General features: G+C 38.8%; 41 protein-coding genes and 1 riboswitch (1 of these 42 running past the window's edge). Of the genes, 15 read left to right on the top strand and 26 right to left on the bottom strand.

Annotation, left to right across the window (positions count from 1 at the left end; genetic code table 11):
• Positions 1-510 carry the 5' end (the start) of a formimidoylglutamase gene (locus tag EV200_RS20345; protein ID WP_132536057.1) on the bottom strand. It extends 672 nt beyond the left edge of the window, so 510 of the gene's 1,182 nt are visible here — the first part of the coding sequence; its start codon is at positions 508-510; its stop codon lies off the left edge, out of view.
• Positions 511-581: 71 nt separating this feature from the next.
• On the opposite strand from EV200_RS20345, the gene EV200_RS20340 reads away from it, so the two are divergent.
• Both EV200_RS20340 and EV200_RS20335 read left to right on the top strand, forming a co-directional pair.
• Positions 582-1,544, top strand: coding sequence for an NAD-dependent epimerase/dehydratase family protein (locus EV200_RS20340; protein ID WP_132536055.1), 963 nt, complete (start codon positions 582-584; stop codon positions 1,542-1,544).
• On the top strand, positions 1,544-2,845 hold the full coding sequence (locus EV200_RS20335; RefSeq protein ID WP_132536053.1) for an HAD-IB family phosphatase: 1,302 nt from the start codon (positions 1,544-1,546) through the stop codon (positions 2,843-2,845). The genes EV200_RS20340 and EV200_RS20335 overlap by 1 nt, the downstream gene beginning before the upstream one ends.
• Positions 2,846-3,319: 474 nt before the next feature.
• Here the strand turns inward: EV200_RS20335 and EV200_RS20330 are convergent, their stop codons facing one another.
• Complete coding sequence (locus EV200_RS20330; RefSeq protein WP_132536051.1) at positions 3,320-4,609, bottom strand: voltage-gated chloride channel family protein; 1,290 nt, start codon at positions 4,607-4,609, stop codon at positions 3,320-3,322.
• Between the two features lie 16 nt (positions 4,610-4,625).
• Positions 4,626-4,688, bottom strand: a riboswitch (Fluoride riboswitch).
• Positions 4,689-4,752: 64 nt separating this feature from the next.
• Here EV200_RS20330 and EV200_RS20325 point away from each other — a divergent pair.
• Together EV200_RS20325 and EV200_RS20320 are read left to right on the top strand one after the other, a co-directional pair.
• The gene (locus tag EV200_RS20325) at positions 4,753-5,718 is read left to right on the top strand and encodes a tryptophan 2,3-dioxygenase family protein (protein ID WP_132536049.1); all 966 of its coding nucleotides are present in this window, start codon (positions 4,753-4,755) and stop codon (positions 5,716-5,718) included.
• Positions 5,719-5,863: 145 nt separating this feature from the next.
• Positions 5,864-6,928 carry a branched-chain amino acid aminotransferase gene (locus tag EV200_RS20320; RefSeq protein ID WP_132536047.1) on the top strand — a complete coding sequence of 355 codons (1,065 nt, stop codon included), beginning with the start codon at positions 5,864-5,866 and terminating at the stop codon, positions 6,926-6,928.
• 96 nt (positions 6,929-7,024) lie between these two features.
• On the opposite strand, the gene EV200_RS20315 is transcribed toward EV200_RS20320, so the two are convergent.
• A complete protein-coding gene (locus tag EV200_RS20315) occupies positions 7,025-7,489 on the bottom strand; it encodes a DUF4920 domain-containing protein (protein ID WP_132536045.1) in 465 nt (154 codons plus the stop codon).
• A gap of 340 nt (positions 7,490-7,829) precedes the next feature.
• On the bottom strand, positions 7,830-9,206 hold the full coding sequence (radA, locus tag EV200_RS20310; protein ID WP_132536043.1) for a DNA repair protein RadA: 1,377 nt from the start codon (positions 9,204-9,206) through the stop codon (positions 7,830-7,832).
• Between the two features lie 273 nt (positions 9,207-9,479).
• On the opposite strand from radA, the gene hflX reads away from it, so the two are divergent.
• From hflX to EV200_RS20285, 5 genes are all read left to right on the top strand, one after another.
• The gene (hflX, locus tag EV200_RS20305) at positions 9,480-10,667 is read left to right on the top strand and encodes a GTPase HflX (RefSeq protein WP_029282410.1); all 1,188 of its coding nucleotides are present in this window, start codon (positions 9,480-9,482) and stop codon (positions 10,665-10,667) included.
• A gap of 11 nt (positions 10,668-10,678) precedes the next feature.
• Positions 10,679-11,056: a 30S ribosome-binding factor RbfA gene (gene rbfA / locus EV200_RS20300; protein ID WP_132536041.1), complete on the top strand. Its 378-nt coding sequence runs from the start codon at positions 10,679-10,681 to the stop codon at positions 11,054-11,056.
• A gap of 175 nt (positions 11,057-11,231) precedes the next feature.
• Complete coding sequence (locus EV200_RS20295; protein ID WP_132536039.1) at positions 11,232-11,927, top strand: peptidoglycan DD-metalloendopeptidase family protein; 696 nt, start codon at positions 11,232-11,234, stop codon at positions 11,925-11,927.
• Between the two features lie 43 nt (positions 11,928-11,970).
• Positions 11,971-12,624 (top strand): TonB family protein, encoded by a 654-nt coding sequence (locus tag EV200_RS20290; RefSeq protein ID WP_132536037.1) that lies wholly within the window; start codon positions 11,971-11,973, stop codon positions 12,622-12,624.
• Positions 12,625-13,014 carry a hypothetical protein gene (locus EV200_RS20285; RefSeq protein WP_132536035.1) on the top strand — a complete coding sequence of 130 codons (390 nt, stop codon included), beginning with the start codon at positions 12,625-12,627 and terminating at the stop codon, positions 13,012-13,014.
• A 345-nt stretch (positions 13,015-13,359) separates the two neighbouring features.
• Here EV200_RS20285 and EV200_RS20280 read toward each other — a convergent pair whose 3' ends face one another.
• Entirely contained in the window at positions 13,360-14,214 is an 855-nt protein-coding gene (locus tag EV200_RS20280; RefSeq protein WP_132536033.1) for a diacylglycerol/lipid kinase family protein, read from the bottom strand.
• Positions 14,215-14,273: 59 nt separating this feature from the next.
• Here EV200_RS20280 and EV200_RS20275 point away from each other — a divergent pair, with 59 nt between their 5' ends.
• Positions 14,274-15,248, top strand: a complete 975-nt coding sequence (locus EV200_RS20275) for an App1 family protein (RefSeq protein ID WP_132536031.1) — start codon at positions 14,274-14,276, stop codon at positions 15,246-15,248.
• Positions 15,249-15,299: 51 nt separating this feature from the next.
• On the opposite strand, the gene EV200_RS20270 is transcribed toward EV200_RS20275, so the two are convergent.
• A complete protein-coding gene (locus EV200_RS20270) occupies positions 15,300-15,668 on the bottom strand; it encodes a YccF domain-containing protein (RefSeq protein WP_132536029.1) in 369 nt (122 codons plus the stop codon).
• Between the two features lie 121 nt (positions 15,669-15,789).
• Between EV200_RS20270 and EV200_RS20265 the strand changes: the two genes are divergently transcribed.
• Entirely contained in the window at positions 15,790-16,134 is a 345-nt protein-coding gene (locus EV200_RS20265) for a hypothetical protein (RefSeq protein ID WP_132536027.1), read from the top strand.
• 284 nt (positions 16,135-16,418) lie between these two features.
• Here EV200_RS20265 and EV200_RS20260 read toward each other — a convergent pair whose 3' ends face one another.
• Both EV200_RS20260 and EV200_RS20255 read right to left on the bottom strand, forming a co-directional pair.
• Entirely contained in the window at positions 16,419-17,618 is a 1,200-nt protein-coding gene (locus EV200_RS20260; protein WP_132536025.1) for a DUF1501 domain-containing protein, read from the bottom strand.
• A gap of 16 nt (positions 17,619-17,634) precedes the next feature.
• On the bottom strand, positions 17,635-19,074 hold the full coding sequence (locus tag EV200_RS20255; protein WP_132536023.1) for a DUF1800 domain-containing protein: 1,440 nt from the start codon (positions 19,072-19,074) through the stop codon (positions 17,635-17,637).
• Between the two features lie 73 nt (positions 19,075-19,147).
• Between EV200_RS20255 and aat the strand changes: the two genes are divergently transcribed.
• Complete coding sequence (aat, locus tag EV200_RS20250) at positions 19,148-19,777, top strand: leucyl/phenylalanyl-tRNA--protein transferase (protein ID WP_132536021.1); 630 nt, start codon at positions 19,148-19,150, stop codon at positions 19,775-19,777.
• A 74-nt stretch (positions 19,778-19,851) separates the two neighbouring features.
• Here the strand turns inward: aat and EV200_RS20245 are convergent, their stop codons facing one another.
• The 12 genes from EV200_RS20245 to EV200_RS20190 form a co-directional block, all read right to left on the bottom strand.
• Positions 19,852-20,634 carry a 3-keto-disaccharide hydrolase gene (locus EV200_RS20245; RefSeq protein ID WP_132536019.1) on the bottom strand — a complete coding sequence of 261 codons (783 nt, stop codon included), beginning with the start codon at positions 20,632-20,634 and terminating at the stop codon, positions 19,852-19,854.
• 66 nt (positions 20,635-20,700) lie between these two features.
• Positions 20,701-21,015: a YgaP family membrane protein gene (locus EV200_RS20240; RefSeq protein ID WP_132536017.1), complete on the bottom strand. Its 315-nt coding sequence runs from the start codon at positions 21,013-21,015 to the stop codon at positions 20,701-20,703.
• Positions 21,016-21,092: 77 nt separating this feature from the next.
• Positions 21,093-23,984 carry a DEAD/DEAH box helicase gene (locus EV200_RS20235; protein ID WP_132536015.1) on the bottom strand — a complete coding sequence of 964 codons (2,892 nt, stop codon included), beginning with the start codon at positions 23,982-23,984 and terminating at the stop codon, positions 21,093-21,095.
• Positions 23,985-24,134: 150 nt separating this feature from the next.
• Positions 24,135-24,506 carry an iron chaperone gene (locus tag EV200_RS20230; protein ID WP_132536013.1) on the bottom strand — a complete coding sequence of 124 codons (372 nt, stop codon included), beginning with the start codon at positions 24,504-24,506 and terminating at the stop codon, positions 24,135-24,137.
• Between the two features lie 36 nt (positions 24,507-24,542).
• Positions 24,543-25,115, bottom strand: a complete 573-nt coding sequence (locus tag EV200_RS20225; RefSeq protein WP_132536011.1) for a pentapeptide repeat-containing protein — start codon at positions 25,113-25,115, stop codon at positions 24,543-24,545.
• A gap of 544 nt (positions 25,116-25,659) precedes the next feature.
• Positions 25,660-26,646, bottom strand: coding sequence for a pyruvate dehydrogenase complex E1 component subunit beta (locus EV200_RS20220; protein WP_132536009.1), 987 nt, complete (start codon positions 26,644-26,646; stop codon positions 25,660-25,662).
• A 271-nt stretch (positions 26,647-26,917) separates the two neighbouring features.
• Positions 26,918-27,475 (bottom strand): GNAT family N-acetyltransferase, encoded by a 558-nt coding sequence (locus EV200_RS20215; RefSeq protein WP_132536007.1) that lies wholly within the window; start codon positions 27,473-27,475, stop codon positions 26,918-26,920.
• A 212-nt stretch (positions 27,476-27,687) separates the two neighbouring features.
• Entirely contained in the window at positions 27,688-30,543 is a 2,856-nt protein-coding gene (locus EV200_RS20210; RefSeq protein ID WP_132536005.1) for a PD-(D/E)XK nuclease family protein, read from the bottom strand.
• Between the two features lie 15 nt (positions 30,544-30,558).
• Positions 30,559-31,629: a PDDEXK nuclease domain-containing protein gene (locus EV200_RS20205; protein WP_132536003.1), complete on the bottom strand. Its 1,071-nt coding sequence runs from the start codon at positions 31,627-31,629 to the stop codon at positions 30,559-30,561.
• A gap of 1 nt (position 31,630) precedes the next feature.
• Positions 31,631-34,849 carry a UvrD-helicase domain-containing protein gene (locus tag EV200_RS20200; protein ID WP_132536001.1) on the bottom strand — a complete coding sequence of 1,073 codons (3,219 nt, stop codon included), beginning with the start codon at positions 34,847-34,849 and terminating at the stop codon, positions 31,631-31,633.
• Positions 34,850-34,857: 8 nt separating this feature from the next.
• Complete coding sequence (locus tag EV200_RS20195) at positions 34,858-35,652, bottom strand: tRNA threonylcarbamoyladenosine dehydratase (RefSeq protein WP_132535999.1); 795 nt, start codon at positions 35,650-35,652, stop codon at positions 34,858-34,860.
• A gap of 16 nt (positions 35,653-35,668) precedes the next feature.
• Positions 35,669-36,325 carry a TatD family hydrolase gene (locus EV200_RS20190; RefSeq protein WP_132535997.1) on the bottom strand — a complete coding sequence of 219 codons (657 nt, stop codon included), beginning with the start codon at positions 36,323-36,325 and terminating at the stop codon, positions 35,669-35,671.
• 109 nt (positions 36,326-36,434) lie between these two features.
• Here EV200_RS20190 and EV200_RS20185 point away from each other — a divergent pair, with 109 nt between their 5' ends.
• Positions 36,435-36,968, top strand: coding sequence for a thioredoxin family protein (locus EV200_RS20185; protein WP_132535995.1), 534 nt, complete (start codon positions 36,435-36,437; stop codon positions 36,966-36,968).
• Between the two features lie 75 nt (positions 36,969-37,043).
• Here EV200_RS20185 and EV200_RS20180 read toward each other — a convergent pair whose 3' ends face one another.
• Both EV200_RS20180 and EV200_RS20175 read right to left on the bottom strand, forming a co-directional pair.
• Positions 37,044-37,244, bottom strand: coding sequence for a hypothetical protein (locus EV200_RS20180; RefSeq protein WP_132535993.1), 201 nt, complete (start codon positions 37,242-37,244; stop codon positions 37,044-37,046).
• Positions 37,245-38,098: 854 nt separating this feature from the next.
• A complete protein-coding gene (locus EV200_RS20175) occupies positions 38,099-39,799 on the bottom strand; it encodes a glycoside hydrolase family 3 protein (RefSeq protein WP_132535991.1) in 1,701 nt (566 codons plus the stop codon).
• Between the two features lie 287 nt (positions 39,800-40,086).
• Here EV200_RS20175 and EV200_RS20170 point away from each other — a divergent pair, with 287 nt between their 5' ends.
• Complete coding sequence (locus EV200_RS20170) at positions 40,087-40,266, top strand: hypothetical protein (protein WP_088299587.1); 180 nt, start codon at positions 40,087-40,089, stop codon at positions 40,264-40,266.
• A gap of 59 nt (positions 40,267-40,325) precedes the next feature.
• Here the strand turns inward: EV200_RS20170 and EV200_RS20165 are convergent, their stop codons facing one another.
• From EV200_RS20165 to EV200_RS20150, 4 genes are all read right to left on the bottom strand, one after another.
• The gene (locus EV200_RS20165) at positions 40,326-41,003 is read right to left on the bottom strand and encodes a Rossmann-fold NAD(P)-binding domain-containing protein (protein ID WP_132535989.1); all 678 of its coding nucleotides are present in this window, start codon (positions 41,001-41,003) and stop codon (positions 40,326-40,328) included.
• Positions 41,004-41,103: 100 nt separating this feature from the next.
• Positions 41,104-43,239 carry a S9 family peptidase gene (locus tag EV200_RS20160; RefSeq protein ID WP_229676884.1) on the bottom strand — a complete coding sequence of 712 codons (2,136 nt, stop codon included), beginning with the start codon at positions 43,237-43,239 and terminating at the stop codon, positions 41,104-41,106.
• Positions 43,240-44,073: 834 nt separating this feature from the next.
• Positions 44,074-45,522 (bottom strand): WG repeat-containing protein, encoded by a 1,449-nt coding sequence (locus tag EV200_RS20155; RefSeq protein ID WP_165877991.1) that lies wholly within the window; start codon positions 45,520-45,522, stop codon positions 44,074-44,076.
• Between the two features lie 296 nt (positions 45,523-45,818).
• A complete protein-coding gene (locus EV200_RS20150; RefSeq protein ID WP_132535985.1) occupies positions 45,819-47,867 on the bottom strand; it encodes a tetratricopeptide repeat-containing sensor histidine kinase in 2,049 nt (682 codons plus the stop codon).
• A gap of 643 nt (positions 47,868-48,510) precedes the next feature.
• On the opposite strand from EV200_RS20150, the gene EV200_RS20145 reads away from it, so the two are divergent.
• Positions 48,511-57,671: Ig-like domain-containing protein (locus EV200_RS20145; RefSeq protein WP_132535983.1), on the top strand; the 9,161-nt coding region annotated here is incomplete at its 3' end.

Genomic DNA, 57,671 nt, shown 5'->3' with positions numbered 1-57,671 from the left:
ATAACAATCAGAACGGGTTTCCAGTCCATCACTTTCATCATCACCAATATCAAATTGATTATCAATCACCACCAGGTCAACCTTTTGCTCCAGGTCTTCATAACCTAAATATTGTGCATACGTTAAATCTTGTCCGCCGCCGATAATAATTGGGATAATGTCCTTTTTAATAAGATCGGAAACCACCATTTTAATGGCAATATAAGTATCAGCAATGGTTGCACCATGTTTGATGTTACCCAAATCTACAATCTTGCTGGTAAAGGCACCCTCATTTAATTTGTAGAACTTCTCTCTAAAATAATCAGGCGCCAGTGCGCAACCCTCATTATTTACAGCTCCTCTTCCATCAAGCACCCCAATGATGGCTAAATCATAGGTATGTTCATCAAAATCAGGAAAGGTAGAGGTGTAAATGTGTGCTTTTAATCCCAGCTGACTGGTAAAAAAACCTTGTTTGGGGGTGAAACTATCAGGGTTTACCGGGGAAAAGAAATCCGTTAACGACATATATTTAAAACTCTCGCCTCAAATATCTATTTTTGAATGCGTATTTCCACACATAGCTCGAAAAAAATAAAATGATACTGGTAACCGGAGGAACAGGATTTTTAGGCGCTGAATTAATTAAGCAGTTAACTGATCAAGGTTTAACTGTTCGTGCTTTGAGAAGAGAAAAATCTAAAATACCAGATTTGATTAAAGATAATGCGCTGATTGAATGGTTTATGGCTGATATTAATGAGCCATCTACGTTAGAAGAAGCCTTCTCTGGTGTTACCCAGGTTTACCACTGTGCTGCATTTGTGTCCCTTAACTCTAAACATAAAAAGCAACTCTTTCATGTGAATATTGATGGTACTTCGAATATTGTAAACCTTTGTATCGAAAATAATTGCCGGCTGTTACACGTAAGTTCTATTGCTGCATTAGGGATTGCAAAAAAAGGGAAGCAGATTTCTGAAAGAGATTTTTGGGAGTATGATTCAAAAGCTCATGCTTATGGCCTTTCTAAATATGAAGGTGAAATGGAAGTTTGGAGAGGCATTAACGAGGGTCTTAATGGCGTAATCGTGAATCCATCAATAATTATGGGTAAGAGTGCGGGTTTCGAAGGGAGTGGCGCTATTTTTAAATTGGTGAAGGAAGGCTTACCTTTTTATACCAATGGGGCATCGGGTTTTGTTGATGTAGAAGATGTTGCACAATCCATGATCTTATTAATGGCAGCTGAAGTAACTGGCGAAAGGTTTATTATCTCTTCAGGCAATATGCATTATCAAGATTTATTTACACAAATAGCACAAGGTTTTGCAGTAAATGCGCCTACCAGAGAAGCCAAGCCCTGGATGCTCGGTCTGGCCTGGCGAGCACTCAAACTGGTGTCAGTATTTACCAGGAAAGAACCATCCATAACAAAAGATACCGCAACAAGCAGCGTAACATTAAGTTACTATGATAATACTAAAGTGATTGAGCAAACGGGAATACATTTTAAACCTGTTAACCAAATCATCACAGAAATTACTCAATATTTAAAATAATGCCTAAACAAAAAGCGTATTACATTATCGATTTTGACAGCACTTTTACTCAGGTAGAAGCTTTAGATGAACTTGCCAGAATCTCTCTAAAAAACCACCCTGATAAAGAGATCATTTTTCAAAAAATAGAGGATTACACTAATTTTGCCATGGAAGGCAAATTATCATTTTCTGAAAGTCTGGCGCAAAGGGTGAAACTTTTGGAAGCCAATGAAGAGCATCTCAAATTATTGATTAAGCACCTTAAGAAAAAGGTGTCTACTTCTTTTTCTCGTAATGCTGAGTTTTTTAAAAAGCATGCTGATGATGTGCTGATTGTTTCAGGTGGTTTTAAAGAATTTATTACGCCGGTTGTAAGTCAGTACCATATTAAAAAGGAAAATATCTACGCCAATACCTTTGTAACTACAGGTGATGGAAAAATTATTGATTACGATCATGCCAATCCGTTAAGTGAAGAAGGTGGTAAAGTGAAGCTGCTTCAGCATTTAAAGCTGGAAGGGATGTTATTCGGAATTGGTGATGGCTATTCAGATTTTCAGTTGCGTGAAAGTGGATTGATTAATAAGTTTTTTGCTTTCACTGAAAATATTGCCCGTGAAAGTATTGTTGCCAAGGCTGATCATGTAACACCAAGTTTTGATGAGTTTTTATATGTTAACGATTTACCCCGGGCAATTTCATATCCTAAAAACAGGATTCTTTGTCTGGTTATTGGTGATGTTGACCCGGCAACAATAGCCATTCTCAAAAACGATGGACTTTCTATTCGGCAGAAAACATCTTTCGAAGAAAAGTATGTAAAAGATGTGGGGATTGTTATACTCGCTAATGGCGAGAAATTAACAAAAGAGCAACTGAAAGATGCCGTTAAACTTAAAACCATTGGTTATTTAGGTAATGCGAAGAACAAGTTAGATTTTGATGTTTGTACCAGACAAGGTATTGTAGTATTTGACGATCCTAAAAATAATCCACGAAATATAGATTTTATCCCTAAGCGTGTAGCTGATTTTATGAATACCGGGGCAACTTATTTAAGTAGCAATTTCCCGAATTTGCAGTTACCAAAAATTGATAAATCTCATCGTTTAATCCACATTCATAAAAATGTGCCAGGCATTATGGCTCAGATTAATACCGTTTTTGCTAAACATGATATTAATATTGTAGGGCAGTTTTTAATGACAAACCCGGAAATCGGTTATGCCATTACAGATATCAATGCACAATATGATAAGCAACTGTTTAAATCTTTGAAAAAGATTGAACATACTATCAAGTTTAGGGTGTTGTATTAGGTTCTGTTATCGCCTGTTAACTTTTTTTACAACTAAAATCCTTAATAAGTGGTTACTGCGATCGCTACTCCCCTCCTTTTTTTAAGGAGGGGTGCCCAAAGGGCGGGGTGGTTGAATTAGCTTAATCTATTTAACAAGAGAGATTGCTTCACTCCATCACTAAGCCCTACCTTTCAGTTCGCAATGACGATACACTTGTCGTCCTTTTCAAAGACTCGTCCTCCTGAACTTGTTTCAGGATCTTATTTAGATAAGGTGCTGAACTGAATTTACTGCGTAGCTTTCCGCTGCGCTACAGGTCAGCAAGACGATTCAGCGATAGGGAATCTATTCAAAAAATCGTCCTTTGGAAGGAGGAACGACAGCCTGCCCGACCTTTCGCGGAAGCATTCTATTTAGAAGGAAAGATTGCTTAACTCTATCACTAAACCCCGCCCTTCAGTTCGCAATGACGATAAGACATACGAGTGTTATTTACCCTAAAAACTGATGTTTTTTAATACCCCAAAGTTTAGTGCTGCCAATGGCTTGTGATTTGTAAATTCCGGCATGACCAGAAAAGAAGTATGCTGCGATGCAGGCTAAAGCAATGTAAATCGCTGATTCCATTCCAAACAATTCTATCCCCATAAAAATACAAGCCAGCGGTGTATTTGCAGCGCCAGAAAAGACAGCAACGAACCCCATTCCGGCTAGCAATCCAACAGGTAATGGCATTAAAAGACTTAAGAAACTTCCTAAGGTTGCTCCGATAAAAAACAACGGTGTTACTTCACCACCTTTAAAACCACAACCTAATGTAAGTGCTGTTAAAAAGAGCTTAATGGCGAAGGTATAATAAGGTTCTTGTTGTGTGAACGATTCAACAATAACGGGAATGCCAAGTCCTATATATCTGGTATTCCCGATCAAAAAAATAATGATTACCAGCATAGCGCCTCCAATGAATGGTCTGATGGGCGGATATTTTATCTTGCTAAATAATCCGGATATCGCGTGGTTAAGCATCGAAAAGCTTCGTGCGGCTAATCCGAAAATTATTCCTGATCCAAGCGATAACATTAGGTTGGTAAAGTTCATTCCTGGTACTGAAACGATTGAATAGTGGGTATGGTCTACACCCCATGCTTTGCAGGCATAGTCCGCAATAATTGCTGTAATAAAAGACGGTAAAATGGCGCTATACATTACACTCCCCAATACAAATACTTCCAATCCGAAAATTGCTCCGGCCATCGGCGTTCCAAAAACAGAAGCAAAACCAGCACTTATTCCGCAAATTAGAATGATTTTTCGTTCGCTAGGTTTCAGCTTAAATAAATGAGTCAGCTGATCTGCAAATGCACCTCCAATTTGCACCGCCGTTCCCTCCCGACCCGCGGAGCCACCAAATAAATGGGTAAGAATCGTTCCGGCAAAAATTAATGGCGCCATAATTAAAGGAATCACCTGCTTTGGGCTTTGTAATTCCTCAATTAAAAGGTTATTCCCTTTAACCACTGCCTTCCCCCAGTAATGATAACTTAAGCCAATAGCTAAGCCAGCTAAAGGCAAAAAGGCAATCATCCACAAATGATGCTCACGCAAATTGGTCGCCCAATTTAATGTGACTAAAAATAAAGCCGATGCTGATCCAACTATTCCACCAATAAGTATGGAATAAAATATCCACCTAATGGCATTAGCGCATATTAAACTAAAATCTTGTTTTACAAAACGATTGATAGATAGCAGAAATCTTGCTATTAAATTTTTAACAGGCATTTGAATTCAATTTAGTAAAATTGTAGGAGTCATCAGCCTGTTTTGGCGGTTTTGGCGGTACCCCATCGCCTTCAGTCCAAATGTAGAAAATTTAGCTATTTCTACAAAAATCTTTATCACCTTTGTTTGGATAAACCAAAACAATGGACTTTACACCTGAGATTAAAGATAAATTAAATCAACTTCAGCAAAAATATACAGCCATGGGTCAGGATATGGCTTCCTATTTGGATGGATTGCTATATGCTGATTTCCTCACCTACTGGGATTATATCCATCTGGATACTTTATTGAGTTTACAAAGCCCGAAAACACCGATTCCTGATGAAGAAATTTTTATCATGTATCATCAAATCACAGAGCTTTATTTTAAACTCTGCTTGCACGAATGCAGGCAAATTGCAGAGCATGAAAATTTAACTGTAGCATTTTTTACAGCACGTGTAAAAAGAATAAATGCCTATTTTAATGCGCTAACCACTTCTTTTGAAGTTATGGTGGATGGCATGGAGAAGGAACAGTTCTTAAAATTCCGAATGTCGCTTTTACCCGCAAGTGGTTTCCAATCAGGGCAATATAGAATGATAGAGATTTGTGCTACAGATTTTATTCGTTTAGTAGATAAAAGTAAAAGAGAAGAATTAAAAACAGCAACTATCGAGGAGCAGTTTGAATATATTTATTGGAAATTTGGGGCAACTGAGCTGGCATCCGGAAAACAAACATTAACACTAAAGCAGTTTATTAAAAAATATGCAGCTCAATTTTTGCAATTGGCTAAAGATCGCTCATTAACTAACTTTTCAGCCTTATTTCATCAATTACAAGCGAGTGGTGCTGATGTTTCTGCGCTTGCAGAAGAACTGCGTAAACTTGATTTGTATGTTAACGTAGAATGGCCGTTATCTCATTATAAATCTGCTGTTCGTTACCTGGAAAAAGACCCTGTTGATGTGGCTGCAACCGGAGGAACCAACTGGCAGAAATATTTGCCTCCACGTTTTCAGAAAAGGATTTTTTATCCCTTCCTATGGAATAATGATCAAATGGAAGAGTGGGGGAAAGGCTGGGTACTAAGTGTACTTAAAACACTCAAAAGCAAAGATTAATATCAAATAATGCTATTATAAAAGCGGTTTTTTTGCTATTTTGCAAAAATTAAATGACAGACTGAGTGAACGAAAAAAATGACTGAATTTTCAAATTGCAGAACTCTCAATCATTCAAAATTTGCTCATTCAAAAATAAAATACAATGACCGAGACATTAGATATAAGAATCACGAAAACAGATCAAACACGTTTGACTGTAACTGATTTTTCCCAATTACCATTCGGTAAGGTTTTTACCGATCACATGTTTACAGCCGATTACGAAGATGGCGAATGGAAAAACTTACAAATTCTTCCATATGGGCCAATTCCAATGAGTCCGGCAATTTCTGCGCTTCATTATGGACAGGCAATTTTTGAAGGTTTAAAGGCTTACAGACAACCTGATGGCAAAATCAGTGTGTTTCGTGCCAATAAAAACTTTGAGCGTTTTAATAAGTCGGCAGAGAGAATGTCTATGGCTACAATTCCTGAAGAAATATTTATGCAGGGCCTGGCGTCATTAATTTCGATCGATGAGAAATGGGTGCCAAATCAAGAAGATTATGCTTTATATATTCGTCCGGTAATGTTTGCTACTGACCCTTATTTAGGCGTTAGAGCTTCTGATACTTATAAATTTGCCTTATTAACTACGCCAACAGGGCCATATTACAGTTCGGCATTAAAGGTGAAAATTGAAACTGAATTTACACGTGCTGATGAGGGTGGCGTTGGTTTTGCAAAAACTGCAGGAAACTATGCCCGTTCATTATATCCTTTTGAGCAAGCTCGGAAAGAAGGCTTTGATCAGTTAATCTGGACCGATTCTATCGCTCATGAATATATTGAAGAAGCTGGAACTGCCAACTTAATTTTTGTAATTAATGGTAAATTGGTTACCCCATCTGTGCGCAGCACGGTTTTAGATGGTGTTACGCGTGATACGATTATCAAATTAGCCACAGCATCTGGTATTGAGGTAGAAGAACGCAGGGTTTCGGTTAAAGAAGTGATCGAAGGGATTCAAAATGGAAGTTTAACGGAAGCTTTTGCTGCAGGTACTGCAGCAACAGTTACGCATGTTGGGCAGATTGGTTATAAAGGTGAAGTTTATCAATTAACTGATCCATCAACCAGATCGATTTCAAATGGCATTGCTAAACAACTAAACGATATCCGTTATGGCTTAGCGCCAGATGAATTTGGCTGGAACTGGGTTTTATAAGGAAACATTTTTAAAAACAATACCCCTTGTACAATATGTATCAGGGGTATTTTGTTTTTAGGCTTTTTGCTTTTCGCTTTAGTCTTTCAGCTTTTATTATTTATCCAGAATGACCACGCCTTTAGCTTCGAAGGCCAGCTCTTTTTTAGGGTCGGTAATTTTAGCTACTTCTTCAGGTGATTTTTTAGCATCTTCTGCGTAGTGGCGTAAAGTTTCTACAGAGATGGTTTGTTTTTTTGCTAAACCATCCAGCACTACATTCTTACCTACAATATCCATTGGCATAAAAAAGGCGTAATCTTTAAAGGTTACCCGCATCGGATCACCATTCGGCATTTCCAAGGTCATCCAGCAACCCTTTTTCTTGCAAACATCTACCACCTTACCGGTAATTTTCATGTCAGCAGTAGTTTTACTACCCATTGCCGCTTCCATTTTAGCAGCAGTTTTAACATCTCCGGGTTTTACTTCTTCTCCAAATTTCTGACCTGTGTATGCCGTTTGTGAAAAACCAGCGATGGCTAACAGACAAAAAGATACACTTAAGATGATTTTTTTCATTGGTTATGATTTAAAGTTTTGATCCAGTTATTTATCTAATCTAAAGTTATCTAAAATTTAGGTAAATCATGCGAACAAAAAAAATCCTCGTTAGCTACCGCTAACGAGGAAAATCATCCCTATTGTTATAGATCACATCCCATGATGTACAACATATTACCTTAGGCAAACGTTAATCCAAAAATGGGAAAAGGCTAAGGTTGTGTTGTAATGATTTGATTTATAGCGTTTTGATTGATTTTATTGAGTGTGCCAAAAATGAGGGTATATGGATGGTGGGGAATTTTATAATCAAAATGGGGAAAATCTGTTGAACGAATTCCCCTATCATCTCATCCATTTACCCAAAGATCATTTCAAAAACCTCTTCAATTTTGCTTACTGCTTTAATTTCCAGATTATATTTAGCAATATCAATTCCTTTTAAGTTATACTTTGAGATGTAAATGGTTTCAAACCCCAGTTTATCTGCTTCAGCAATACGTTGTTCAATCCGGTTTACTGCTCTAATCTCTCCGGATAAGCCTACTTCTGCCGCAAAACAATTTTTGGATGAAATGGAAATATCCTGATGGGAAGAAATAATCGCAATTAACACTGCCAGATCAATCGCAGGATCTTCCACTCGAATGCCGCCAGCAATATTGAGGAATACATCCTGTGTGCTTAACCTGAAACCACAACGTTTTTCCAATACGGCCAAAAGCATATTCATTCGTTTGGTATCAAAACCAGTAGCCGATCGTTGCGGTGTGCCATAAGCGGCGGCGCTAACCAAGGCCTGTGTTTCAATTAACATGGGGCGTGCGCCCTCCAGCATAGCAGATATGGCTATACCACTTAATTCTTCATCGCGTTGAGATAGCAAAATTTCTGATGGATTGGAGACCTCCCTCAAGCCACTTCCCTGCATTTCATATATTCCAAGTTCAGCAGCTGCCCCGAAACGGTTTTTAATGGACCTCAAAATGCGATATACATGATGCCTGTCGCCTTCAAACTGTAATACCGTATCAACCATGTGTTCCAATATTTTTGGTCCGGCGATGGCACCATCTTTAGTAATATGGCCAATCAGGAAAACAGGAACTCCGGTTTCTTTTGCAAATCGAAGCAGTTCTGCCGTACATTCCCTTACCTGTGACACACTTCCCGGCGTAGAATCGATGTGAGAAGAATGTAAGGTTTGAATCGAATCTACTACCAATATTTCAGGTTCCAGTATTTCAATTTGTTTAAAGATATTCTGCGTGGATGTTTCAGTTAAGATGTAGCAATTTGCAGATGGACTTTCCTTGATCCTCTCAGCACGCATTTTTATTTGTTGCTCGCTTTCCTCACCAGAAATATACAAGAGTTTTTTCCCTTTTAAGTTTAATGCCAACTGTAGCATCAGCGTTGATTTACCAATACCAGGCTCTCCACCAATCAATACCAATGAGCCTTCTACCAGGCCACCTCCTAAAACACGGTCTAGCTCCTTATCCCCGGTTAAAATTCTTCTCTCAATAGATGACTGGATCTCATCAACCTTACTGGGCTTGCTTAATTTTCTTGAACTTGTTTCAGTTTTCCAGGTTGGTACAGCTGTGGCAGTCTTTTCTATAATTTCTTCCACAAATGTGTTCCATTGCCCACATGATGGACATTTCCCCAACCACTTTGCCGATTCGTAACCACAACTCTGACAGAAATATGCTGTTTTTGTTTTTGCCAATTGATTTCAGTTTTAGGATACGAATTTAACCTTTAGTGCTTGATTGTACTTTTATTTTTATAAACATTTAACAACTGTTGAGTTTGTCCAGAATATTCATACTTATTCGATTTCATATGTAAACCTTAAGTAATGATTTATTGCTTCATGTTGATTCTGTGCTCAATTTGGTACGACAAAAGGTAAATCATTTCAAAAGGAAACATTCCAGTCACCTAATAGGTTGTAAATGAAATTACAAGTTTGCAAAATTTGTATCTTTGCACATATTACATGGGAAAACAAAAATTTTATGATACTGCGATAAAGCAGGAACGGGCCATATTGGTTGGTGTAATTACGCCAGGCGAAAAAGAAGAACAAACGAGAGAATACCTGGATGAGTTGGCCTTTTTGGTTGAAACAGCGGGTGGCGTAGTGGAAAAGAATTTCACACAAAAGATGTTAAAGCCAGAGCGTGCTACTTTTGTAGGTACAGGTAAACTGGAAGAAATTAAAGCATATGTAAAATCGGAAGAGATTGATACCGTAGTATTTGATGATGAATTGTCTCCATCTCAATTGCGAAACATCGATCGCGAACTTGGCGTAAAAGTATTGGATCGGAGTAATCTGATTCTCGATATTTTTGCTGGCAGAGCCCAGACTGCCCAGGCTAAAACACAAGTAGAGTTGGCACAATTGCAATATGTTTTACCTCGGCTAACAGGTATGTGGACTCACCTTGAACGCCAAAAAGGTGGTATTGGGATGCGTGGACCAGGTGAAACACAGATAGAAAGTGATAGAAGGATTATTTTAAATAAAATCTCCTTACTTAAAGAACGTTTGCGGTTAATTGATAAACAGAATGAAACGCAGCGTAAAAACCGTGGGCAGCTCATTCGTGTAGCTTTGGTGGGTTATACCAACGTGGGTAAATCAACCATCATGAATATGCTGTCTAAATCTGAAGTGTTTGCAGAAAATAAACTTTTTGCAACACTGGATACTACAGTACGAAAAGTGGTGATCGAAAATCTGCCATTTCTTTTATCTGATACGGTTGGTTTCATCAGAAAACTGCCTCACCACCTGGTTGAGTGTTTCAAATCTACTCTGGATGAAGTTCGCGAAGCTGATATTTTAATTCATGTGGTGGATGTTTCGCATCCAAATTTTGAAGATCAGATTCATATCGTTAATGAAACTTTAAAAGATATTGGTGCAATTGACAAAGACATGATCCTGGTTTTTAATAAGATTGATGCTTATGTATCGCCAGAAACTGAGGGAGATGATGACGATGGGAAATTAAGTCTGGAAGATTTTAAGAAAAGTTGGATGAGTCACGGTAAAGCGCCAGTTTTATTTATTTCGGCGACCGAGAAAGAGAATATAGAAGAGTTTAAAACTTTATTGTACGACAAGGTTAAAGCTGCGCATACTGCAAGATACCCGTATGATAATTTACTTTATTAATTACAGAAGATATGGAAAGTAAACGTCAGCAAAAATTTGCAGGAGTACTACAGGAAGAATTGGCACAGGTTTTTCAACGTGAAGGCGGCTCATTTCTGCCCAATACATTGGTAACCATTACCCGTGTAAGGGTATCGCCAGATTTAGCCGTAGCTAAAGTATATCTGAGTTTTTTTAATACCAATAACACCACATTATCCATCAATACAGTTAATGCACATGCCGGTGAGATCCGGTATAAATTAGGTGCCAGAATCCGTCATCAGGTAAGGGTAGTTCCTGAACTTACTTTTTTTGTTGATGATACCAATGAATATGTTGAGCGCATGGATCATCTTTTTGAAAAAATTGCAAAGGAACCAAGGCAGCCTGATGAGGAAGCCGAATAATCTACGATGAAGCAATTGCTGATTGAATAGAGATTTTATACCCGCACGGATGACATACCTGCGGGTTCTTTTTTGTTTAATTTGTGCTTAAAAGCCGCTTGAATACCATTCGGTTTATCATTTTTATAAAGCTACTTACTAAGCTACGATCCATCATACATCTATTTTAAATACAATGAAAACTTTTGAACAAGTTATTAATGCGAATGCTTCACTGATAGAAAAGGTTGTTGATTTTAATGAAAATACAGATCAGCTTTTGCCCTTGGATTTTACAGCGGGGAATACTGAACTTACCACTGAAACTTTAGCAGATACTGATTTGTTCTCTAAATGGGTAGAACAGAAACTTTTAAAGCATAACGCACGATACGGAATTGGAGGTTATAATGAACACCGAACCATTTATACGCGAAGTGCTCATTTTGATACAGAAGAAGAGCCAAGAAGATTGCATTTAGGTGTGGACATTTGGGGTCCGGCAGGAACTGCTATTTATAATTTCTATGATGCAACTGTTCATAGCTTTGCCAATAACAATCATTTTGGAGATTATGGCGCAACCATTATTCTGAATTATGAAATAGAGGGTTTTACATTTCATGTGCTGTACGGGCATTTAAGTCTGGAGTCTTTAAACGGGTTAAAGGAAGGTGATTTTATTCCCGCCAAAGCAAAATTTGCTACATTGGGGACGAAGGAAGAGAATGGGAACTGGCCGCCACATTTACACTTTCAGGTTATTCTGAATATGGGTAATTTAAAGGGAGATTATGCGGGTGTATGTAAGTTTAGCCAACGAGATCAATACCTGGAAAACTGCCCTGATCCGAATATCATATTGTCACTTCATTTGAAAAATGCCCAATAATGTAAAGACTTAATCGCTGAAGTTATTTTTTACGTAAATTAATATGAAAGTGCTTATTACCATTTGCTTTATTTTTGTCAGTGCATGTGTATCTGCACAAGTTCAGTTCCAAGCTGGAAAGGGGAGCATTGCTGATTTTTTAAAACAGAATACCATCTATCCATCTTTTTCTAAAGCAAACTGTATTCAAGGAACGGTTAAGGTTAGCTTTAAATTAAATGAGCAGGGCAAAATTTACTTTTCCAAAATTACGAAAGGTATTTTGACAGATCTGGATGATGAAGCCCTTAGGCTAGTGCGGCTAAGCAGTGGCAAATGGCAGGTACCTTCCGGTTATGATACCACAACTGTGGTGGTTATTCCGGTAAATTTTAGGCTGGAAGGATATCAATGTGAAGGTAGATCCACATCGGCGATGGAAGCTGCCATTAGGGTTTACCAATCAGAAGAAGCATTAACCAATTCTGTGATCAATTTCTATAAAAATATAGATCAGGCAAAGCCCGGGCAGGAGGCTCAGTTTATAGCCATTAAAAAGCAATTGGGCATTGATGATGAGTACCTGAACTCAATGATAGAAACTGGTCTTAAAAAAATTAAGCAGGGCGATAATCAAGGTGCTTGTGAGGATTTTTCTTTTGTTAGAAATATGGGAAGCACTTTAGCAGATGCTTATCTTTCGAAATATTGTAAATAAATGAAAAATACAGTTCGATTTTTTGCCATTCTGGATATGATCAGCATCATTTTATTGACTAAACAGTTCTGGGGAATCATCACGCATTTAAATGAAATTCCAGATCAATTGGTTTCGCAGGTAAAAGTATGGCTAACGCTATTTTTGTTTGTGCTGCTTTTTGTTTCTACTATGGGTTTGCTTTTATTCCGAAAATTCGGATTTATCGCTTATTATGTGCAGTTCCCTTTTCGATTAATTATCTGGATTTTTTCTATTGGTTTCATTACTTATTTACCGGAATTAATGAATCTAAGTGAAGCCTGGTTTAACGTTCTTTTTCGGGTTTGTTTTATTGCAGAGTTCTTTAGACTGTATTTTACTATTCAGATCCATAGAAGGTATTTTTAAAGTGTAGTGCGTATAGCTTAAATTACTAAGAATTGTTTCCCGCAGATTACAGGGATTTCGCAGATCAACTGTTTATTTTAGTATAATGAATCCGCCTTTCGTTCACCCAACGTGATATGAACAGTCATCTTGCTAAACTTGACTTAGTACCATTATAATATACAGATCTCTATTTTTACACCTCATTGTCATTCAGAGCGTAGCGAAGAATCTCCACATTTTAACTACTACCTTCAATTCTAACACTGAACCTTTTTAGTTGCTAAAAATGTTTCTTTGTCCATAAAAAGAAATATGTAATTAGTGATTAACATGTCCATGATTCATTCTTCTCAATAGCTCCGGTTATATAATCACGGTTACCGAGGCAGGTAAAATTTTAGCACTGACTTCATTTACTTTACCAATATATTCTCCATCTACCTGGAAATGTGCTTTGTGCTTTGAAAATATTTTCACTTCTGAAGTTTGAAAAACCTCTATTTTTTTCGGATTAAATGGAAGTTTAGTCAGCCAGATTTTTAGAATTTCCAGATAGGAATAATCTTTAACCACAACAATCTCAAATAATTCGTCATTCAGTTTTCCGTCAGGATTTATTTTCAGCCCTGTACCATACATCGTTGCATTGGCAATCGCCACCATTGCTGCGGCAGATTTAATAGTTTCCCCCTTGATGTTCAATTCAATTTGCATGCGTTTATGGTTCCATAACGCATGCCAGGTAGCTTTAGCGTAACCCCACATACCACGTTCGGGCATTGCATCGAATTTCTTAACCAGATAAGCATTAAAACCTAAGTCTGACAGGTGGATACAAAGCTGATCGTTAATTTTAACCGCATGAATTTTATTAGGGTTTCCGCTTACAACTAAATCAAGTGCCAGTTCTATATCTGTTGGAATACCCAATTCTTTAGCCATTCCATTTGCAGATCCTGCAGGGATAATTCCTATTGGAATATCTGTATTTAGCAAGCATTCTGCCACCAGTTTTAAGGTTCCGTCTCCACCAACAGCCACCACCCGGTCTGCCTTCTCCTGATCAATTTTTTCTTTAATTTTTTCCAATGAGCAGTCTTTAGGGAGCTCAAATAATTCGATGATGACATCTTTTGAAGAAAAATGTGAAGAAATTACTTCCTTTAAATTGAGATCGTGGCTACCAGAACCTGGATTTATAATAAATAGTAATTTCATGTGCTTAACCTAGTGGCTTACAACACAAACAACTTTTGTTAAACTCTGTTTTAATATCAATGAATAAATCTGTAAGTGTAAAGGTATATCATGGTTATGGGCATAAGCATAACCTTGTTGTTTATGGCCATGTATTTAAGCGTAAAGCGAAAAGCAAACAGGTTTACAGCAATAATATTTTTGTAAACATCGTCCATCTTTTAAAGCTTTTTATATTAAAACCTTATCCATTGGTAAGAGTGAGATTGCAATTCTTTGGACAAACTGTTTATCAGAAAACTGAACAGGATGGCTTTTTTAAATTTGAATGGGAGGCTGTTGAAGATGTTAAAGCGGGCTGGCATACTGTTAATGTGGAGGCTGTTGATGAGCATGATAATGTTTTAAATGCTTGTGAGGGGAAGGTCTATGTGCCGCACATTACGCAGTATGCATTTATTTCTGATGTGGATGATACAGTAATGATCTCTCATTCTGCAACCATTGGCAGACGGCTTCGGGAACTTTTTATTAAAAATCCGCATACTAGGAAAACATTTCCTGATGCGGCAAGCCATTACCAACAACTGGCTTTATCGCATACAGACAAGAATCAGCCAAATCCTTTTTTTTATGTTAGCAGCAGTGAATGGAATCTGTACGATTACCTGGTAGAAACCTTTCGCTTTAATCAACTGCCTGATGGTGCTTTTTTACTCAATACCTTAAAGCGATGGCGCGATTTAATTAAAACCGGGAAAACAGGTCATGAAGGGAAACTGCTAAGGGTGATGCGGATTCTTAATGCATTTCCAAATCAGAAATTCATTTTCTTTGGCGACAACTCACAGCATGATCCTGAAATTTATACCCAAATTGTGGAAAGATATCCCAACAATATTGAGGCTGTTTATATCCGGAATATCAGGCCTGAACGAGCAATGGATACGGAAGTATTAATGCAAAGGATTCAGGCACAGGATGTACATACTTGTTTATTTAAAACCAGCGATGAGGCCATTGAGCATTCCAAATCAATTGGCCTTATTCAATAATTTCGAGTGATTTATCTTCCGATCAGTTTTTATTTTTCTATGAAAAGGCATTTAAGAAATTGATTTTCCAAATGGTGTAAAAGCCAGGTTCATTAGTTTGAAGTGTTGCCTACCAAAAGGAATGCCTACGATAGTAATACAGAATAAGATTCCGAAAAACAAATGGGTTAAGGCAATCCAAAATCCGCCACACACTAACCAGAGTATATTCATAATGGTTGATAAGCAGCCAGTATTGGAGGAAGTATCAGTGATTTTAACGCCAAAAGGAGCCAGGCCAACAATAGCAAATTTGAAGCATTGAATCCCAAATGGAATGCCAACTATGGTTAGGCAAAGGATTAACCCTCCGATAATATATTCGAAGAAGATAAAAAGCCCGCCAAAAACAACCCAGATGATATTGCCTAAAAAGTTCATTTTCTATTTTTTTTAGTTAAGATTATTTTGCGATATAAATGTTACATTTTGCCAGTTGATTCTGCTTTTTTTATTATTTGATTGTGTTTAATTTAAGGCCACACACAAAAGAAAAAAGGTTATGAAAAAAGTAATGATTTTAGCCACACTGATGGCTGGCTTTGCGCTATCCAATGTTAAAGCACAAACCGTAAATGGAGTTAAGTTAAGCGAAATTACTGCAACATATATTCAAGTCAGGCAGATTGAGAAAGTATTTTCTGAGAAGTTTTTTGTTTCTGTAGAATATGGGCAGCCTGCAGATGATTATAACAATACTTACATTAAAGATGATAATGGAAAGAAAATGGAATTTACTTCTGCATTAGATTTTGTGAATAAATCGAAATCTTATGGTTACGAACTTTTTCAGGTTTTCACAGAAGGTGAAAATAATAGTGCCGTATATTTATTGAAAAGGAAATAGTATTTCACTCTATAGGAAAAGATTATGTTATCGGTTGGTGCCTTCACCAACCGATAACATAATACTCAAACTTTATCCTGGTGAAAATCTAACTATCTTTATTTCGGTCGGTTTTATACCTCAATTGGAAGATTAATTGTAGTTTACATTATATAGCTATGAGGGGAACTCGCCTCTTAATTTAGGAGGGGCAGGGGGTGGTTAACCATTCAATAACAGTTTTCAATTGACAAATCATAATCTTCCGAACAGTTATGGTGTTATACCAACTGATAAGTGAAAAATTAAATAAAATCCAGCGTATTGAATTTTTTATTTAAAATATCTCCATTATTTACATCCAGCCACTTGTCTAAGATAGTACCATAAACCTGACGAAAGTCAAGTTGATATTTTAAATCGCCGCTATCTAAATCGCTTAAGTTAGGTGCAGCATTAAAAATACCTTGCTTTTTAAGGCGGCCACCAAATACAAACATATTGTTCGCCGTACCATGATCAGTACCACTGCTTGCATTCTGTTCCACACGCCGACCAAATTCTGAAAAAGTAACAACCAGCGTATCATCCAGTTTATTATTGCTTTTAAGATCTTTTATAAAAGCAGCCATCCCTTCGCTGTACTGCTTTAGTAAATTACCTTGCTGGCCAATTTGATTCACATGAGTGTCGAAACCGCTAAGCGAGACATAATAAACCCGGGTTTTTAAACCTGAAGAAATGAATTTAGAAACCGTTTTAAGCTGGTTGGCAAAGCCGCTTGATGGATAAGTAAATTTAGACTGATAGATTTTAGAAGTATTTTGAATGTAGCTGGCCGATGACTGCGTCTCTATCATGGTTTTATACAAATAGCCTAAATTATCTTCATCTAAATGTTCCTGGTCATTTTGCAGCACCGCTTTAAAAAAAGGGTTATTGGTGTTACGGAAAAGCGCTGCCGGATCTTTCAGTGCAATTCCTTTTTTTGTTTGACCTTTCATGGCCAGGGATAATGAATCATCAACTTCAATAGCTGTGTATGGAAATTTGCAAGTCTGGCAGTTGCTGTCCAGGTAACGACCAATCCATCCGGTTGACAAGAACTGATTGCTGTCGCTACCAGTTTGCCAGATATCCATAGAGCGGAAGTGTGAACGATCCGGATTTGGATAACCGACATCATTGATAATAGTCATCCAGCCTTGATCATAAATTTCTTGTAAGGCCGCCATGTTGGGGTTTAGCCCTTGCATATCGTTAAGTTTGATTACATCCTCTGGCTTAATAGCAATACTTTTTCTTTTCTGATAATAGAGGTCATTTCCAAAAGGGACTACGGTGTTCAAACCATCATTGCCACCAGAAAGTTGTACCACTACCAGGTTTTTATAAAGGCTCAGCTCATCAAGCGCCATAGCCTCGAAGGGTTTCATAAATGCTGGAACAAATAGGGAGCCTGCGGCAACAAAACCTGTATTTCTTAAAAAATTTCTTCTGTTCATTTCCTTGGGATTTAGGTTAAACGAGTTGATATTCTGGCATACTGGTGATTTCTACAGCAGTACTTCTAAGCCCTTTGTTATCGCTCACCATTTTAACAATTTTATCATTCAGTTTAGGTTGTAAAAGAAACTCAGTAAGCTCCAATGGCGATATTCCTTTAGGAAAAGTGCTCAAAAACTTTGACCAGTCGGCATTGGCATTTACATAGGATTTCGGCTTTGCGTTATTATTAGCATTGGCTGTTGCATTTTTATTCAAGGCAATAACAGCCTCATCTTCTGGATCAGCTTTGCCACTAAAATCGATTTCGCCATCATTTAAAACCAAAGAAGGAATGCGCATTCTCAGCATAAGTGATGAGCTGTCAATCCAGTTTTGCCCGCCAGGCCAACCGGCTACATTTGGTGGGTTGAACAGGTATTGGCCCAAACTACTTTGTAACTGTATTAATATTTGCGGTTTATTGTAAGTAACATAAAATTCACGGCTTAGGCCTACCAAAAATTCAATCGGAGATTTGATTTTGGTGCCTACATTTTCTGGACTATAAAACCAATCAGAAGTGAACATTTTTTTCATTAATGCTGAAATATCATAATTCGCAGCATAAAAATGATCACCCAATTCCTTTACATGTACTTCATTCGGTTGATCATTCACAAAGAACTTATAAACTTTTCGTGCAATAAATTCGGCAGTGTCTGGTTTGGCTAAAATCAAATCAATAATATTTTCACCGTCGAAATTGCCAGTTTTTCCGAAGAATGTTTTGGTGCCATCATCGTGAAGGTTTTGCCTGAAGATGAAAGTTCCGTCTTTATCGTACATCCATCCGGTAAACGATCTGGCAGATTCTTTAATGTCATTTTCAGTATATTTTCCTCTTCCCAATGTGAACAGTTCCATCAATTCGCGTGCAAAATTTTCATTGGGCTTGCCTTTCCTGTTTTGTTGATTGTTCAGGTATTGCAACATGGCTGGCGATTTTGAAACCTCCATTAAAAGTGTTTTAAAACTTCCTAATCCATGTGTTCTCTGAATGTTATTAAGCTGTTGCGCATACAAGGGCTCATTACTGCGACATGCGAAATGGCCATGCCAAAAAAGGGTCATCTTTTCTCGCAGTGGTGAAGTGGTGTTGATCATTTTATAGATCCAGGCAATGTTCAGGTCTTTGCTTACCTCGTTCTGCATTCGGGTAATTTCCTGCCTGATTTTCTTTTCTTCATCACTAAGATTTTTTTTGGCGTACAAACCAGCCTGAACTAACATTTGACGCTTGGATTCGCTACCATCAACCAGCGTGATTGAATCATCTTTAGATTCTTTTAATAATCCTGCAACAATTTTTTCTATATTTTTTCTGCTAATTTTATGCAGGTCAGCATAAGAAATACCAAATCCTGCTCTATTGTAAAGATGCTTTACTCGGAGGGAATTATCTTTCGCGTTCATAGTAAACAGTTTAGTGTAGGACACTATTTAAACGCAGGGGTTTAATCGTTATTTTTCTTTCTTATTTTTGCATATGTTTTTTCAATTGCCAGATCACGAAATGATTTTCCCTAATCCAGCCCTGGCTGAAGATGATGGTTTGCTTGCTGTTGGTGGCGATTTAAGTTTGGAAAGGCTGCTATTGGCTTATTCGAATGGAATTTTTCCCTGGTTCAGCGAAGGTGAGCCTATTTTATGGTATGCACCTCATGAACGTTGTGTAATTTATCCCAACCGTATTTTGGTAAGTAAAAGCATGAAGAAAATATTACGTGATGAGGTATTTAAAATTACGCTAAATACGGCATTTGAAGAAGTAATATTTAACTGTGCCAATACACCAAGAAAAGGGCAAGATGGAACGTGGATTACCAATGAAATGCAGGCTGCGTACATCAACCTTCATCAGCATGGCTATGCACACAGTGTGGAAGTATGGCATCATGAACAATTGGTTGGTGGTTTGTACGGAATAAAAATAAACCGTGTTTTTTGTGGTGAAAGTATGTTTAGTACCGTGAGTAATGCCTCAAAAGCGGCCTTAATATATTTAAGCAAGCTGGATCTCGATTTGATTGATTGTCAGTTGCCGAATGATCATTTGATGAGTTTGGGAGCTGAAATGATTGAGCGGGAAGTGTATATGAAGATGCTTGAAAAATAGCGTTGTCAACTTTAATAGCAAGCTGGATCCAAAGTTGACAACGCTTAGAAGTAGTAATTTTATTTTGAAATCAATTAAAGTTCTCTAATCCAGATGTTTCTGAAACTAATAGCTGGGCTAGGGTCGCCGTGATCTTGAAGTTTAATTGATGCGGCACCATGCTTTTTGTATTCAGGTGCGCCAATCCATCTGGTTTCTCCCTTTACAACAAAATTATTCTGTAATAATACGCCATTCAAAATAACGGTTACAGTTGCAGGTTTAAGCACTGTGCCATCCTCATTAAATCTCGGTGCGTTCCAGATGATATCATAATATTGCCATTCACCTGGTTTCTTATTGGCATTAGCTAACGGAATCCCTTGTTTATATACACTTCCGGTTTGCCCGTTAACATATGTTTTATTTTGATAAGAATCCATGATCTGAATCTCATATCCATTATCACCAGGTCCGGTTGAGGCTAAAAATACACCACTATTTCCTCTTGCCTGACTTGTTCCTGTAATGTTAGCAGGAATCCTCCACTCCATATGAAGTTGATAATCGGTAAACTTTTTATTGGTTTCAATATTTCCAGTGCCTTTCTTAACGGTAAAAAAGCCATCATCTATTGTCCACGCAGCAGGTTTTGTTGGATCATTAACGGAGTGCCAGGCATCCAGATTTCTTCCATTAAATAAAACAATTGCATCAGAAGGTGCGTCTTGAGGTAGATGTCCCGGTGTAACAATTTTCGGAACAGGTTCCCAAATTTCTGTTTTAGCCGCTTCTTTTGCCGGATCTGTTTTTTTATCCTGCGCCAATGCCGACATACCAAATAGGGTTGGAATAAAAAGTAATGCGTATTTGCTCATAATTATAGGTTATCTTTTTTAAAGTTAACCAGTTTATTAAGAAATAGAAATTTCGTATTCAATTTATTACGCCAGATCATCTGCTAAATAAGTTTCTTTGATGACAATTTCATCAGGAATCAAATCTTCGCGTTGTTCTTGTAAATCTTTAAGCGGGCAATATCCTGTCAATCCTCTGTACAGTAATCCTGCTCCAGCAGTTGCACCAGTTAATGCGATAACCGGATGCGAAAATACATTGGTTAACCCTTTAAAAAGCAAATAGGTTCCAACCGCACCAGATAGCCAGCGCTCTGATCTTGAAATATTTTGAAATAATTCTGGATATTTCCAAGCTTCTTTTACATTGTCAAGTGCTCTATTTAAATTTTCGTTTTCCATGATAGTACGTTTAATATTATTTACTTAACAAACAGAAAATGATACAGTTTTAAAATGATGTTGATAAATTAATCAACTTAATTCAGGATATCCCTGATATCATCTTTACTTAAAGACTTAAAGAAGCTCTCCTCCGTAGTGATTAAGGAATTGGCAAGCGATTTTTTACGGTTCTGAAGTGCAAGAATTTTCTCTTCTACAGTGTCTTTCGCGATAAATTTATAAATGAAAACCTTCTTATCCTGACCAATGCGGTGTGTTCTGTCAATAGCTTGCTGTTCTACTGCAGGATTCCACCAGGGGTCTAAGATAAAAACATAATCTGCCTGTGTTAAGTTTAAGCCCACGCCACCAGCTTTTATAGAAATCAGGAAAACTTTTAAGTCATTATTTTGCTGAAATTCAGATACAATTTCTCCGCGGTTACGCGTAGCTCCATCCAAATAAGCGAATGGAATTTGCTCAGCCTGAAAATGCTTTTTAAAGATATCTAAATGTTTTACAAACTGTGAAAATACCAATACTTTGTGCCCACCTTTAAGCACATTATCCAGTGTGTGAATTACATTTTCAAATTTACCTGAGTCAGAAAGGTAAGTTCCGTCAATCATCACCGGGTGATTAGCCAATTGACGTAAAGCTGTTAATCCCTGTAACAGCTGAACCTGTTTCTGTGCGAAAGTTCCATCATCCATGCTCTGCAATAGATCATTGCGGTAAGCCGATTTTGTTTTTTCATAGTAAGCAGCCTGATCTTCGCTCATGTCGCAATAAATCACCTGCTCGGTTTTCGGTGGTAATTCTGCCGCAACCTGCTCTTTGGTTCTGCGTAATACAAAAGGCTTAATGATGGTTTGAAGCTTACGTGCTTTCTCTTCATCTTTTCTCTTCTCTATAGCCTGCACATATTCTTCATTAAAAAATGCCTGAGTACCCAACAGGCCTGGGTTGAGGAAGGTAAGTTGCGACCAAAGATCACCCACGGAATTCTCTACGGGTGTACCACTCAGAATCAATCGATGCCTGGATTTCAGGCTTCTAACTGATTTAAAAGATTTGGAAGCCGGATTTTTAATGTTCTGACTTTCATCCAGAATAACATAATTAAAATAAAAATTCTTTAATTCTTCTACATCAACTCTGGTAACACCGTAGGTAGTGATAATAATATCATAATTGGCGAAAATCTCGACATTTTTATTTCGATTGCTGCCAGTATGGGCATAAATTTTAAGTTTGGGCGTAAATTTTTTAGCCTCGGTTAACCAGTTGTAAATTAGCGAGGTAGGCATAATAATCAAAGAGGTACTTGGCGTGGCCAGTAGCTGATCATCTTCTTTTACTTTTTGCAACATGGCCAGCGTCTGGATTGTTTTACCCAAACCCATGTCATCTGCCAGGCAGCCACCGAAATTATATTCACGTAAAAAACTAAACCAATTGTAACCGGCTTTTTGATAATCGCGAAGACTGCCCTTAAAATGAACGGGCATTTGTGTATCGGCTATATCTTCAAAGTCTGATAGGCGCTGTAATTTGCGTTCCAGTGTTACATTAGCCAAACTATCCTCCGCTAAATCGTTGAGCAAGCCAATATGATGTTTTTTAAGTCGTAATGTTTTGCCCGTTTCTGCAAGGCTGAATAAGCTTCCATACTGCGTAAACCACTTTTCAGGGATAATGGCCACTTCGCCATCGGGTAACAGAAATTCTCGTCTCTTATGAAGAATATGCTGCTTCAGAGAGAGAAAGGGAATCTGATATTTTCCAAACCAAACTACGGCATTGATATCAAACCAATCATTACCTTCTTTAACTTCCAAATCAATTTTACTGGTGCCGAATACAAAACGTTTCTGGCCGGTTGCCTGCTCAATTTCAAAGCCCAGCGACTGTAGCAATTCAATATGCTCATTTACCCAGTTAATTGCTGCATAGCTGGGGTTTTCATCCGTAATGTCTACCTCCAAATTGCTGAAAAGTGCACTTGTTTTTTTTAAGCCTAGTGAAAGCAATAAATTAAACTGCTTCTTTTCCCATTCAGCAGAACGTTTAATGCGATGGAAAATGTAATTATCGGCTGTTTTCTCCAGTCGAACGGTTACTTTATGTGCATTTTCTATAGAAAAATGGTATTCACCATATTTAAAGAACAGTTGAATTTGTGAGATTCCACCATCAACATACAATACCTTAATGACTGGTGTTGCTTCAAATTGTTCTGTTCTAATTTCAAAGCCTTCAGCATACACGTGATGCTTTTCGATCAGCGGGGCAACAAATTTTTCAAAATACGTTGCTTCCGTAGATTTCGGGATGGCAATATACCGTTTAGCTAAAAACGGCTGCAATTTTTTTCCTTCTATATCCTGATCAAAAAAGTATAAAACATCATTCAGCAATAACCAGGCTGGCTTATTGCTAATGATCTGCGCCTCTTTAAACATAAATTCAATGCGCAGGTTCTGGTACTTTATGGTTGGAAAATATCGTGTTTCTGTTTCATTTCTTCGGAAATGGAATAAAATTGATGCAGGTTCTGCTGCAAGTTCTATCTTACGTTCTACCGGCCAGCCATCTTTATCCATGATGTAAAGTTCATTTTTAACCTTTAACATCTCCAATGCTTCTGCTAATTTTTTCTCAATCCTTGGGCGAACATTCTCGTAAAACTTATCATCGAAAATTTTAGCAAAAAATTCAGTAGGCCTGATGAGTTTTTTATAGTGTTTTTTAATGACTGAATCTTGTTCAATATCATCTAAAATTTTAATCAGCTTATAATCAATTTCGGTTAAGCAAGCCTTAAACTCTTCCGCTGTGTGGGTAAAAATTCTTTGATAAGTAAAAGAAAAATCTCCGTTGGGATTTAGCTGAACAATGTGAGGTTCAATTAAATAGCCCAAATACTCATGTTTGCACAATGAGTATACAATTTTACAAGGTTTTGAGCTATCTACGCGTAACATTGGTTGGTTTAAAAAAAGAATTAAGAGTTGGCATCTTAAAAACTTTAAACTTACAATATTTTTGGTATTACATCAAAAGATTGTAACAATTTTAGTGAAAAAGCCTTTGTTAATTGATTATTAGCTGTTGAATGATGAAAAAGTACTTGATTAATTTCTTCGTTTATTCTTTTCTAAATCGCTGTTAACGTTGAATGTGGTAATTCTGGTGATTAAATCTAGCGGCATGGGTTGGTCAATAGGAAACTGAACTGCTCCTTTGCTCCATTTGTAATTTTCAAACTCATGCTTAAAAGCTTCGATTCCGGAACCCTTAGGGTAAAAACCAATGTGCTTAGCGTAAGCTGCAAAATAAACTAAAACCCTGTTTTGTTTAAACGCTGGCATTTTATAGCTGATTACTTCTTTGGCATTGGGTGCAGCCTGTTGAATGGCTTCTCTAACCTGCTGCAAAATTCTTTGTGTTTCTAGCGGAAATTGAGCAATATAATCATCAATCGTTTTTGGTTCCTGTTTTTCCATAATATGATTGACTTACAAAATTATAAAAATAGAGGATTACTGACTGATGAGAATGTCGTATTTAGTTAATAAACCCGCTAAACAGGATTGAGAGAATCTGGCTTTCTTCACTCTGTTTTTATCTGGATCGATTATATAATGAGTTGCGGTTCTAAAATCTGCTTTTTCAAGATTAGTTTTGTCGAAGGTTGCATTAAGGAAATCGCAGTAATCAAAACTCGAACTGCTCAAATCACATTCAGTAAAATCCACTTCATGGAGTTGATTGTTTTTAAAAATGGTCTTTTTTAGTTTGAGTTTATAAAAGGAAGAATGGTCAAGTTTACAACTGTCAAAGCTGAAGGCTAAACCGAAATCGTTACAGTTTTCGAAACGTAGACCCAGCATTTTACAATCTTTAAAATTTACATCGTTGAATGATGTTTTGGTTAGCGTAGCTAAACTTAAGTTGCAGGAAATGAATTCACAATCTAAGAACTTGATACTGCTTAAATCTGAATTGGAGAAATCACAATAAAGGAATTTACAGTTTTCATATTCACCTTTGAGTAATGTGTTTAAAGTAAAATCGGCTTTTTCAAAGGTTTTATTAGCTAAATATTCGGACATCAGTTGGTATAATTTGGACAAACGAAGATAAAAATAATTTTTCACTGCCGTTGATATGGACCATCTAAGCTTATATGTTTCTTATATGCCTTAATTGGTAGAAATCATAGTAGCTTTTAGATTATTACCATATAATAACGTGAGGATCATATAAGCTTACCATTTATTAGATGCCTTAAATGTAGTAGAATTTATAATTGCTATTGATTTACCAATATAAGAAACATAAGTAACATTAAGCTTATATGTTTCTTATATGCCTTAATTGGTAGAAATCACAGTAGCTTTTAGATTATTACCATATAAGAAACACAAGTAACATTAAGCTTATATGTTTTTTATATGCCTTAATTGGTAGAAATCACAGTAGCTTTTAGAATTATTCCCATATAAGAAACATAAGGATCATATAAGCTCTAAATGTTATTTACATGCCCTATGTGTTTAAATTGTGAGTACTTACAAGGTAAAGAAAATGAAACAAAAAAAATCCCCCGAATTGCTTTGGAGGATTTATATTTTGAAATAGACTAAGTGTCTCGATTTATTTTGTTGCGTACATTACTTCTTTAACCGCTTTAATTACTTTTTCAGCGTTTGGTAAGCTTGCTGCAATTAAAGTTGGAGAATATGGAAGTGGAACATCAGCACAAGTGATACGTAAAACTGGTGCGTCTAAATAATCAAAAGCTTTTTTCTGTACCATAAAAGCAATCTCACCTGAAAGTGATGCCAATGGCCATGCTTCTTCCACTACAACTAAGCGGTTTGTTTTCTTCACAGACTGGATAATGGTATCATAATCAATCGGACGAACAGTACGTAAATCGATTACCTCAACGTTGATTCCTTCTTTAATTAATTCTTCTACAGCTGGATTCACTACGCGGGTTAACATTTTACCGAAAGTTACGATGGTTACATCAGTACCTTCTTTTGTTACGTTTGCTTTGCCAAATTCAATGTAATATTCTTCAGCAGGAACATCACCTTTATCGCCATACATTACTTCAGACTCCATGAAAATAACCGGATCCGGATCAATAATAGCTTGTTTTAATAAACCTTTCGCTTCGTAAGGCGTAGATGGGATAACCACTTTTAAACCTGGTGTATTGGCAAACCAATTTTCGAAGTTTTGTGAGTGTTGTGCACCTAACTGACCAGCGTTACCTGTTGGTCCACGGAAAACCATTGGACAAGAGAACTGACCACCACTCATTGATAAAATTTTTGCAGCACCGTTGATAATTTGATCAATGGCCACCAATGAGAAGTTAAATGTCATAAACTCTACAATTGGAATAAGGCCAGCAGTTGCGGCACCTGTTGCAATCCCAGCGAAACCTAATTCGGCAATAGGGGTATCGATAATACGTTTTGCACCAAATTCATCAAGCATACCCTGACTTACTTTATATGCACCGTTATATTCTGCTACTTCTTCACCTAATAAAAAAACGCGGTCATCTTTACGCATTTCTTCGCTCATGGCTTCGCGTAGTGCTTCTCTAAATTGGATTTCTCTCATTGTAAATTTTAATAACGGTGGCAAATATAATTATTAATCGCTACCAAACCAAAGGCAATTAGGCTTGTATTTTGTAATAATTATAATGGTAAATAAGGCTTTTTTTAAGGTGTAAATGTGTTCTTTTTGATTAGTGGCAGAAAATTAAAATATAATTTCGGAATGATATCTTTAATGCTTCTATAGTATTGAAACCATGGCTATTTCGAAACATTTATAATGGTTAATATTATTGAATATTAAAATGCCGAATACAATAAGCTATAGTAATTTAATGATTTGGATTAATTAATCCATAAATTTCGCTGTCTAGAAACTTACCTTTAAAGTAATAGTCCTGCCTGAAAAGGGCTTCTTTTATAAAACCATGTTTAAGCAATATTTGCCGCGAAGCATCATTACCCGTATTAATGTTGGCCTTAATGGTATGGAGGTTCATCTGTTCAAAGCCAAAATCGATAGTTTTTTTTATTGCTTCAGAAATAATTCCTTGTCTCCAGAAATCGGGATGGAGCATGTAGCCGATTTCTGCCCTATGGTTGGCATAATCTGTTTGCCAATAGCCAATGGTTCCAATCATTTGTGTCGGCTTTTCTTTCAACGCAATTACCCAGGCTAAGTTATTCCCATTTTCAAATCCTTCGTTAAACTTGGTTATCACTTTTTTAACTGCTTGTACATCTTCAGGTCTTTCTCTGTCAATGTACTTCATGATATTTTCATCAGTGCGCATTGCGTATAAAACTTCTGCATCAGAAAGACTGTGTTCGCGAAGAATTAAACGTTCGGTTTCGAGTACAGGGAATTTAGTGAAGTTTAGGGTGAGCATAGGTAAATTTAGGTATTAAGATTTTAATCGCAATTGTTTATTGTTTCGAAACGTAAAGATGTTCAAGTTGGGTATTATAAAATTTGTTTATTGGACAGATTGCTTCGTCGGCTGAAAAAGCCTCCTCGCAAAGACGATTAGACGAGCAGATATACTTTAAGCTTTTCGCTTTCTGCTTTGATCTTTCTGCTTTCACCTTTTAGCTTTCCGCTTTACTTCCCGAACAGCGTTTTGTAAATAGAGTATTTGTAATTATCTTCCACGGCACTTGCAACAAAATATGGCGATTCAAAAAGCTCAGTCAGTTTTTTTCTAAGTTCTGCTAAAAATTCAGGTTTAATTTCTTCCAGGTATTCACCAGAAAGCGTTTGTCTTCCAGATTTGAACCAAACACCATCCACAGCCATGGTTTTAACAACATACAAATTCGGCTCAACAAAAGTTTTACCCGAAAACTGTTCATAGGCATAAGTGTAAAGTAAGGTTTGAACCAATGCTTTGTTGATGTGTTTGCCATCTGAATTAAAAAGTTCTGTCACATCTTTAAAAGTTAATTTATCACTTCCGGTTTTGTAATCAACAATTTTAGTCACCCCATCTTTTATATCAACCCGATCAATATAACCGAAAATTTTAACACTGGCATCCTTGCCATTTAAAGGGAAATTAATCTCTGCTTCTACCTTCTGTTCTAAACTGATAATATGAAAAGGTGTTTGCGATTCATCCTGGTTCACAATAATGTTTACGTAGGCATCAACAATTGACAGGATAACTTTTTGCATGCCTTTATACTCCATCACTTTATCAGGATGATTAAACATTACAGCATTAAAAGCTTTTTCAATAAGTGCAGGTATCTGCTTCCTTTTCGCCTTAATTCGTTCCAAAGTAATTTCAGCTTTCATCAAATCCTGATAAAAGTACTCCATCACTTTGTGTAAAATAGAACCAATTTCGTTCGCCTCTACAACGGCACTCACTTCTTTTGGTTCTTTAATCCCAGCGATGTAGTTGAAGAAAAAATCGATTGGATTGGAAATGTATTGTGTTAAGGCAGATGGCGAAAGTACTTTCTTTTTATCGAGGTATTTTTGAAGGGTTTCCTGGATAAAAACATTATTGGTTTTTTCGATGCGAACTTCTTTAAAAGGTTCTGTTTTTACATCCAGATTAAGTTCATGATAAGTAAAACCGAATCCGCTTTCATACTCCAGTTGTTTTAAAATTCTGCTCGCTTCGCCAGTTGTACTTTCATCAGTTAAACTATTATAAACAAAGTTGATATTTTTTGCCCTTTGCATTAAACGGTAAACCATGTATGAGGAGATGGCATCAAGATTTTCTAAAACAGGCAAACCGTATACCCGGCGAATAGAATCAGGAATAAAACTATTGCCAATGGAAGATTTCGGAATAATCCCTTCATTAAAACCTAAAATCACCACCTTATCGAAATTTAAGTTCCGGGTTTCGAGCAAACCCATTAATTGAATCCCATTTAATGGATCCCCGGAAAGGGGCACAGCAATAGCTTGTAACGATTTTTGAACCAGATAGATAACGAACTGAATTTCTTCATTACCGATATGCTTGCCAAAAGTATCATGCAGCCGGTTTAATTCCTGTATGGTTTTCACAAAAAGCTCTGCATCAATTTTCTTGAGCGTTTTAGCATTTGATAACCTGGTTAAAATGAAATCCAGCACTTCCAGCAGGTATGGAACAACCTGTTTTGGATGATCAATTTTTTTATAGAACACTTCAAACAACCCGCTTTGCCTTAAAAGCCTTTCATGTGCAATTTCTACCTCGTTTTCTTTCAAAATGGCAGTCAGAATTTTATCACGAATTTTATGGCTCAGGCCCGTAAGCGGGTGGGTTAAAAAAGCCTCCACGTTTTTGTAGGAAATCTTTCCGGTATGTGTAATTTCCAATTGAGATGAAAACCATAAATCTGCCAGGCCAAAAATACTGGATGTAGATAAAGCAAAACCCATGGTTACATTCAGGTCGATATCTTTGCCATGATAAGAAGTCGGGATTGTTTGCAAAGCAGGTAATAACAGGCTTTCATCAGCCAGAACCACTACAGTTGAGCCTATTTCATTGCTTTCAGCATAATCATCTTCCAGTATATTATTCAGGATTTTTGCCTGTGCCGATTGCCCCTGAACTTTAAAAACATTCACCTGATGTTCTTCGGTTTTCATCAGGCTGGGTTTGTTTTCGAATACATTTTTCAAGCCGAGTTGATTCAGGTTTTTCCTTAAAAATAATCCTGCTTCCTGTAAAGGATCATTCACGTAATAATCATCGGCATCGAAATAAAATAAAGCTTGATTTGCCTCCTGAAGTTGTGTGAAAATTTTTGCCTCTGCGCTGGTTAAGGCATTGAAACCAACAAAAATGATTTTGCCTTTTTCAAAGTTTACAGGTAAATCTTTAGCATGCTCTTTTTCTTCGGCCAGGTGCCGATAAACATAACCATTGGTTAGATAATCCTGTTCCTTTAATAAAGCATGAAATTTGTGATAAAGCTTTGGCATCCGGCGCCACATTTTAATAAAAAGCTCTTGTTGCTTCTTGTGCTTGCCTTCGGAATAAGATGTCCAGAATTGAGCCAGAAATTGATATTGTTCTGGGCTGAGGTAATCGAAATCTTTATTGATGACGGAGATATCTTCCAAATCACGATAGAGTTTTCCGGCATCAACCAGATCGTTATCTATTTGTGTAAAGTCGCTTAAAATTATCTTTGCTAAAGGGAAAAATTTATGACTGGAAATGAGCTCCAGTTTTTCTTCGGTCAGTAACTGGTTGTAAATTTTATGAAGTGTAAAAAACTGCAGGTAAAAATCGGCAATTTTATAAGGTGTAGCAGTAGCAAAAAACTCTTGGATGGTATAAAATGCCGGACTAAAAAAAGGCTTGCCAATAATATCAGCCAGGTATTTCTGCATATAAGCAGATGGACGTTTATTATTGAAAACGATTGCGCAGTGTTGCAAATCCGAGCCAAATTTTTCTATTAAGTCTTCAGCAACTTCTTGTAAAAAGGGTTTCATATTATTATTTAAATATTACTCGTTACTTTCGTTTTTTAGTTGAGCTTCGATGATTGCTTTATCTTTATAAATCCAGTCTGCTAATTGTTTTTCGGTTGGTAAATACATTTGATATTTGGAAGCAAATAATTGTTTGCTATCATTTAACATAGAGTATTTTACAACAGTTTCTTCAGTGTCTGTGCAAAGAATTATGCCAATTGTTTGATTGTCATTATCTTGTTTCTTTAGATCGTCAAACATTTTAATGTACATATCCATTTGCCCTACATCTTGATGTGTTAATTTGGTAGTTTTTAAGTCAAACAGTACGAAACATTTTAAAATGTAGTTGTAAAATACTAAATCTATATAAAAGTGACTTGTTTCTGTACTTATTCTAAATTGCCTTCCAACAAATGAAAAACCTTTTCCTAGCTCTAATAGAAATTGTTGTAAGTGATTAATTATTCTCGCTTCTATTTCTTTTTCATTTGTAAAGGATGATTCGTCAATTTTCAAAAATTCTAAAACATATGGATCTTTAATAAAATCTTCCGAAGACTGATTGTTAAGACCTGGTTTTTTTACTTCATTTTGATGAGTTAAAATTCGTTGAAAATATGAGGAGTTTATATTCCGCTCCAATTCTCTCGTACTCCAATTTTGCCTCTCTGCTTCTTTAAGATAATATTTTCTTGCCTGTGCATTCTCAACTCTCATAATTAAGCGATGATGTGTCCAGCTCAGATTACTACGAAGTACATAATTTGAATGATTGTCTTGAACTTCTGTATTTTCAGATTTGCTACGCACTGCGTAGCAAATCTGATCATCTTGATAAGTTAGGTAAAATTGGCGGAAATTTCTTAGGTTGGAATAGGAAAAACCTTTACCGAAATCAACACTTAGTTTTTTTGATAGCGATTGTAGAATCTTATCACCATATGATGCTTTAACATTCCCACCCTGTTCATTTTCAACTATTGCTTTACCTATTTGCCAATATGAAATAACCATGGCCGTATTAATTGCCTTGTAAGTATAGGTTCTATACTTATTCAGTATATCAAGTACATTTCCATATAAAGCGTTTATTTCTTCCATCTTACACTAATTTTAATTTACCGCTAACGGCGTAAAATAAATAGGTTTTTATCTGGCTGTGTCCCATCTCCATGAGCAGATTTTTGTAATTTTCAACCTGTTCAATATGTTTATCGCTTTCTGTAAGCGTAAATTTATAATCCAGAATGATTACTTCATTCTCGTGAAATAAAATACGATCTGGCCGATGAAGTTTGCCCTTTGTATCAATAATGCTTTTTTCCGTTATACTTCCGGTTGCCCTGCTTAAAACAGCTTTTAAATCAGGGTTTTCCAATACCGATAAAACTTTTGATTTCAGCTGCTCCTTTTCCTCTTCCTGTATAATACCATCCAGAATCAAGGTGGTAATGTATTTGTCTGTTTCTGTTTCATTACTGGCATTGGCCAGAATATCATGTAGTAAAGAGCCTTTCCTGCCAGATTTTTCGATATTAACCAAATGCCTTAAATGTTTTTCTTCAGAAGGAATGTAAAGTTCAGACAGGCGTGTGGTGGTTGGATAATGCTTTAAATCAATAAAGTCATTTTCATCAATTTTGCTTTCCGTCGAAATGTAATCTACTATTTCGTATACCCCATTTTCATCAAATTCGTGGTCAAAAGTTAAATTGATAACATCACCCATGTTGGATAATTTCAATTCTTTTTTAGCCATCGTAGCGATATAGAGGTAATCTTTCGAGCGTGTGGTAGCTACATAGAGCATATTTAATGCATCCATATTGTTGTATAGCAATTCCTCATAATAGGCTTTTGCTATTGCCGAATCAGACAGGGCTTCATTATATTTCAGCGGAATGCCCTTAAGTTCTTTATAAACTGTTTCTTCAGATGATACCCAGAAGGTTCCATTTGCTTTTCCTTTAATTTCCCAGTTGCAGAAGGGAACAAAAACTGCTCTGAATGCAAGCCCTTTTGATTTGTGGATGGTGATGATCTGGATAGCATCTGCACCTTCTGGTGATGGAAGCGATTTTTTAACCCCATCTTCTTCCCACCAGGTTAAGAAGGCAATAATTCCTTTTTCTCCTGATTTTCCTGCTGCTGCGGTTAAATCTCTAAAAGCTAAAAGATAGGGCAGGTGAGCAGTAAGCGTTTTTAAGCCATAACTTTCTATTAAAATCTCTACCAATTCTGGTAATGGAAGTTGAAGCCAGCTTTGCCAGTTTTCGCATAAAGATAAAGGCAATACTGCAGAAAGCTGATTAAGTGTCTTGCTGGTGAGGTTAATGTAATGATTGGCATCAGGTTCTTTGCCCTGTAAAGAATGGTAAAGTGCTATGCAGTTTGCCTTATATAGCGCACTTTGAGCTTCTAAACCAATTAATACTTTTAAGGTATTAATGATGAGTTGAATGGCGGAGTTATTCGAAATTAACAAGGCATCGCCCGATAAAACAGGAAGATGGTGCTCCATCAATTTGCGCACGGTAAGTAAAGCTTCGCTATTAGACCGCACTAAAATGGCGATGTCCTTCAAGGCATAATTCTGCTGATCTTTTAAAATTTTAATTTCTTCGATCACGTCATTCAAGGCAATATCTCTAAATACAGTTTCCGTGAAACGGGCCTCATCGGGAGCATGTTCCTTACCAAATTTTTTAATTTTGATCGTGCCTCCCTTTAAGGTATTGCCCGCAAAATTTTGCGTGGAAGCACTATAAATATCGGTGATGATTTGGGTATAATTCTCGTTGGCCCACCAATTGGCAATACTTTCTGGTTTAGAAGCTAAGTTTGTGTTAAGTTCGTTTTGTAGCGTTAATGGAATTGACCGATAGATAAAATTATTAAATGTGATGATGTTTTCTGTGCTGCGGTAGTTTTCTGCAAGACTTTCTTCCACAACGTTTTCTATACCCACTTCGCGTTTAGCATGTTTATGCAGGATATTCCAGTCACCATTTCTCCATCGGTAAATAGATTGTTTGGTGTCGCCAACAATTAGATGATCGGTCAAATCTTCGCTTGGTGTGGCCATTGCATTGGTAAGTAAAGATTTAAAACTACCCCACTGACTGGTTGAGGTATCCTGAAATTCATCAAAAAGAAAATTGCGATATCGGTTTCCTACTTTTTCCCATATGAAAGATGGATTGTCGCCAGCATCTTCTGTAATGCCAGATATTAATTTTTGGGCATCGCTAATTAAAAGGTTATCATTCTCTGCACGATATTCTTTTAGTAACATCGCAATCTCCTGCATCAGCCTTAAATAGTACAAGTTTTTATTGAATGCAATGGCGAGGCTATAATTAGGTAAGTGTGTTAAATAATGGTTTTTTATTTGCTGAAGAATTGGATTCACCACTTCAAAGGCTTCTGGGGAATTTGCATTTTTCTGAAACCACTCTTCTGGTTCGTCTATTAAATTAAAAAGCGATTCTACTTTAGAAAAGTCGCCACGCGCTACCAGTATAATTTTGGCTAAGGCACTTCTTGATTTTCCCTTAAAATGTTCATTTTCTACCCCCAAAACATTAAGTGCCTCATTGGCTTCCATTGCCAGGCGGATAATTTCCTCTTCAAAATTTTTAATTTCTGCTTTGGTTAGGCTGATGTATTTTTTAAAGAGTTCATCAATATTTTCCAGCCCCAAGGCGGTTACCGCATCTTCAAAAATTTGGAAGCGTTCGGAGAAAATCTCACCTATTAAATTATAGAGTTCAAATTTATAATTCCAGCTTTTGTTATCGCTAATGCGCTCTATGGCCAAATCTATAATCCACTGCAAAAGTTGCTGATTAGTGTCTAAGGCTTCATCCAGTTTATTTACCAGATCATCTTTTACCTTGTCATAATTCATTTCTAAACTATAATCGGCATTTAGTCCGAGTTCAAAAGCGAAGCCACGGATAACCTTTTGCACGAAACCATCAATGGTACTTACAGAAAAGCGGCTGTAGTCATGGAGGATTTTTCGGTAAATTTTATCCGCTTTAAATTGAAGTTCCTGTGCATTTAATTGAGGATAAGCAACGAGAACCAATTTTCGATAATCATCTATTTTTTTTGAGGGATTACCTTTTGCCAGCCCAAGTAAAACTTCCAGAATCCTGGTTTTCATTTCTTCTGTGGCTTTATTGGTAAAGGTTACCGCTAAAATCTCACGATATTTATTTTCACCAGAGAAAAGTAAAGTCAGATAGTGCGCCGTTAAACTGAATGTTTTACCAGAACCGGCAGAAGCCTGAAGTATTTTAAGTGGTTTGGGCATAGTGTTTTTTAACTTTTTTTGATTTTCTTTTTCGCTAATGTTTTATGGCTTATCCTTGCTGGTCTTTCTGCCATTTCAATTTTAAGGCCTAGCAAATCTCTAATTACCACTGATGCACAGGCACCACCGAAAGCCGCAGGCAGATACGAAACCGTGCCATAAGCAGATCGTTTAAAATTACTACCATCCGTCATGATCATGGAGTTTTTATCCATTTCCTCTGTAGAGAACACAGCTTTGATTTTACTAGCGTTCATGAGTTTGTTTAATCTTTTTCGAACATAACTGGCGAAAACACATTGATAAGTATCTGGTAACATCGCAATTCTTAATCTCGTCGGGTCCATTTTACCACCAGCACCCATTGAGCTTACAATCGGAATATTTTTTTCTAAAGCAGTAGAAAGCAAGGTGATCTTTGGCATCACACTATCTATACAATCCATAATGTAATCAAATCTTGATTCTAAAATTTCCCTGCACTTTTCAGGGCTAAGAAAAGTATTTACGACATTAAGTTTCAGTTCCGGGTTTATGGCAAGTAATCGCTCCTGCATAATTTCAGCTTTACTTACGCCATGATTGGTGGCTAAGGCAGGTAATTGCCTGTTCCGGTTAGTAGGATCTACCACATCACCATCTACAATGGTCATTTCACCAATACCCGAGCGGCAAATAAATTCTGCAGCAAAAGAACCTACACCACCCAGGCCAATGACCAGGACATGTTTATTCTGCAATTTTTCAATTCCATCATTACCAACCAATAGGGCAGAACGCGAAAGCCAAGAAACATCTGACATATAATTTTATACGAATTTACAGTAAATCTAATTTTTTCCAGTTAGCAAACATACAAGCTTTGAGTGCATCAACTGAACAATTTTTCAACTTAGCAGCAGCATTATAGATTTCCTCAATTGGTATTCCCGAATCATCGGTCTCCAAGAAAAACAGATCTGTGTCGCGGATAAGCTTTGAAGCACCAGAATTTTCTTTCAGAATTGCCGTGCCAAACGATAACAAAAAACCCTTTTTTAGTAGTTGAAGGCCTAACGCCTCATTTTTATTAAAGCCGTGAATAATCATCGGGACATTAACCTTCAGCCGGTCTTTAATTTCTATTAATTCAGAAAAAGCTTTTACGCAGTGCAAAATTAAAGGTTTATTTAATTTTTCGGCCAGCTTAATTTGTATTTCCAGAATGGAGATTTGATTTTCAATTTGCGCACCTTTTAGCCGATCTAAACCACATTCACCAATTAGTTTAACATTCTGCTGACTGGCCAACACACTCATATACTTCATTTGCATCTCCAGTTTATCTAGGGTGGCATACCAGGGGTGAAGTCCGATTGAAATAGGCTTCGTTTTGGGCATGGCCAGGAAAATATCGCTGGTTAGTGATAAACTTTGGATACTTGTGATACCTTTTTTTTGGGCAGCCTGGTGTGTATGTATGTCTAAAAAATCCATTCGATATTCAAATATAGGCTTTGTAAAAAGTATTTTTACTGTAAAGAATTTGCTGTTAACTTATAAAATCCCTCTTCTTTAGTATTTTACATCATAATTAATATCATTTATGAAAAAGCTATTTATTTTATTAACGGCTGTGTTAATATCTACAGTAACATTCGGACAGTCTAAAACTGCAGGGGTACACATATACAATCCTGAAGCAAACGCCATGGCCGATTTGAAAGCTGCAACACAAAAAGCGGCGAAGGAAAATAAACATGTGCTGGTTCAGGTAGGTGGAAACTGGTGTAGCTGGTGCATTGCTTTTCATCAATTGGTAGACTCAAATGCCGTATTGAAAAAAACCATCAATGATTATTATGAATATGTGCTCGTTAATTGGGATAAAGAACACCACAATGATGAGGCGATGAAATATTTAGGATTTCCTAACCGTTTCGGTTACCCGGTTTTCGTGGTATTGGATGGAAAAGGTAAAGTGCTTCACATCGAAAATTCTGCCTATCTGGAAACGGATGAAGTAGATGCCAATGGCAAAAAGAAAGTGGGGCATGATGTGAAAAAAATCACTTCATTTTTGAAAGGCTGGACGGTTGCCGCGGTTGATCCAGATACTTATAAACCGAAGGCTAAATAAGCTGAAAGACCAAAGCAAAAAAGCCACAGATTCGCAGATTTAATATCTGATAATCTGCGGCTTTATTTTTAATCATTAATTATCTTCATCATCTTTCAGGTCGTCTACATTTAATTCGTATGACGGTCTGGATGCTTCATCTGCTTGCTCCAACTTATCCTTATCATATTCAATACTTGGATCATCACCATCTATCTCATTGATATTGTCTACATCATCCTCTCTGCGTAAAGCATCGTTTGGGTCTTCTGAGTAATTATCTTTTGGGTCTATCATAACTTTAAGGTTTTATCTTTAGATAATCACTTTCAGAAAGAAATTGTTTTAGTTTTATGAGGAAAGGTTAAATACTAGGTAAAGAAGCTGGGCGCTGGCTTTCGATGTTGACTTACGAAGTTTTAGTGGGGGAGAGTGGTGGAAAACTTCGTCAGTCTAATCGCAACAGATTGCTTCACACCATTGCTAAACCCTGCCCTTCAGTTCGCAATGACGACACCTCTTGCCGTCATTGCGAGGAGGAACGACAGCCTGCCCCGACCTTTCGGGGAAGCAATCTATTTTAAATGAAACTTTAGATGCACATGAAAACTGTCGAAGTCTTGCTACGCACTGGCTTTGAGACTTCGCAAGTTAGATCAACCGACTTACGAAGTTTCAGGGAGGTAGTGGTGGAAAACTTCGTCAGTCTAATCGCAACAGATTGCTTCACACCATTGCTAAACCCTGCCCTTCAGTTCGCAATGACGACACCTCTTGCCGTCATTGCGAGGAGGAACGACAGCCTGCCCCGACCTTTCGGGGAAGCAATCTATTTTAAACGAAACTTTAGATGCACATGAAAACTGTCGAAGTCTTGCTACGCACCGGCCTTTGAGACTTCGTAAGTTAGACCAACTGACTTACGAAGTTTCAGTGGGATGAGCGGTAGGGAACTTCGTCAGTCTAATCGCAACAGATTGCTTCACGCCATCGCTAAACCCTTCCCTTCAGTTCGCAATGACGGATTTTTTGAGGAGATCCGCTAACAGAATCGTCATGCTGACCTGTAGCGCAGCGGAAAGCTAAGCAGTAAATTCAGTTCAGCACCTATTTAATTAGATCCTGAATCAAGTTCAGGAAGACGATTTTATTTACAAACCGTCACCATATTTATAATTTGGTAAAATGCTAACAGGTAATTTTCCGGTAGGCACTAACCTATTATTAATCACAGCTGCTGCAGAAATTTGCATGTAGTCTTCTTTTTGATAAGCAACGATTAAGCCTTTACTCTTTTCTAAACCAGGTAAACCAGCAAGATTATAAGGATTCGCAAATAATGCAAATACCGCATTCTTAGTGCTTAATTCTTTAATAAAATTCTTTACACCAGCATTTAGCGGGATGTTATTTGCAGGTCTTGAACGTGCATCATGGATGCCTACAATCACCTGATCAAATGCACCAATTTCACGGGCAATATTAGAGATTTGGGTAGCGCTTGCATCTTTGTCCAGTACATAATAAACTGAATTATAAAACCCCTTTGAAACCTCTTTTTGGAATTTTGTAACGGTTGGAACACCAATACTGATGATTGCCGTCCTTCTGATCGGAACCATATTTTTAATATTTTCTTTACCCTTTAGTAGTGTAACAGAAGCATTGGCCAGTTCCTGAACCAAAGCATTACTCGCAGTACGGTTTACACCTGCAATCAGGCCTTTTGTGTCCACTGTGTCGTGTTTTGATAAGCCCGCCCAGTATTTCGCAGTTAAAATCTTACGGACACTTTCATCAATCGTTTTAATGTCTATTCTACCTTGTCTAACGGCTCTACGAACCAGTTTAATTGCCCGGTCGCTATTTTCAGAAAGCTCTATAATATCGTTTCCGGCAATGATCCCACGCAAATCTGCTTCACCATTTTTGTAATATTTTACTACGCCCTTCATGTCCATCGCATCAGAAATAATCAACCCCTTAAAGCCAAGCTTTTGTTTCAAAATGCCTGTTACAATTGGTTTTGATAATGTAGATGGTAAATTTTTGGTCGTGTCTAAAGATGGAATGTTCATGTGCGCAATCATAACCCCTGATGCACCTTGTTTGATTAACTCTTTAAACGGATACATTTCAAGTGTATCCAAGCGTGTGGCACCAAAAGTGAGCTGCGGAAGATCATAATGTGAATCCACATCCGTATCGCCATGGCCCGGGAAATGCTTAAGGGTAGTTAAAAGACCAGCATCCTGCATGCCCTTCATATAAGCGCCGGTTTTATTCGTCACATTATATTTGTTTTCTCCAAAAGAACGATAATTAATTACCGGGTTTTTAGGGTTATTGTTGATGTCTGCATCAGGAGCCAAGTTCATTTGCATGCCCATTCGCTTGAAATCTTTGGCGACTTCCTGGCCCATTTTGTAAATTAAATCTTTATTTTGAATGGCACCCAATGTCATTTGATAGGGAAAAGAAATGGTGCTGTCCAAACGCATTCCCAATCCCCATTCGCCATCATTGGCTACGATTAAAGGTACGTGACTTAGTTTTTGGTAAGCATTTGTTGCCTTGGCTTGTCTAACCGGGCCACCCTGAAAAAATATAACGCCACCTAACTGTTCTCTTTTTATGACCTGACCAACTGAATCTGTATATTTCTGTCCTAAATTGGTATGTGCCCGAACGAAAAACATTTGCGCAATGCGCTCCCGGCGATTTAGCTTGTTAAAAACAGAGTCTACCCACTTAGGCTGATTGGCTAACATTTGTAAATAGGTTTGCTTTTGTGCAGCTGCAGAAAAAGTAATGGCGCACAGAATGGCAAAGGAGAATAAAATTTTTTTCACGGATGTGTTTCGTTGAACTGCTAAATTAATAATCAAAAGTCGAATTAAACAAAAACCAATCCAAGTAATCGATTTAATACAATTATGTTTGGAATTATAGGTGGTGAGTGGGGAAGGCGTTGGAGTTGGGATTTGTTTGAGTTGGTAATGTAGAGCACTTCAAAACTGAAAAAGGCCATAAAATCCCATCAATATTTGATTCAATTGAAAAAAATGAAAACCTATTTAATCCGTATCGGTTATTATAATAGCGCTCAGCAAATAATTATTCACTAAATATTACAGCTATGAAAGATACGGGCACACCAAAAAACAACTCTACGGTTCAGGGAAGTTCAATCGCAGACAGAGCAAATCATGATGTTAAAACAGATAAGAAAATTCAGGGCATTACCAATGGTGGTGGCCAACGTTCTGATCAAACATCGAATAAAGATAATCAGCGCAAAGTCGACAATAAAAAATAGTGCGCTTTGCATTTAATAAAAATGGATGATGGCTTATAAAGCAATCATCCATTTTTTGTTTATGATGGTTCTTTGGCTAATTTAATAATTTCACTTCCTTCAAGCACCCTTCTTTCATTATGATGACTAAGGGTATTAATCATCGCTTCACCAAGTTCCTGCATGGTACAGAATCCATTTTTTGAAACTGCTCTTCCAATGGGAAAGAGCCAGTTAATAAATTTATAGAAGGTATGTGCATACTTCTGCGCTTTAATGGGCTTGATAAAACCCGGACGTAGATTGTATACCTGAGCAAAAGGCAACTGCATTAAATCATTTTCAGTTTTACCCTTAACTTTCTGCCAGCTTAATTTACCATTAGGATTAGTGCCACTTCCTGAGACATAACAAAAGGTCATGTTTTGGTTTAACCTGCTTAACGTTTCAGCCACATGCATCGTTAAGGTATAGGTCATTTTATAATATGGTTCTTTAGCGACACCAACTGAAGAAATCCCTAAACAAAAAAAACAAGCATTGTAACCCGAAAGCTCGTGCTCAATGGGGGCGAAGTTGAAAAAATCCTGATGAATAATTTCTTTCAGTTTAGGATGTGTATAGCCGCATGGTTTTCGGTTGATCACCAAAATAGCATCAATTTCAGGACTATTTAAACAACAAATCAGAACTCCTTCTCCAACCATTCCGGTTGTACCCGTAATAATCACCTTGTTTACACTTCTCGTTTTTCCCATTTTAGATTAGCTTGATATTTATCAGATAAACTCATTGCTTGCCGATAAGTTTCATTTTGGATTATAAAAAAGGTCTCGATAATTTCGAGACCTTAAAACCTTATTGAATGACAGTGCCTTGCATTTTGTAATCTTTCGGCGGTTCTGCATTTAAAAGATGCTGAACAAAATAATCCCACCTACGCCTCATCATGTAGGGTGAATATGATCCATAACCATGTGCACTATTCGGGAAGATGACTAAATCGAATGATTTATTTGCCTTTTCTAAAGCTTCTACTACTAATAGCGTATTGTAAGGTGGTACGTTATCGTCCATCATACCATGTACAAGCATTAATTTTCCTTTCAAGTTTTTGGCATAGTTCTGATTAGCCTGAGCTTCGTAATCGGCGTTTTCTGCTAAACCATTGTAGCGTTCACCCCAATCATCTTCATAATTCCTGTTGTCGTGATTTCCTGATTCAGCAATGCCCACCTTAAAGAAATCAGGATAACGGAACATGGCCGCTGCAGTAGCGAAACCACCGCCCGAATGCCCCCAGATACCTACCTTAGTCGTATCAATCGGATATTTTGTAGCCAATTGTTTAATGGCGGTAATTTGATCAGGCAATGTATTAATAGCCATGTTGCCATAACTCATGTCGTGAAAACTTTTTGAACGGTTAGGATTACTGGTACCCTCCATCAAAACGACAATAAAGCCCAGTTCCGCAAGCGCTTGATGATCTCCACGAGAGGCTGCAAATCCCCAGTTGCCCACGCTACCACCTTGTGGACCTGGATAAATGTAATCAATTACCGGATACTTTTTGCCGGCATCCATTTTAGTTGGTGTAAAAACTAAACCATAAATGTCTGTTTTATTGTCGCCTGCTTTAACCGAAATAGGTGTTGGTGCTTTCCAGCCAGTTGCCGCTAATCTGGATACATCTGTTTTTTCTATCGGAGTAACCAGTTTACCGTTGATTTCTCGGTAAACCATTACGGCTGGCACATCTGGTTGAGAAAAGCTGTCAATAAAATATTTTTCAGATGGCGATAATCTTACTTCGTGGTTCCCAGGTTCAGGCGTTAAATCTGTTAGGTTTTTTCCATCGAAGCCAATTTTGTAGAAATGTTCAAAATAGGGATTAATTTTATCGAGGCCACTAGCCATAAAATAGAGTGTGCGGCTTTTTTGATCGACCTTAATTAGACGGGTTAGCACCCAATTGCCTTTGGTAATCTGGTTTTTTACCGTTCCTGTAGTGGCATCATAAAGATATAAATGACCCCAGTCATCGCGTTCAGAATACCAGATAATTTCTTTGGAATCAGGTAAATACCGCCAATTAATTTCGCCCTGACCAGATTCATATTGTGTCTTAACCGTTTCTTCAAATACGTCCCTAACACTGCCGGTTGTGGCATTCGCAATTCTGAATTTTTCATTTTTATGATCGCGAGATGTAGAAACAAAAGCCAGTTCTGTACCATCAGCTTTCCAGTCGATGTCATCAAATGTACCACTACTCGAAATATCATCACTCAATGTGGCCCGATGAGGATCAGCAGGTATGTTTAGGGAAATCACCTTTGGGTTTTCAATATCAATAATCACCCTTCTGATGGTAGGAATTTGTTTATCGCCCGGTAAAGGATATTTCCAGGCCTCTAATTTTGGAGCACCCACATTGGTGGTCACGAGATACATATCGTTTGAGTTGCGCTGATCCTGTTGAAAGGTGGCGATCTTTTTTGAATCCGGCGACCAACGTAAGATTGGAGCATTACTGTGTTTCCAGCCGGCATTATCGGTAGCATAACCATAATCTTTTATCCCATCGGTAGTAAGTTGCGTCAGCTTTCCGCTGGCTACATCTTTAACATAGAGGTTATAATCTTTAATCAGAATGGCTTTTTTGCCATCGGGCGAGATTACCTCATTTCCTCTTCTTCTTCCTGCTGCGGGTGAAGAATCACTGCCATATGCAGTAGTTAAGGTTTTTGTTTTTTTAACGGGATCTACCAGATAGTTTTCAGTGCCTTTGGCTGATTTTTTGGTATACCAGAATTGATCGCCTGCAAGCCAATTCGGCTGTGAAATCAAATTGTCAACAAATTTTGAGGTATTATAGCCCATGAAACTTTCGGCTCTTGCATAATCCTGAGCGGTTAAAGTTTTTTTCTGAGCGTTAGCAGTAACAGCCACTGCGCAGGCTGTAAGGGTAAGCCAATATTTATTCATCATCTTTGTTAGTCTCAGCTGATAAAATTAGCACTGTTTTATGAACTGGTAAGTATTAATGCTGATACAAAATAGCCCTTATCCGCCTATTGGCACCTTTCCCATGAAAGGTAAAGGGCTAGAAAAATAAATCCCACTCGGAGAAATCGTCATTCCGACCGCAGTGGAGGAATCTTTGAACCTTGTATCCAAATTGATAGTGAATTAAACCCCTATCCGCCTGTCGGCACCTTTCCTCTGAAAGAGAAAGGGCTATGTTCGCAACTAGTGGGTGAAAAAATGGTTCGGTAGTAGTAATATAAAGGAAGTGGTTATAAACGCGGGGATTCTTCGCTACGCTCTGAATGACAGTGATAGGAAAAATAGTCCCTATCTGCCTATCGGCACCTTTCCCCTGAAAGAGAAAGGTCTATGTTCGCAGCTAGTGAGTGAAAAAATGGTTCGGTAGTAATATGAAGAAAGCGGTTATAAACGCAGGGATTCTTCGCTGCGCTCTGAATGACAGCGATAGGAAAAATAGCCCTATCCACCTATCGGCCCCTTTCCCGTGGAAGCGAAAGGGCGTGAAAAATAACATTTGTCGAGGCAAACCGCATCGTGAAATCCAACTCCCCTCCTTTTTTTCAAGGAGGGGTTGGGGGTGGTTATTATAATAATTGGATACATTAGAACCCCTATCCTATTTTTTAGGTAATACATAGGATTATAGTAGCCACACAACTTTGTTTTTACAAAAAATCTGCGCATTTGCCATTTTTTTTTCTTTGAAGTTGTGTGTGAAAGACAGGGTGTTCAAAATGATAAAATACAATATTCACCCCTTTTATTTAGTAAAACCTACTCTTTATAGGCTGTGCCAGTTAGGGGATTAATATAAAAGTAATCCCATTTTTCTCCATTGAAAATGCCTGCTTTTGCATCGGCATCCAAGCTATTGTATTGAGGAGCAACCGTGATTTTTTTAGTGGTTACGTCGATCAATCCATATTTTTTCTTTTTGAAATCGGCCTCGTTCTGAAGCTCAAAGCGCCATAGCTTCGGATAAGCCGTTAATTCATACAGGCTGGTATATTCCATTGGCAAAATCCAATTTTGACTATCCTTATCAAAAATTCCCGATCGCATATCAGTGCTATTCTGATTGCTTCCTGTAACTAAAAACCATGATTTATTCGCACGGATCTGTTCAACTCTTCTGATGTTAAAGTTGGTGGGTAGAGCACGGTTAATACCCAAATCACTGGCGTCAGGGTACATTAAGTTGCCCCCATTAGAACTGATGATAAAATCTTTTGTTTTTTTTCGGTCGCTTTCCCAGGTGCCGTTTTGGTGAAGGATATAAAATGCAGATTTATTTTTAACATTGCTCCGAATGATAAAATAGGGGATGTTGGGTATGGAATAAATCATTGATGCATGTGCAAGGATGGAAGATGCGGCTATCTTTTGATCAAAATATGGGTCTATTTTTTTAGGAAAAGTTTTGTCTAAATCAGGGTAGATAAAAACATGTTGATCCTGGTTTTGCATAAAATTCAATTTCACCCTGGTCCCGGCGTCTATTCTTTCAGTTTGTATTTCCTGTTGATGTCCGTTCACTTCTACGGTTATCCCTGCAGGAATTTTGAAAATATCGTCGTTTAAAGGTTTCAGATGCTGATCTAAAAGTGTATATGAATGGCCTTTTTTTTGTAGTAGGGTAGCATTTGCAAGAATAGCAGTGATATGATGGCCAACTGGCTGGATTTTCTCCTTACCAATTTGATATAATTGATCATTAATTAAAATTTTATCCTGAAAACTGAAGATACCAGATGAGGGATAAGGATATTCATTTGGATTGTGATTGGAGCTGATGACCGTTTGATTGTTCCGAAGTAAAATAACCTTCCAATTTATTCTGGGCACATCCTTATCAAACCATCTTTTATCATTGGTTCCACCCATAACTGAAAAACCAGGGAAAATTTTCCATTTTTGGATCTTCCACCAGGCATTATATGTTTGCTTGGTAATCGCTAGGGTTTCTTTTCCAATGGGCACAAGTTCAATTCTGTCGTATTCATAATCCAGTTTAACCGCTCCTGTTTGATCTATTACGCCATTTTTTCTACCCTTTTGTACTACAGCAAAGTCATTGGTAAAAAGACTGGCATCTTCATATTGAGGTGTGATTTTTATGTGATTGTCTTGATCGCTAAATCCGATCAATCCGGATTTACTTTTCCAGGGATACAGGGTTTGTTGTGGTAAATCCTGTGCGGTTGCTACGATATTTGATGTCATAAAAAATAGGAAATAGCTTATTATCAAAGGGGATACGCGCATGTATAAAAAAGGTTAATGATGCTAAAGGTTTAGAATCGCAACTAATATGTCATTATTGAATAAGCCTTCTATATTGGCATCATGTACTATTAAAATAAACTGTTCTAATAGTATTATAAGGCACATCATTAATCCTATTTGGTTGGATGGCTGCAAATCGTAGTAACGGATATATTGATATTCAAAATAGCCTCCAAACTAAATCATGCGCTAATTTGAATTTATATCGGTTAAAATGAAAGCACACTATATATCTATGCGTTCGTGTAAGCATGATCGTCCAGGGGCAAGGATACATAAAATATACTTCCCTCATCAACCTTACTTTCAAACCAGATGTCGCCATGATGTGCCTCCACAATTTGTTTGGAGATGGCCAGGCCAATACCAAAAGAATGTTCACCTGAAGTACCTTCACGTTTGGTATCGGTAAACATATCGAAGATTTTTTCTCTATGATCTATCGGTATCCCGATGCCCTTGTCGCTAATTTTGATCAAAACCGCATGATCACTTTTGATCATTAGAATTTCTATATCTGCACCAATTGGACTAAATTTAATTGCATTAACAATTAAGTTACTCACTACCCGCCAGATTTTTCCTCCATTCGCTTTTATGGTAACTTTTACGCCTGTAAAAATCAAATTTTGCGCTTTCTCCTGAGCTTTAAACTGCAACAAACTAATGCAGTAGGCTACAAGTGAATTCAATTCTACCATTTCTGTTTTCATATTAGCAGAGTTGGTATTAATATTTAACAAATCGCTAATCATATCCAGCGATTGTACACTGGAAGTTTCCAGTAAATCGAGCATTTTATGCTCATCCTCCGTAAGATCGGCATGTTTTAAAAGTCCGGTAATGCTGATAGCAGCGGCCAGTGGACTACGGAGGTCATGAGCTACAATTTGCATCATCCGGGTATTCTCCCGCTGACTTTGTTCCAGTGCGGTTAACACATTTTGCATACTGGTATTTTTTTCGGTAATCTGAATGTTCAGTGCCTTTAATTCCCTCTTTTTGTACCATAATATAAATACCGTAAGGATGACAATCAGCAAGGTTACGACTGAAGCAGCAAGATAACCTCCCTGTACATCCTTTTCCTGATTCAGTGTGTTGAGTTGATATTCCTGCTCATTATTTTTGAAAGACATGTCGATATCGCTTGCCTTTAAACCGAGCGTTTTCTGTTCTATAGAATCACGCACATTGTAGTAAAGCTGGAGGTATTCATATGCCTGAGGGATATTTTTTATTTTATTAAAATACTGCCATTCCAGTTTATAAAGCCTTAGTTTAACATCTATTGGCGCTGCTATTTCGGGGCTTTCAGCTTCCAGTTGCATGGTATCAATTAAAGCACTGGCTTCTTTCAAATGGTTAATCTTTAAATAAAGGTAACCAAGTTTAATTTTTGCCGTAAGCGCATCCAGTTTATAAAATTTCGACTGACCATTTATGGCAATGCTCCTTTTAAGGGATTGTTCTGCCAAACCAAATTGTCCTGCTTTTAGATAAGCACCGCCAAGATTACCATAAACTACTCCAGTAGCCCTTAGAGTAAACTCTTTTTTAGACGGGAGCTGCTGTGGATGCTGGTTTAAAAACTGTAATGATTTTCTATAGTAATGAATGGCACTGTCTGGTCTGCCAATTCGTTCAAAACAAATTCCGATGATATTCAGGTAACTGTGTCTGGAAAAATAGATATCATACAGGGTTTTATTATCATCGCATTGGTCTCCTTCTTTAAAGGCCTGTTTAAAAAAGTATATGGCATCAAGATATCGTTCCTGCTTATACCTCAAAAAGCCGAGCCGATAGGTGTAGCCATAACTTAAGCAGGGTTCTAAATTCTTTGCTGCAAAGCGCTGACCCTTGTAATAGAAATTAAAGGCCATATTATAGTTTTTCGACATTAATATGGCGTCTCCCTTAGCAAATAAAGCATTGGCATACTCAGATTTAAATATATGCTCCCTTCCCTTTAAAATGATAAGCATACTATCAGCATATAAATTCGCCAGTACACCATTTTCATTATAATCATGATAGTAATCGAACTTGGCATTAAATCGTTGGAATAGTTCTTTAACACTTGGTTTTTTTAAGTTCAGATAGGCAGAATCCATGTATAACAAGGCTTGTTTGCCTTGCCCATGCCGATTCATGGTATCAACCTTTTTTAAAATTTCTTTGACCTGATCGGAAAACCCTGTATCAGTTTGATGAGGCTTGTTTTTGGAACAAGATAAAAAGCAAAGCGTTATGGCTACACCAAGTAAAAATTTATGCATATGCAGTTGTTTGGAATGAGCGATTACTAATTTGTTGCCATTTTTTACAGCAATAGTTTTTGGCTTAGTTTACTGCGTTAATATACGTAATCAACATAGTTTCGTTTTCGTGGTTTATACGGGTTTTTGTTCGAAAATATGAGTAAAAATACTGTGCTTTTTTTGGTTCAGAATTCTCTGTTGATATTTATTTTCATAGAGCATAAACCCTTATTTATGGAGTGATAATGCCTTTCTGCCGATTGGCTATTCTTCATCATATTTACTTGTAATACATTCGATGTAAGGGAAAAGTAATTAATGACTTAACTGTGGTCTATTTTTTACTAAGCAAACAATAACTCACTTACTAAATTAACAGCGCATTCATCTCATCCCATTTTTACGGATGACTTATAGAAAGTTACCAAGCAAATATAAATGCATTTATCATTCAGGTTAAAATCTCCCAGGATTTTTATCATATAAAGATTTTATATAGATGCCCAGATAGACCATTTCAATCCTTCAATCTTACGACACATTTCCATTTTTATTTAGCTCTTTCAACAAGTTGCTTTTCTTTTAGCCGCCACACATCAGCATCAATACTCAAGACAACCATTACAAAAAAATACTGCTATTAAATTTTCATCCATTACATATGAAAAAACTTTACCCTTCTGCATGTACTACAAGAAATCTATCCATCTCTCAAGATTTTAGGGTGGTTTCGCCGTTTAAAATACCTCCTGTTAACAACCAATCTTCTTTCGGTTTCTTTGTAAAACTGGCCTTATTATTTTTGCTGGTTTTTGGCATGCAGGTTGGTCTCGTGCAGGCACAAACCAACTTAGCGTTGGGTAAAACGGTTACTTCATCATCAAACCTTGATGCAGCGACTTATCCAAATTCCAATCTCGTTGATGGAAATTTCAATGCGTTTGCGCACACTAATAATGCCTCCACAGGTACCAATGCAGAATGGTTTATGGTTGATTTGGGGGCTGATTATTTTATCAGTAGCATTACCCTTGGAGACCGTGCAAATATCAACAGGCTACGCCGTTTCATGTTTGTGAGTTTCCCAAGTGCCGTAGCCACCCAGGTTCCTGGTCTGGTTCCTACGCAGGGTAGTTATGTTAATCCTAATAATTATACTACCGGGGCAGATGTATCGCTCTTTAATCGCTTAATCTATACTGATCCTACTGCTGGAGGAGTATTTGGACAAGGTTCTACTGGTACAGTTCCTGGTACCGCAGGTACGGTGTTAGGTCCAGTTTTTCCAGGGCATACCGCCACTACTGGTGGACAGCTGAATCTGAATGTCGGTATTCACAAAGCCCGTTATATAATGGTCATTGATCTTCAGCACGACTATTTTGATCCTACAGAACTACAGGTTTTTGAAGCAGCCTCGCCTTATGTACGTGCATTTACAAATGGAGGGTTTGAACAAGGTTATACTGGTGCAAGTTATCAGCAAACCAGGGAAAATACTGTGCCAGGTTGGAGTGCAACTGAGGCCGTGGCTATGCAAGATGCAACTACCATACCTGTAGATGGAAGTTATATCGAAATGTGGAATGGCCCGGGGATGGGTGTTTCTGCTAAGCAAGGCACCTTTTTCGTTGAATTAAATGCTTTTACCAATGGCATGCTGGAACAGCGACCCATTTGCGTGTTAAATGGTGAAACCTTTACCTGGTCTTTTGCCCATAGGGGAAGAAGTGGTACGGATGTAATGCGTTTACGGATTAATGATATCGATGTTGCGGAGTTTACGGATAACAATGCGGTAGCCGCTCCCCACTCCGGATCGGTACTAACACCAGCCACCACTACCCTTACCTCAACAGAGACTGATGCAAATGGTTGGACGCAATACACAGGTACCTGGCGAAATACCACTGGTTCCATTCAAAAGGTGTCTTTTGGTTACCGTGCGGTAAGCTCCGCTGGCGGTCCTACTCAGATTGGAGCCGGAAATTTTTTAGATAATGTAAGCCTTACTTCTTTGTCTAGTTTAGTATCCTTTAGCTCATCTACTGGAACTGGCCCTGAGACTACGCCTACAGCAAATTTACCTAAATTTTTAATTAAAGGTACGACTACAACTGCAACGACTATAGATTTAGTTTTAAGTGGTACGGCCACCAGAGGCTCTGATTATAGTACACCTACGGCAGCTACAGGCAATGTAACGGTTGCAATTCCGGCGGGCACTTACGATGGTACGAGTGCCACTGGCATTAGTCTGGAGCCTTATATCAAAATCAATACTGATCTGATTTCTCCAGAACCTGATGAAACCATTATCATGACCTTAACCAATCCATCATCAGGATTGGCTGTGGGTGAACTGAGTACCTGTACCAATGGACAAAATAGTTCTACTTATACCATTACTGATTCCTGTGTTCCGGCTACCATTACCGGCCCGGCATCGGGTTGTGTAGGTGGTTCTACTATACAGTTAACTGGTTCGGATACTCCGGCTACAACCAATCCATGGGTATCTTCAAACACTGCAATTGCCACTGTTGATAATAATGGATTGGTTACACCGGTTTCTGCAGGAACAACCACCATTACTTATACTAATAATACAGGCTGTTCTACAACAAAAACAATCACCATTAATGCGGCGCCTACCATTACTGGCACAACCAATGCCTGTGTGGGTTTAACTTCACAGCTAACTGGTTCGGCTACAGCTGCCACTACCAACCCTTGGGTATCATCCAATACTGCAGTGGCTACGGTAAGCAATACCGGTTTAGTAACAGGGGTGGCAGCAGGCACAACGGTCATTACCTACACCAATATGAATGGTTGTTCGCAGCAGGTTACTTTTACGGTGAATGATTTACCAACCATTACCGGAACAACCAGTGTCTGTATCAATTCAACTACCCAGCTTACTGGCTCGGGTACGGCAGCCACAACGAACCCCTGGGTATCATCCAATACGGCAATCGCTACGGTAAGCAATACAGGTTTGGTAACAGGCGTTGCGGCAGGCAATGCAACCATTACCTACACCAATAATAATGGTTGTACGAAACAAGTAACCATCACGGTGAATGCTTTACCAACCATTACCGGAACAAGCAGTGTCTGCGTCAATTCAACCACCCAGCTTACGGGTTCGGGTACGGCAGCCACAACTAACCCCTGGGTTTCATCCAATACGGCAATCGCTACGGTAAGCAATACAGGTTTGGTAACAGGCGTTGCGGCAGGCAATGCAACCATTACCTATACCAATAGCGATGGTTGTTCAAAAACATTTAGCGCAATAGTAAATGCCCTGCCAGCTGCTCCAACGGCTACTGCGGTACAACCTACCTGTACTACAGCAACCGGAACCATCACGGTAACTGCGCCAACAGGTTCAGGCTTAACTTATAGCATTGATGGAACCAATTATCAGTCATCAACTAATTTCACAAACGTTTCACTGGGCACTTATTCGTTAACGGTAAGAAACAGTGATGGCTGTACTTCTGCTTCGACCAGCATCACGATTAATGCGCAACCTGCCACGCCAGCTGCACCAACTGCTACTGCGGTACAACCTACTTGCACCACGGCCACAGGCAGCATCACTGTAACTGCGCCAACAGGTTCAGGCTATACTTATAGCATTGATGGAACCAATTATCAGTCATCAACTAATTTCACAAACGTTTCACCGGGCACCTATTCGTTAACGGTAAGAAACAGCGATGGCTGTACTTCTGCTTCGACCAGCATCACAATTAATGCACAACCGGCCACGCCAGTTGCACCAACGGCTACTGCGGTACAACCAACTTGTACTACAGCGACCGGAACCATTACGGTAACTGCGCCAACAGGATCAGGCTTAACGTATAGCATTGATGGAACAAATTATCAGGCTTCGACAGATTTTACCAACGTCGCATCGGGCACTTATTCTGTTACAACAAGAAACAGCGATGGTTGTACTTCTGCTGCGACCAGCATCACGATCAACGCCCAACCTGCCACGCCAGCTGCACCAACGGCTACTGCGGTACAACCAACTTGTACTACGGCAACCGGCACCATTACGGTAACTGCGCCAACAGGTTCGGGCTTAACGTATAGCATTGACGGCACTAACTATCAGGCATCTACCACTTTTAATAATGTAGCTTCAGGTACTTATTCAGTAACGGTAAGAAACAGCGATGGCTGTACTTCTTCATCAACCAGTGTAACAGTCAACCCGCAACCCGCCACACCAGCTGCACCAACTGCGACTGCGGTACAACCAACTTGTACTACGGCAACAGGCACTATTACAGTTTCTGCGCCAACGGGTTCGGGATTAACGTATAGCATTGACGGCAGCAACTATCAGGCTTCGACCACTTTTAATAATGTAGCTTCTGGCACTTATTCGTTAACGGTAAGAAACAGTGATGGCTGTACTTCTGCTTCGACCAGTATCACTATTGATGCGCAACCTGCCACGCCAGCTGCACCAACTGCTACTGCGGTACAACCTACTTGCACCACGGCCACAGGCACCATCACGGTAACTGCGCCAACAGGTTCAGGCTTAACTTATAGCATTGATGGAATCAATTATCAGTCATCAACTAATTTCACAAACGTTTCACCGGGCACCTATTCTGTTACAACAAGAAACAGCGATGGCTGTACTTCTGCTTCGACCAGCATCACGATTAATGCACAACCAGCCACACCAGCTGCGCCAACGGTAACTGCTGTGCAGCCAACCTGTACCACAGCGACCGGAACTATCACGGTAACTGCGCCAACGGGCAGCGGCCTCACCTATAGCATTGATGGCACGAACTATCAGTCTTCGACAGATTTTACCAACGTCGCATCGGGCACTTATTCGTTAACGGTAAGAAACAGCGATGGCTGTACTTCTGCTTCGACCAGTGTAACAGTCAACCCGCAACCCGCCACGCCAGCTGCACCAACGGCTACTGCGGTACAACCTACCTGCACCACAGCGACCGGAACCATTACGGTAACTGGGCCAACAGGATCAGGCTTATCTTATAGCATTGATGGAGCCAATTATCAGTCATCAACTAATTTCACAAACGTTTCACCGGGCACTTATTCGGTAACGGTAAGAAACAGCGATGGTTGTACTTCTGCTTCGACCAGTATCACTATTGATGCACAACCGGCCACGCCAGCTGCACCAACTGTAACGGCTGTACAGCCAACCTGTACCACGGCAACAGGCAGTATCACGGTAACTGCACCAACAGGTTCGGGATTAACCTATAGCATTGACGGTACGAACTATCAGGGATCAACTAATTTCACAAACGTTTCACCGGGCACTTATTCGTTAACGGTAAGAAACAGCGATGGCTGTACTTCTGCCGCGACTAGTGTAACTATTAATGCACAACCCGCCACACCAGCTGCACCAACGGCTACTGCGGTACAACCTACCTGCACCACAGCAACAGGCACTATTACAGTTTCTGCGCCAACGGGTTCAGGCTTAACCTATAGCATTGACGGCACGAACTATCAGGCTTCGACAACCTTTAATAGTGTAACTTCAGGTACTTATTCGGTAACGGTAAGAAACAGCGATGGTTGTACTTCTGCTTCGACCAGTATCACTATTGATGCACAACCGGCCACGCCAGCTGCACCAACGGCTACTGTGGTACAACCTACCTGTACTACAGCAACCGGAACCATCACGGTAACTGCGCCAACAGGTTCAGGCTTAACTTATAGCATTGATGGAACCAATTATCAGTCATCAACTAATTTCACAAACGTTTCACCGGGCACTTATTCGTTAACGGTAAGAAACAGTGATGGCTGTACTTCTGCTTCGGCCAGCATCACTATTGATGCGCAACCTGCTACGCCAGCTGCACCAACGGCTACTGCTGTACAGCCAACCTGCACCACGGCAACAGGCACGATCACGGTAACTGCGCCAACCAGTTCAGGCTTAACCTATAGCATTGATGGTACGAACTACCAGGCATCTACCACTTTTAATAATGTAGCATCGGGCACTTATTCGGTAACGGTAAGAAACAGCGATGGCTGTACTTCAGCTGCGACCAGTATCACGATTAATGCGCAACCTGCCACGCCAGCTGCCCCAACGGCTACTGCGGTACAACCTACCTGTACCACGGCAACGGGAACCATCACGGTAACTGCGCCAACAGGTTCAGGCTTAACCTATAGCATTGACGGAACCAATTATCAGGCATCAACTAATTTCACAAACGTTTCACCGGGCACTTATTCAGTAACGGTAAGAAATAGCGATGGCTGTACTTCTGCTGCGACGAGTATTACGATTAATGCACAACCCGCCACACCAGCTGCACCAACTGCGACTGCGGTACAACCAACTTGTACTACGGCAACAGGCACTATTACAGTTTCTGCGCCAACGGGTTCGGGATTAACGTATAGCATTGACGGCAGCAACTATCAGGCTTCGACCACTTTTAATAATGTAGCTTCTGGCACTTATTCGGTAACGGTAAGAAACAGCGATGGCTGTACTTCCGCTTCGACCAGTATCACTATTGATGCGCAACCGGCTACGCCAGTTGCCCCAACGGCTACTGTGGTACAACCAACTTGTACTACAGCGACCGGAACCATCACGGTAACTGCGCCAACAGGTTCAGGCTTAACTTATAGCATTGATGGAACCAATTATCAGTCATCAACTAATTTCACAAACGTTTCACCGGGCACTTATTCAGTAACGGTAAGAAATAGCGATGGCTGTACTTCTGCTGCGACGAGTATTACGATTAATGCACAACCCGCCACACCAGCTGCACCAACTGCGACTGCGGTACAACCAACTTGTACTACGGCAACAGGCACTATTACAGTTTCTGCGCCAACGGGTTCGGGATTAACCTATAGCATTGATGGTATAAACTATCAGTCATCGGCAAGTTTTACCAATGTTGCATCAGGTACCTACCCGGTAACGGTAAGAAACAGCGATGGTTGTACTTCGGCTGCCATCAGTGTAACCATTGATCCACAACCTGCAACACCTGCAACTCCAGCCCTTGGTGCGGTTGTTCAGCCAACCTCATGCACACCAACAGGTAGTTTTACCATCACCAATTATAGTGCAGCATATACTTATACGGTAAGCCCGTCTGCAGGTGTAACCGTTGCTGGTGACCAGGTAACGGCTCCTGTAGGAACCTATACTGTTTCTGCAACACTTGGTTCATGTACATCTGGTGCATCAGCTAGCGTAACACTAACACGCCCGGCTAATTTAACAGCAGTAATTAGTTCTTCAAGTAACGTGAACTGTTTTGGAGCAAGCACTGGTAGTGCAACTGTTTCAGTAACCGGAGGTACCAGTCCATATACCTATTCATGGAATACCAATCCGATGCAAACGTCTGCCACAGCAAATAATCTGGCTGCAGGCACTTATACGGTAACCGTAACGGATGACAGTGGCTGTTCAACCACTCAGGATGTAACCATTACACAACCTGCTGCCGGATTAAGCATTACCGGAACAGTGATTAACTCAACCTGTGGAGCCACTAATAATGGGTCTGTTGATATTACACTTTCAGGTGGAACAACACCGTATACTTATCAATGGGACTCAGGCGAAACCACACAAGACATCAGCAATAAAGCGGCCGGTACTTATACCGTAACCGTTACGGATGCCAAAAGCTGTTCTACATCATCATCATTTACGGTTACAGCAGGTAACTGTCAGCCCATTGCAGTTAATGATTCCGGAAATACAACACCAGGCGTTCCAGTTTCTGGAAACGCATCAACAAATGATACGCCAAGTGGTGATGGGGGTAATTCATGGTCTTTAATTGGTACTGACGGAGGCGCAACGCTGGGTTCAGTAACAATGAATACAGATGGATCATTTACCTATATACCAAAACCAAATACCAGCGGAACAGATACCTTTACTTACCATGTATGTGATGTAGATGGGGATTGTTCTACAGCTGTAGTGACCATTACAATTGATGCATCTACACTGAACATCAGCACAACCGGTACAAATGTAAGATGTTATGGAAATAATGATGGCTCAGCTACGGTAACGGCAACAGGTGGTACCTCACCATATACTTATTCATGGAACACCTCACCAGTGCAAACCACTGCTATAGCAAATAATCTTGCAGCGGGTAGTTATACTGTTACGGTTACTGATAACGTTGGTACCATTAGAACGGAAAACATTACCATTAGCCAGCCACCAAGTGCATTGGTAGCGAATGTTGATATTCCACCTGTAGATGTAAAATGTTTTGGACAGAATACGGGAAGTGCAACCGCTTCGGCTACTGGTGGTACTGGTTCATATACTTATTCATGGGATACTTCGCCAGTACAGACCACTGCTACTGCAAGTAATCTTGCCGCAGGTACTTATACCGTAACTGTTACTGATGCAAATGGATGTACCAGTAGCAAAAGTGTAACCATTGCACAGCCTTCTGCTGCATTAAGCATCAATATTACTGCTCAAAATGTAATTTGTTACGGTTCAAATACAGGAAGTGCAACTGCTTCGGCAAGTGGAGGTACCAGTCCATATAATTATTCATGGAATACCAATCCGGTACAGGCATCGGTCACAGCCAATAACCTTACCGCTGGTACTTATACCGTTACAGTTACAGACGCAAACGGCTGCTCAACCAATCAAGATATAACCATTACAGAGCCAGCTGGTCCGGTTCCTGCACCAACGGCTACTGCGGTACAGCCAACCTGCACCACGGCGACAGGTAGCATTACGGTAACTGCGCCAACGGGTTCAGGCTATACTTATAGCATTGACGGAACCAACTATCAGGTTTCAACCACTTTCGCAGCTGTTACGCCAGGTAATTATTCTGTAACGGCTAGAAACAGTGATGGTTGTACCTCTGCGGCTACCAATGTAACCATCAATTCGCAGCCGGTAACACCAGCTTCGCCAACAGTATCAGCGATACAGCCTACTTGTACCACCGCTACAGGGACAATAAATGTTACCGCACAAAGCGGCACAGGAATTACCTATAGCATTGACGGCACGAACTATCAGGCTTCGACAGATTTTACCAACGTCGCATCGGGCACTTATTCTGTTACAACAAGAAACAGCGATGGCTGTACTTCCGCTGCAACCAGCGTCACTATTGATGCGCAACCTGCCACGCCAGCTGCACCAACGGCTACTGCTGTACAGCCAACCTGCACCACGGCAACAGGCATGATCACGGTAACTGCGCCAACAGGTTCAGGCCTCACCTACAGCATTGATGGTACGAACTATCAGGCATCTACTACTTTCAATAATGTTTCTTCGAGCACTTATTCGGTAACGGTAAGAAACAGTGATGGCTGTACTTCTGCTTCGACCAGTGTAACTATTGATGCGCAACCTGCTACGCCAGCTGCACCAACGGCTACTGCGGTACAACCAACTTGTACTACAGCGACCGGAATCATCACGGTAACTGCGCCAACAGGATCAGGCTTAACTTATAGCATTGACGGCACGAACTATCAGGCTTCGACAGATTTTACCAACGTCGCATCGGGCACTTATTCTGTTACAACAAGAAACAGCGATGGTTGTACTTCTGCTTCGACCAGCATCACTATTGATGCGCAACCTGCAACGCCAGCTGCACCAACGGCTACTGCGGTACAACCTACCTGCACCACAGCAACCGGAACCATCACGGTAACTGCGCCAACAGGTTCAGGCTTAACTTATAGCATTGATGGAACCAATTATCAGTCATCAACTAATTTCAC

This window comes from Pedobacter psychrotolerans (genome assembly GCF_004340665.1).
Lineage (GTDB): Bacteria > Bacteroidota > Bacteroidia > Sphingobacteriales > Sphingobacteriaceae > Pedobacter > Pedobacter psychrotolerans.
Note: the sequence above shows the minus strand (reverse complement) of the source record. Positions and strands in the feature narration are given on the sequence as shown.

Bases quoted from the DNA above. Each gene is read 5' to 3' on its own strand.
- EV200_RS20330 (WP_132536051.1), bottom strand. From the start codon at position 4,609: ATGCCTGTTAAAAATTTAATAGCAAGATTTCTGCTATCTATCAATCGT.
- EV200_RS20320 (WP_132536047.1), top strand. From the start codon at position 5,864: ATGACCGAGACATTAGATATAAGAATCACGAAAACAGATCAAACACGT.
- hflX (WP_029282410.1), top strand. From the start codon at position 9,480: ATGGGAAAACAAAAATTTTATGATACTGCGATAAAGCAGGAACGGGCC.
- EV200_RS20195 (WP_132535999.1), bottom strand. From the start codon at position 35,652: ATGTCAGATGTTTCTTGGCTTTCGCGTTCTGCCCTATTGGTTGGTAAT.
- EV200_RS20225 (WP_132536011.1), bottom strand. From the start codon at position 25,115: ATGTCCGAATATTTAGCTAATAAAACCTTTGAAAAAGCCGATTTTACT.
- EV200_RS20295 (WP_132536039.1), top strand. From the start codon at position 11,232: ATGAAAACTTTTGAACAAGTTATTAATGCGAATGCTTCACTGATAGAA.
- EV200_RS20260 (WP_132536025.1), bottom strand. From the start codon at position 17,618: ATGAACAGAAGAAATTTTTTAAGAAATACAGGTTTTGTTGCCGCAGGC.
- rbfA (WP_132536041.1), top strand. From the start codon at position 10,679: ATGGAAAGTAAACGTCAGCAAAAATTTGCAGGAGTACTACAGGAAGAA.
- EV200_RS20150 (WP_132535985.1), bottom strand. From the start codon at position 47,867: ATGCATAAATTTTTACTTGGTGTAGCCATAACGCTTTGCTTTTTATCT.
- EV200_RS20255 (WP_132536023.1), bottom strand. From the start codon at position 19,074: ATGAACGCGAAAGATAATTCCCTCCGAGTAAAGCATCTTTACAATAGA.
- EV200_RS20265 (WP_132536027.1), top strand. From the start codon at position 15,790: ATGAAAAAAGTAATGATTTTAGCCACACTGATGGCTGGCTTTGCGCTA.
- EV200_RS20245 (WP_132536019.1), bottom strand. From the start codon at position 20,634: ATGAGCAAATACGCATTACTTTTTATTCCAACCCTATTTGGTATGTCG.
- EV200_RS20210 (WP_132536005.1), bottom strand. From the start codon at position 30,543: ATGAAACCCTTTTTACAAGAAGTTGCTGAAGACTTAATAGAAAAATTT.
- EV200_RS20340 (WP_132536055.1), top strand. From the start codon at position 582: ATGATACTGGTAACCGGAGGAACAGGATTTTTAGGCGCTGAATTAATT.
- EV200_RS20185 (WP_132535995.1), top strand. From the start codon at position 36,435: ATGAAAAAGCTATTTATTTTATTAACGGCTGTGTTAATATCTACAGTA.
- EV200_RS20170 (WP_088299587.1), top strand. From the start codon at position 40,087: ATGAAAGATACGGGCACACCAAAAAACAACTCTACGGTTCAGGGAAGT.
- EV200_RS20270 (WP_132536029.1), bottom strand. From the start codon at position 15,668: ATGAACTTTTTAGGCAATATCATCTGGGTTGTTTTTGGCGGGCTTTTT.
- EV200_RS20290 (WP_132536037.1), top strand. From the start codon at position 11,971: ATGAAAGTGCTTATTACCATTTGCTTTATTTTTGTCAGTGCATGTGTA.
- EV200_RS20155 (WP_165877991.1), bottom strand. From the start codon at position 45,522: ATGACATCAAATATCGTAGCAACCGCACAGGATTTACCACAACAAACC.
- EV200_RS20160 (WP_229676884.1), bottom strand. From the start codon at position 43,239: ATGATGAATAAATATTGGCTTACCCTTACAGCCTGCGCAGTGGCTGTT.
- EV200_RS20235 (WP_132536015.1), bottom strand. From the start codon at position 23,984: ATGTTACGCGTAGATAGCTCAAAACCTTGTAAAATTGTATACTCATTG.
- aat (WP_132536021.1), top strand. From the start codon at position 19,148: ATGTTTTTTCAATTGCCAGATCACGAAATGATTTTCCCTAATCCAGCC.
- EV200_RS20315 (WP_132536045.1), bottom strand. From the start codon at position 7,489: ATGAAAAAAATCATCTTAAGTGTATCTTTTTGTCTGTTAGCCATCGCT.
- EV200_RS20200 (WP_132536001.1), bottom strand. From the start codon at position 34,849: ATGCCCAAACCACTTAAAATACTTCAGGCTTCTGCCGGTTCTGGTAAA.
- EV200_RS20325 (WP_132536049.1), top strand. From the start codon at position 4,753: ATGGACTTTACACCTGAGATTAAAGATAAATTAAATCAACTTCAGCAA.
- EV200_RS20165 (WP_132535989.1), bottom strand. From the start codon at position 41,003: ATGGGAAAAACGAGAAGTGTAAACAAGGTGATTATTACGGGTACAACC.
- EV200_RS20215 (WP_132536007.1), bottom strand. From the start codon at position 27,475: ATGCTCACCCTAAACTTCACTAAATTCCCTGTACTCGAAACCGAACGT.
- EV200_RS20335 (WP_132536053.1), top strand. From the start codon at position 1,544: ATGCCTAAACAAAAAGCGTATTACATTATCGATTTTGACAGCACTTTT.
- EV200_RS20240 (WP_132536017.1), bottom strand. From the start codon at position 21,015: ATGGAAAACGAAAATTTAAATAGAGCACTTGACAATGTAAAAGAAGCT.
- EV200_RS20280 (WP_132536033.1), bottom strand. From the start codon at position 14,214: ATGAAATTACTATTTATTATAAATCCAGGTTCTGGTAGCCACGATCTC.
- EV200_RS20230 (WP_132536013.1), bottom strand. From the start codon at position 24,506: ATGGAAAAACAGGAACCAAAAACGATTGATGATTATATTGCTCAATTT.
- EV200_RS20205 (WP_132536003.1), bottom strand. From the start codon at position 31,629: ATGGAAGAAATAAACGCTTTATATGGAAATGTACTTGATATACTGAAT.
- EV200_RS20275 (WP_132536031.1), top strand. From the start codon at position 14,274: ATGAATAAATCTGTAAGTGTAAAGGTATATCATGGTTATGGGCATAAG.
- EV200_RS20180 (WP_132535993.1), bottom strand. From the start codon at position 37,244: ATGATAGACCCAAAAGATAATTACTCAGAAGACCCAAACGATGCTTTA.
- EV200_RS20285 (WP_132536035.1), top strand. From the start codon at position 12,625: ATGAAAAATACAGTTCGATTTTTTGCCATTCTGGATATGATCAGCATC.
- EV200_RS20220 (WP_132536009.1), bottom strand. From the start codon at position 26,646: ATGAGAGAAATCCAATTTAGAGAAGCACTACGCGAAGCCATGAGCGAA.
- EV200_RS20190 (WP_132535997.1), bottom strand. From the start codon at position 36,325: ATGGATTTTTTAGACATACATACACACCAGGCTGCCCAAAAAAAAGGT.